Annotated in this window: 52 protein-coding genes and 1 pseudogene (1 of these 53 cut by a window edge); 24 read left to right on the forward strand and 29 right to left on the reverse strand. The window is 71.1% G+C overall.

The features are described 5' to 3' along the window. The first annotated feature begins 394 nt into the window (after window positions 1–394). Entirely contained in the window at window positions 395–1624 is a 1230-nt protein-coding gene (locus ACFVWD_RS35275) for a trypsin-like serine peptidase (RefSeq protein ID WP_389602058.1), read from the forward strand. A gap of 167 nt (window positions 1625–1791) precedes the next feature. Beyond that, complete coding sequence (locus ACFVWD_RS35280; RefSeq protein WP_389602060.1) at window positions 1792–2997, forward strand: trypsin-like serine peptidase; 1206 nt, start codon at window positions 1792–1794, stop codon at window positions 2995–2997. Window positions 2998–3085: 88 nt separating this feature from the next. Here the strand turns inward: ACFVWD_RS35280 and hflX are convergent, their stop codons facing one another. The 6 genes from hflX to miaA all read right to left on the reverse strand — a co-directional run bounded on the left by hflX (window position 3086) and on the right by miaA (window position 11461). After that, window positions 3086–4582: a GTPase HflX gene (gene hflX / locus ACFVWD_RS35285; RefSeq protein ID WP_389602062.1), complete on the reverse strand. Its 1497-nt coding sequence runs from the start codon at window positions 4580–4582 to the stop codon at window positions 3086–3088. Between the two features lie 214 nt (window positions 4583–4796). After that, window positions 4797–6278 (reverse strand): M1 family metallopeptidase, encoded by a 1482-nt coding sequence (locus tag ACFVWD_RS35290; RefSeq protein ID WP_389602064.1) that lies wholly within the window; start codon window positions 6276–6278, stop codon window positions 4797–4799. A 67-nt stretch (window positions 6279–6345) separates the two neighbouring features. Further along, on the reverse strand, window positions 6346–8658 hold the full coding sequence (locus ACFVWD_RS35295) for an HD domain-containing protein (protein WP_389602066.1): 2313 nt from the start codon (window positions 8656–8658) through the stop codon (window positions 6346–6348). 236 nt (window positions 8659–8894) lie between these two features. Beyond that, a complete protein-coding gene (dapF, locus tag ACFVWD_RS35300) occupies window positions 8895–9764 on the reverse strand; it encodes a diaminopimelate epimerase (RefSeq protein ID WP_389602068.1) in 870 nt (289 codons plus the stop codon). A gap of 65 nt (window positions 9765–9829) precedes the next feature. Beyond that, window positions 9830–10414, reverse strand: coding sequence for a hypothetical protein (locus tag ACFVWD_RS35305; protein ID WP_389602138.1), 585 nt, complete (start codon window positions 10412–10414; stop codon window positions 9830–9832). A 108-nt stretch (window positions 10415–10522) separates the two neighbouring features. Continuing rightward, window positions 10523–11461 (reverse strand): tRNA (adenosine(37)-N6)-dimethylallyltransferase MiaA, encoded by a 939-nt coding sequence (gene miaA / locus ACFVWD_RS35310; protein WP_389602070.1) that lies wholly within the window; start codon window positions 11459–11461, stop codon window positions 10523–10525. Between the two features lie 285 nt (window positions 11462–11746). On the opposite strand from miaA, the gene ACFVWD_RS35315 reads away from it, so the two are divergent. Then, window positions 11747–11938 carry a gliding motility protein gene (locus tag ACFVWD_RS35315; RefSeq protein ID WP_389602072.1) on the forward strand — a complete coding sequence of 64 codons (192 nt, stop codon included), beginning with the start codon at window positions 11747–11749 and terminating at the stop codon, window positions 11936–11938. 24 nt (window positions 11939–11962) lie between these two features. Then, window positions 11963–12226 (forward strand): antitoxin, encoded by a 264-nt coding sequence (locus tag ACFVWD_RS35320; protein WP_389602074.1) that lies wholly within the window; start codon window positions 11963–11965, stop codon window positions 12224–12226. A gap of 163 nt (window positions 12227–12389) precedes the next feature. On the opposite strand, the gene ACFVWD_RS35325 is transcribed toward ACFVWD_RS35320, so the two are convergent. Then, on the reverse strand, window positions 12390–13109 hold the full coding sequence (locus ACFVWD_RS35325; protein WP_389602076.1) for a class III extradiol dioxygenase subunit B-like domain-containing protein: 720 nt from the start codon (window positions 13107–13109) through the stop codon (window positions 12390–12392). A gap of 50 nt (window positions 13110–13159) precedes the next feature. After that, window positions 13160–14689 carry a tRNA (N6-isopentenyl adenosine(37)-C2)-methylthiotransferase MiaB gene (gene miaB / locus ACFVWD_RS35330; protein WP_389602078.1) on the reverse strand — a complete coding sequence of 510 codons (1530 nt, stop codon included), beginning with the start codon at window positions 14687–14689 and terminating at the stop codon, window positions 13160–13162. 154 nt (window positions 14690–14843) lie between these two features. On the opposite strand from miaB, the gene ACFVWD_RS35335 reads away from it, so the two are divergent. Then, complete coding sequence (locus ACFVWD_RS35335; protein WP_389602080.1) at window positions 14844–16823, forward strand: protein kinase; 1980 nt, start codon at window positions 14844–14846, stop codon at window positions 16821–16823. A gap of 48 nt (window positions 16824–16871) precedes the next feature. On the opposite strand, the gene ACFVWD_RS35340 is transcribed toward ACFVWD_RS35335, so the two are convergent. Further along, window positions 16872–17327, reverse strand: coding sequence for a GNAT family N-acetyltransferase (locus ACFVWD_RS35340; RefSeq protein WP_389602082.1), 456 nt, complete (start codon window positions 17325–17327; stop codon window positions 16872–16874). A 178-nt stretch (window positions 17328–17505) separates the two neighbouring features. Here ACFVWD_RS35340 and ACFVWD_RS35345 point away from each other — a divergent pair, with 178 nt between their 5' ends. From ACFVWD_RS35345 to ACFVWD_RS35355, 3 genes are all read left to right on the forward strand, one after another. Then, window positions 17506–17682 carry a DUF6817 domain-containing protein gene (locus ACFVWD_RS35345; protein ID WP_389602084.1) on the forward strand — a complete coding sequence of 59 codons (177 nt, stop codon included), beginning with the start codon at window positions 17506–17508 and terminating at the stop codon, window positions 17680–17682. A 276-nt stretch (window positions 17683–17958) separates the two neighbouring features. Beyond that, entirely contained in the window at window positions 17959–19818 is a 1860-nt protein-coding gene (locus tag ACFVWD_RS35350; RefSeq protein ID WP_389602086.1) for a M1 family aminopeptidase, read from the forward strand. Between the two features lie 311 nt (window positions 19819–20129). Beyond that, the gene (locus ACFVWD_RS35355; protein ID WP_389602088.1) at window positions 20130–20660 is read left to right on the forward strand and encodes a hypothetical protein; all 531 of its coding nucleotides are present in this window, start codon (window positions 20130–20132) and stop codon (window positions 20658–20660) included. 49 nt (window positions 20661–20709) lie between these two features. Here the strand turns inward: ACFVWD_RS35355 and ACFVWD_RS35360 are convergent, their stop codons facing one another. Both ACFVWD_RS35360 and ACFVWD_RS35365 read right to left on the reverse strand, forming a co-directional pair. After that, window positions 20710–21393: a response regulator gene (locus tag ACFVWD_RS35360; protein ID WP_389602140.1), complete on the reverse strand. Its 684-nt coding sequence runs from the start codon at window positions 21391–21393 to the stop codon at window positions 20710–20712. Window positions 21394–21470: 77 nt separating this feature from the next. Continuing rightward, entirely contained in the window at window positions 21471–22523 is a 1053-nt protein-coding gene (locus ACFVWD_RS35365; RefSeq protein ID WP_389602090.1) for a HAMP domain-containing sensor histidine kinase, read from the reverse strand. A gap of 194 nt (window positions 22524–22717) precedes the next feature. On the opposite strand from ACFVWD_RS35365, the gene ACFVWD_RS35370 reads away from it, so the two are divergent. Both ACFVWD_RS35370 and ACFVWD_RS35375 read left to right on the forward strand, forming a co-directional pair. Beyond that, a complete protein-coding gene (locus ACFVWD_RS35370) occupies window positions 22718–23203 on the forward strand; it encodes a cation:proton antiporter regulatory subunit (RefSeq protein WP_389602091.1) in 486 nt (161 codons plus the stop codon). 4 nt (window positions 23204–23207) lie between these two features. Beyond that, window positions 23208–24467, forward strand: a complete 1260-nt coding sequence (locus ACFVWD_RS35375) for a cation:proton antiporter (protein WP_389602092.1) — start codon at window positions 23208–23210, stop codon at window positions 24465–24467. Between the two features lie 24 nt (window positions 24468–24491). On the opposite strand, the gene ACFVWD_RS35380 is transcribed toward ACFVWD_RS35375, so the two are convergent. Continuing rightward, the gene (locus ACFVWD_RS35380) at window positions 24492–24953 is read right to left on the reverse strand and encodes a MazG nucleotide pyrophosphohydrolase domain-containing protein (protein WP_389602093.1); all 462 of its coding nucleotides are present in this window, start codon (window positions 24951–24953) and stop codon (window positions 24492–24494) included. A 150-nt stretch (window positions 24954–25103) separates the two neighbouring features. Here ACFVWD_RS35380 and ACFVWD_RS35385 point away from each other — a divergent pair, with 150 nt between their 5' ends. Further along, complete coding sequence (locus ACFVWD_RS35385) at window positions 25104–26102, forward strand: TAXI family TRAP transporter solute-binding subunit (protein WP_389602095.1); 999 nt, start codon at window positions 25104–25106, stop codon at window positions 26100–26102. A 69-nt stretch (window positions 26103–26171) separates the two neighbouring features. On the opposite strand, the gene ACFVWD_RS35390 is transcribed toward ACFVWD_RS35385, so the two are convergent. Beyond that, window positions 26172–27581 (reverse strand): ATP-binding protein, encoded by a 1410-nt coding sequence (locus tag ACFVWD_RS35390; protein ID WP_384915647.1) that lies wholly within the window; start codon window positions 27579–27581, stop codon window positions 26172–26174. Between the two features lie 9 nt (window positions 27582–27590). Beyond that, window positions 27591–28277, reverse strand: a complete 687-nt coding sequence (locus tag ACFVWD_RS35395; protein ID WP_168511806.1) for a response regulator transcription factor — start codon at window positions 28275–28277, stop codon at window positions 27591–27593. Between the two features lie 286 nt (window positions 28278–28563). Here ACFVWD_RS35395 and ACFVWD_RS35400 point away from each other — a divergent pair, with 286 nt between their 5' ends. The 8 genes from ACFVWD_RS35400 (at window position 28564) to ACFVWD_RS35435 (ending at window position 35213) form a co-directional block, all read left to right on the forward strand. Beyond that, the gene (locus ACFVWD_RS35400; RefSeq protein WP_054229851.1) at window positions 28564–29340 is read left to right on the forward strand and encodes an amino acid ABC transporter ATP-binding protein; all 777 of its coding nucleotides are present in this window, start codon (window positions 28564–28566) and stop codon (window positions 29338–29340) included. Between the two features lie 131 nt (window positions 29341–29471). Continuing rightward, on the forward strand, window positions 29472–30311 hold the full coding sequence (locus tag ACFVWD_RS35405) for a glutamate ABC transporter substrate-binding protein (protein WP_389602097.1): 840 nt from the start codon (window positions 29472–29474) through the stop codon (window positions 30309–30311). A gap of 75 nt (window positions 30312–30386) precedes the next feature. Further along, window positions 30387–31052, forward strand: a complete 666-nt coding sequence (locus tag ACFVWD_RS35410; RefSeq protein WP_261688866.1) for an amino acid ABC transporter permease — start codon at window positions 30387–30389, stop codon at window positions 31050–31052. Continuing rightward, a complete protein-coding gene (locus tag ACFVWD_RS35415) occupies window positions 31049–31951 on the forward strand; it encodes an amino acid ABC transporter permease (RefSeq protein ID WP_389602099.1) in 903 nt (300 codons plus the stop codon). Before ACFVWD_RS35410 ends, ACFVWD_RS35415 begins: the two co-directional genes overlap by 4 nt. Before the next feature lie 176 nt (window positions 31952–32127). After that, window positions 32128–33951, forward strand: a complete 1824-nt coding sequence (locus ACFVWD_RS35420) for an FAD-dependent monooxygenase (protein WP_389602101.1) — start codon at window positions 32128–32130, stop codon at window positions 33949–33951. A gap of 173 nt (window positions 33952–34124) precedes the next feature. Further along, window positions 34125–34196, forward strand: a complete 72-nt coding sequence (locus tag ACFVWD_RS35425) for a putative leader peptide (RefSeq protein WP_309544753.1) — start codon at window positions 34125–34127, stop codon at window positions 34194–34196. 88 nt (window positions 34197–34284) lie between these two features. Further along, window positions 34285–34821: a cysteine dioxygenase gene (locus ACFVWD_RS35430; protein ID WP_389602141.1), complete on the forward strand. Its 537-nt coding sequence runs from the start codon at window positions 34285–34287 to the stop codon at window positions 34819–34821. Continuing rightward, window positions 34818–35213: a rhodanese-like domain-containing protein gene (locus ACFVWD_RS35435; protein WP_389602103.1), complete on the forward strand. Its 396-nt coding sequence runs from the start codon at window positions 34818–34820 to the stop codon at window positions 35211–35213. The genes ACFVWD_RS35430 and ACFVWD_RS35435 overlap by 4 nt, the downstream gene beginning before the upstream one ends. Before the next feature lie 124 nt (window positions 35214–35337). On the opposite strand, the pseudogene ACFVWD_RS35440 reads toward ACFVWD_RS35435, so the two are convergent. The 4 genes and pseudogenes from ACFVWD_RS35440 to recA form a co-directional block, all read right to left on the reverse strand. Then, window positions 35338–37890: pseudogene (locus tag ACFVWD_RS35440) on the reverse strand (FtsX-like permease family protein). Further along, entirely contained in the window at window positions 37887–38627 is a 741-nt protein-coding gene (locus tag ACFVWD_RS35445; RefSeq protein WP_389602104.1) for a helix-turn-helix domain-containing protein, read from the reverse strand. Before ACFVWD_RS35445 ends, ACFVWD_RS35440 begins: the two are co-directional and overlap by 4 nt. A 247-nt stretch (window positions 38628–38874) precedes the next feature. Continuing rightward, window positions 38875–39792, reverse strand: a complete 918-nt coding sequence (recX, locus tag ACFVWD_RS35450; protein ID WP_389602106.1) for a recombination regulator RecX — start codon at window positions 39790–39792, stop codon at window positions 38875–38877. Between the two features lie 3 nt (window positions 39793–39795). Next, window positions 39796–40920, reverse strand: coding sequence for a recombinase RecA (gene recA, locus ACFVWD_RS35455; RefSeq protein ID WP_190172332.1), 1125 nt, complete (start codon window positions 40918–40920; stop codon window positions 39796–39798). 327 nt (window positions 40921–41247) lie between these two features. On the opposite strand from recA, the gene ACFVWD_RS35460 reads away from it, so the two are divergent. After that, window positions 41248–42087 (forward strand): hypothetical protein, encoded by an 840-nt coding sequence (locus ACFVWD_RS35460; protein ID WP_389602108.1) that lies wholly within the window; start codon window positions 41248–41250, stop codon window positions 42085–42087. Window positions 42088–42097: 10 nt separating this feature from the next. On the opposite strand, the gene ACFVWD_RS35465 is transcribed toward ACFVWD_RS35460, so the two are convergent. Together ACFVWD_RS35465 and ACFVWD_RS35470 are read right to left on the reverse strand one after the other, a co-directional pair. After that, window positions 42098–43312: an AI-2E family transporter gene (locus tag ACFVWD_RS35465; protein WP_389602110.1), complete on the reverse strand. Its 1215-nt coding sequence runs from the start codon at window positions 43310–43312 to the stop codon at window positions 42098–42100. A 60-nt stretch (window positions 43313–43372) separates the two neighbouring features. Continuing rightward, window positions 43373–43567 (reverse strand): DUF3046 domain-containing protein, encoded by a 195-nt coding sequence (locus ACFVWD_RS35470; RefSeq protein ID WP_101401028.1) that lies wholly within the window; start codon window positions 43565–43567, stop codon window positions 43373–43375. Between the two features lie 80 nt (window positions 43568–43647). Between ACFVWD_RS35470 and ACFVWD_RS35475 the strand changes: the two genes are divergently transcribed. Then, window positions 43648–44601: a hypothetical protein gene (locus tag ACFVWD_RS35475; protein ID WP_389602112.1), complete on the forward strand. Its 954-nt coding sequence runs from the start codon at window positions 43648–43650 to the stop codon at window positions 44599–44601. Between the two features lie 58 nt (window positions 44602–44659). Here ACFVWD_RS35475 and ACFVWD_RS35480 read toward each other — a convergent pair whose 3' ends face one another. From ACFVWD_RS35480 to ACFVWD_RS35490, 3 genes are read right to left on the reverse strand one after another with little or no spacing between them, the layout of a single operon-like run. Then, the gene (locus ACFVWD_RS35480) at window positions 44660–44968 is read right to left on the reverse strand and encodes an AzlD domain-containing protein (protein ID WP_389602114.1); all 309 of its coding nucleotides are present in this window, start codon (window positions 44966–44968) and stop codon (window positions 44660–44662) included. Further along, window positions 44965–45705, reverse strand: coding sequence for an AzlC family ABC transporter permease (locus ACFVWD_RS35485; protein WP_389602143.1), 741 nt, complete (start codon window positions 45703–45705; stop codon window positions 44965–44967). Before ACFVWD_RS35485 ends, ACFVWD_RS35480 begins: the two co-directional genes overlap by 4 nt. Further along, window positions 45603–46598: an AraC family transcriptional regulator gene (locus tag ACFVWD_RS35490; protein WP_389602116.1), complete on the reverse strand. Its 996-nt coding sequence runs from the start codon at window positions 46596–46598 to the stop codon at window positions 45603–45605. The genes ACFVWD_RS35485 and ACFVWD_RS35490 overlap by 103 nt, the downstream gene beginning before the upstream one ends. A 279-nt stretch (window positions 46599–46877) precedes the next feature. Here ACFVWD_RS35490 and ACFVWD_RS35495 point away from each other — a divergent pair, with 279 nt between their 5' ends. The 3 genes from ACFVWD_RS35495 to ACFVWD_RS35505 all read left to right on the forward strand — a co-directional run bounded on the left by ACFVWD_RS35495 (window position 46878) and on the right by ACFVWD_RS35505 (window position 53540). Then, complete coding sequence (locus tag ACFVWD_RS35495; RefSeq protein ID WP_389602118.1) at window positions 46878–51800, forward strand: ATP-dependent helicase; 4923 nt, start codon at window positions 46878–46880, stop codon at window positions 51798–51800. Window positions 51801–51884: 84 nt separating this feature from the next. After that, window positions 51885–52742, forward strand: coding sequence for an Fpg/Nei family DNA glycosylase (locus ACFVWD_RS35500; protein ID WP_389602120.1), 858 nt, complete (start codon window positions 51885–51887; stop codon window positions 52740–52742). A gap of 36 nt (window positions 52743–52778) precedes the next feature. After that, entirely contained in the window at window positions 52779–53540 is a 762-nt protein-coding gene (locus tag ACFVWD_RS35505; RefSeq protein WP_389602122.1) for an SDR family NAD(P)-dependent oxidoreductase, read from the forward strand. Window positions 53541–53705: 165 nt separating this feature from the next. Here the strand turns inward: ACFVWD_RS35505 and ACFVWD_RS35510 are convergent, their stop codons facing one another. The 6 genes from ACFVWD_RS35510 to rimO form a co-directional block, all read right to left on the reverse strand. Then, window positions 53706–53966 (reverse strand): hypothetical protein, encoded by a 261-nt coding sequence (locus ACFVWD_RS35510; protein WP_389602124.1) that lies wholly within the window; start codon window positions 53964–53966, stop codon window positions 53706–53708. Window positions 53967–54130: 164 nt separating this feature from the next. After that, a complete protein-coding gene (locus ACFVWD_RS35515) occupies window positions 54131–54601 on the reverse strand; it encodes a Dps family protein (protein WP_054228607.1) in 471 nt (156 codons plus the stop codon). Between the two features lie 213 nt (window positions 54602–54814). Then, complete coding sequence (locus tag ACFVWD_RS35520) at window positions 54815–55192, reverse strand: helix-turn-helix domain-containing protein (protein ID WP_054228608.1); 378 nt, start codon at window positions 55190–55192, stop codon at window positions 54815–54817. Window positions 55193–55301: 109 nt separating this feature from the next. Further along, window positions 55302–55847 carry a CinA family protein gene (locus tag ACFVWD_RS35525; RefSeq protein WP_389602125.1) on the reverse strand — a complete coding sequence of 182 codons (546 nt, stop codon included), beginning with the start codon at window positions 55845–55847 and terminating at the stop codon, window positions 55302–55304. Continuing rightward, on the reverse strand, window positions 55844–56557 hold the full coding sequence (pgsA, locus tag ACFVWD_RS35530; RefSeq protein WP_099943637.1) for a CDP-diacylglycerol--glycerol-3-phosphate 3-phosphatidyltransferase: 714 nt from the start codon (window positions 56555–56557) through the stop codon (window positions 55844–55846). Before pgsA ends, ACFVWD_RS35525 begins: the two co-directional genes overlap by 4 nt. After that, window positions 56554–56608: the 3' portion of a 30S ribosomal protein S12 methylthiotransferase RimO gene (rimO, locus tag ACFVWD_RS35535; RefSeq protein ID WP_389602127.1), read on the reverse strand. Its footprint extends 1433 nt past the window's final position; 55 of the gene's 1488 nt are visible here — the last part of the coding sequence; the start codon falls outside the window, past its right edge; the stop codon is at window positions 56554–56556. The genes pgsA and rimO overlap by 4 nt, the downstream gene beginning before the upstream one ends.

The raw sequence follows: 56608 nt of genomic DNA on the forward strand, positions 1-56608 counted from the left end.
GGTCCAAGCCACCACGGCCCCCTCGGCGCACGGGTCAGGACGCGTCGTCGTTCTCGAACGGATTCGGCACGGTGTACACCTCACAAACGCGTACGGAACTGCTGTCCCGACGATCCTGGCGAGCCGCTCTACAGGTTTCCTGCGGCGGCTGCCGCCCAGCCCCCGTGCAGGCCGCGAAAGTAGATCTCGGCCATGGGTGATCACATCCCTGGACGCCGGCCGGATCAGGCAGCCCGTAGCGAAACCGTTGCCGTTCCGGAGGATGTCCCCCACAGCGAGCGCATAGTGTGTGGTGCCGTTCAGAGACACCGAACGATGCACCTGTGTCCCGCACCCAGGGACTCCGGATCGGCGGATCCTGACAGGTTCTCTTACGTCCAGGGGGAGTTACACCATGCGATCCATACGCCCGCCCTTCGCCGCTCGTCGAGGGAGGAGCGCGCGCCGCAGAACCTCCCCCGTACTGGCCGCCGTCGGCCTGACGGCGGCGCTGGCGCTGACCGCCACCGGCTGCAACTCGGGCGACAGCAACGCGAGCGGCCAGGCCGGCGCGTCGGCGTCCCAGAGCGGCGACGACAAGATCAAGATCCCGGACGACATCAAGAACAAGCTCAAAGAGCACGGGATCGACATCGACAAGTGGAAGAACGGCGCCTGGAAGAACTGGAACAAGGACGACTGGCTGCGCGAGGCCAACGACTTCGTCAACCCCATCATCAAGGGGCTGTGGAACCCGGACCGCATGCGCGGCGCCGACGACCCGGACAAGAACAAGGGCGTCGACGAGAACGACCTCTCCGGTGACCAGGGCGTCACCGACGCCACTCCGGCGCCCGTGGCGGCGAAGGCCGTGAGCGCCGCCTACCACGACAGCGTGCCCGAGGCGGGCAAGGTGTTCTTCGACTCTCCCGAGGGCACGATGGTCTGCTCGGCGACCGTGGTCGAGGACCCCGCGCACCCGGGCAAGTCGAACCTCGTGTGGACCGCGGGCCACTGTGTGCACGCCGGCAAGAAGGGCGGCTGGTACCGCAACATCGCCTTCGTTCCCTCGTACAACAACGCCGGCAGGACGTCCGCACAGTTGCAGAACGCAGCCAGGACGGAGGTCGCTCCTTACGGCGTCTGGTGGAGCGACGGGGCTCAGACCTCGGACCAGTGGATCGCCCAGGGCGGCTCCACCGGCGGCCAGGGCGCGTCGTACGACTACGCGGTCCTGCATGTGACGCCGGAGAAGGGCAGCAACGGCAAGTCCCTTGAGGAGACGGTCGGTTCGGCGCTCCCGGTGAACTTCAACGCCCCGGCCGTGCCCAAGGTCGCGAGCATCACGGCGACCGGTTACCCGGCGGCGGCGCCGTTCGACGGGCAGAAGCTCTACCAGTGCACCGACAGGCCCGGCCGACTGTCGATCGCCAAGGCGGACCCGACGATGTACCGCATCGGGTGCACCATGACCGGTGGTTCGTCCGGCGGCGGCTGGGTGGCGACCGGGTCGGACGGCAAGCCCGCCCTGGTGTCCAACACCTCGATCGGCCCGGTCAGCGCGGGCTGGCTGGCGGGTCCGCACCTGGGTGCGGTCGCCAAGGGTGTGTACGACTCGGTGAGCAAGAAGTTCGCGAGCCAGTGAGACGACGATGCGCGGGCCGGTGACCCGACGGGCCTGACAGGGCTCGCACACGGGCCGCACGGGCGCCGGTGGGGTGGTGCACAGAAACCTTCACCACTCCACCGGCGTTCGTCCTCAATTGCCCGGGCATAGTGAGGTGTCAGTACTTCAACGGGGGTTTCACCAGCATGCGTTCCGTACGTGGGCGCGGCCGACGCCGCGTTCTCACCGCCACCGGCCTCGCCGCCGCCCTGGCACTCACCGCCACCGCCTGCAACTCGGGCGACGACAAGGGGAGCGGTCAGTCCACCGCCTCTTCGTCGCAGAACGGGTCCCAGAACGGCTCCGGGAGCGGCGACGACAAGATCAAGATCCCGGACGCCGTCAAGAGCAAGCTCAAAGAGCACGGCATCGACGTCGACCAGTGGAAGAACGGCGGCTGGAAGAACTGGGACAAGGACAAGTGGCTCAGTGAGGCCAAGGACTTCGTCAACCCGGTGATCGCGGGGCTGTGGAAGCCCGAGCGCATGAAGTCCGCCAAGGACCCTGACAAGACGATCTCGGCGAAGGACACGGCGGCCGACCAGGGCGTCAGCGACCCGGATCCGGCGCCGGTCGAGGCCACGGCGGAGAAGATCCCGTACCACGACCACGCCGCCCCGGTCGGGAAGGTCTTCTTCGACTCCCCCGAGGGCTCGATGGTCTGCTCCGGGACCGTCGTCAAGGATGTCAACCACCCGGGCAAGTCCAACCTGGTGTGGACGGCGGGCCACTGTGTGCACGCCGGCGGCAAGGGCGGCTGGTACCGCAACATCGCCTTCGTGCCCGCGTACAACGACCAGGGCAGGTCCGAGTCCGAGCTGAGGAACGCCTCCGCCGCGCAGATCGCCCCATACGGCCAGTGGTGGGCCGACTGGGCCTCCACCTCGAACCAGTGGATCGCGGGCGGCGACGAGACGGGCGGCGCGGGCGCCCCGTACGACTACGCGCTCCTGCACGTGAAGCCGGAGCAGGGCTCGAAGTCCCTGGAGGAGACGGTCGGCAACGCGCTGGACGTGGACTTCTCGGCACCCTCCGCCCGGGACGTCAGCACGATGGGCGCCTGGGGCTACCCGGCCGCGCCGCCGTACAACGGCCTGAAGATGTTCAAGTGCGTCGACCGGCCGGGCCGGCTGTCGCTGAGCCCGGGCCTGCCGACGATGTACCGCATCGGCTGCACCATGACCGGCGGTTCCTCCGGCGGCGGCTGGTTCCGGGTCGTCGACGGCAAGGCCGAGCTGGTCTCGAACACCTCGATCGGCCCGGCCGACAACGCCTGGCTCGCCGGGCCGCAGCTCGGCAAGGGCGCGCAGGCGCTCTACGAGAACATGAGCAAGCGGTACGGCGGACAGTAGGCGCCGCGCTCACCCGGCCACGGCGAAGGCCCGCCCCCTGCGAGAGGGGGCGGGCCTTCGTACGTCGCCGCGGGCGGCAACGGGAGGGTCAGAGCGCGACCGGCGCCGGAACGTACGGCGTGAGGTCCGCCGCCAGTTCCTCGTGCACCCGCACCTTGAGCAGGGTGCCCTCCGGGGTGTGCTCCTCGGAGATCACCTCGCCCTCGGAGTGGGCGCGCGCGACCAGCCTGCCGTGCGTGTACGGCACGAGCGCCTCGATCTCGACCGAGGGGCGGGGCAGCTCGTTGTCGATGAGCGCGAGCAGCTCGTCGATGTTCATCCCGGTGCGGGCCGAGACCGCGATGGAACGCTTCTCGATCCGCATCAGCCGCTGGAGGACCAGCGGGTCGGCCGCGTCCGCCTTGTTGATCACCACGATCTCGGGCACGTCGGTCGCACCGACGTCGCGGATGACCTCGCGCACGGCGGCGAGCTGCTCCTCCGGCGCCGGGTGCGAGCCGTCCACCACGTGCAGGATCAGGTCGGAGTCGCCAACCTCCTCCATCGTGGAGCGGAACGCCTCGACGAGGTGGTGCGGCAGGTGGCGTACGAACCCGACCGTGTCGGCCAGGGTGTACAGCCGCCCGCTCGGGGTCTCGGCCCGGCGCACGGTCGGGTCGAGGGTCGCGAACAGCGCGTTCTCGACCAGCACGCCCGCGCCGGTGAGGCGGTTGAGCAGGGAGGACTTGCCCGCGTTGGTGTACCCGGCGATGGCGACCGAGGGCACCTTGTTCCTGCGGCGCTCCTGGCGCTTGATCTCGCGGCCGGTCTTCATGTCCGCGATCTCCCGGCGCATCTTCGCCATCTTCTCGCGGATCCGACGCCGGTCCGTCTCGATCTTGGTCTCACCGGGACCACGGGTGGCGAGGCCGCCGCCCTTGCCGCCGCCCATCTGACGGGACAGCGACTGACCCCAGCCGCGCAGCCTCGGCAGCATGTACTGCATCTGCGCGAGCGCGACCTGCGCCTTGCCCTCTCGGGACTTGGCGTGCTGGGCGAAGATGTCGAGGATCAGGGCCGTACGGTCGATGACCTTGACCTTGACGACGTCTTCGAGGTGGATCAGCTGGCCGGGGCTCAGCTCACCGTCGCAGATCACGGTGTCGGCGCCGGACTCCAGGACGATGTCCCGCAGCTCGTTGGCCTTGCCGGATCCGATGTACGTGGCCGCGTCGGGCTTGTCCCGGCGCTGGACGACGCCGTCGAGCACGAGCGCGCCCGCGGTCTCCGCGAGGGCTGCCAGCTCGGCGAGGGAGTTGTCCGCGTCCTGAATGGTTCCCGTGGTCCACACACCGACGAGGACGACGCGCTCCAGACGGAGCTGTCGGTACTCGACCTCGGTGACGTCCTCGAGTTCGGTGGAGAGGCCGGCCACACGGCGCAGGGCCGCGCGCTCGGAGCGGTCGAACTGCTCGCCGTCCCGCTCTCCGTCGATCTCGTGGCTCCAGGCGACGTCCTCTTCCATCAGGGCATCGGCCCGAAGACCTTCGGGGTAGTTCTGCGCGAGGCTCTGCGCGTCCTGGGAAGGGGAAGAAGAGGAGGTCATTGGATCCTTACGTCGATGGGGACACCGATACGTCACTGGAGGTATCGATGGCGTCACTGGTGAAACCTGTTCGGCGACGGACACCGCCCGTCACAAGGGAGAACGTCCGGGACCACCGGGAGATTCCCGGATTCCGCCGGGCCAACCCTCCGCGGGGCCACGCCGCCGACCTGATGATGGTCGCACGGCACGTCCCGTCTCGTCACCCGAGTTCTCAGGCGCCCCTGCGCGCCTTCGGAGCGTCGCTCTTCCAGTCCGGGTGCCCGGGCATCGGCGGCGTCTTCGTGTCGTAGAGCCAGGTCCGGAAGAACCCGCTCAGGTCACGGTTCGCGAGATCGGACGCGAGCCGCTCGAAGTCCGCGGTCGTGGCGGTGCCGTCCCGGTGAAAGGCGACCCAGGCGCGCTCCAGGCGCTCGAAGGCGGGGTGTCCGATCTCCTGACGCAGCGCGTAGAGGGCGAGCGCGGCCCCGTCGTAGACGCTCGGCCGGAAGATGCTGATCTTCTGCCCCGGGGAGGGCGCCTTGGGCGCCGCGGGCGGCCCTCCGGCGGCCCGCCAGGAGTCGGAGGCGCGGTAGGCCGCCTTCATGCGGGTCTCCATGGGCTTGTCCGCCTTCTCCTCCGCGTACAGGGCCTCGTACCAGGTCGCGTGTCCCTCGTTGAGCCACAGGTCGGACCAGGCGCGGGGGCTGACGCTGTCGCCGAACCACTGGTGCGACAGCTCGTGCACCATGATCGACTCGACGTACCACTTCGGCAGCGCGGGCTCCGTGAACAGGCCTCTTTCGAAGAGGGAGAGTGTCTGCGTCTCCAGCTCGAAACCGGTCTGCGCCTCGGCCATCAGCAGCCCGTAGGTCTCGAAGGGGTACGGGCCGACCTTGCTCTCCATCCAGGCGATCTGGTCGGGCGTCTTCTTGAGCCACGGTTCGAGCAGCTTGCTGTCCTTGGTGGGCACGACGTCCCGGACCGGCAGGCCGTGCGGACCCTCGCGGTGCAGCACGCTGGAGCGGCCGATGGACACCTGGGTGAGTTCGGTGGCCATGGGGTGCGCGGTGCGGTATGTCCACGTGGTGGACTTGCCGGCGTGGTCGACCCCGCTGGGCAGTCCGTTGGCCACGGCCGTGTACCCGTCGGGCGCGGTGACGTGGATGGTGAACATCGCCTTGTCCGAGGGGTGGTCGTTGCACGGGAAGACCATGTGCGCGGCGTCGGCCTGGTTGGCCATGGCGAGGCCGTCCTTCGTCCGCACCCAGCCGCCGTCCCCGTGGCCAGTGGTGACCGGATCGCTCGAGTGCCGGACGGTGATCCGCATCCAGCCTCCCGCGGGCACCGGATCCCTGGGCGTCACCACCAGGTCCTCACCGGCGTTCGTGAACGTCGCCGGCGCACCGTTGACCTCGACGGACTCCACCTTGCCGTGGGTGTAGTCCAGATTGACGCGCTCGAGCCGCTCGGACGTCACGGCGTCGATCGTGGTGACGGCCGCCAGCGGCTTGTCGTTGACGCCGGGGTAGGTGAAGGAGAGGTCGTACAACTTGACGTCGTACCCGGGATTGCCCAGGTGCGGGAAGAGGCGGTCACCGATGCCGAGGGGCGTGGCCGGGGACGGGGCGCTCGCGGCGACGAGACAGACCGAGACGGCTGAGGCGAGGAGCGCCCCCTGGATACGACGGTTCCTGGTGCGGGGGGTGAGCAGCATGGACCACGGCTACCAGCGCGCACCCGCCCCACGGCGACGACTCGCGCCGGACCCACCCGATCGGGTGCTACGGCATGGCAGCCGCCGCGTGCTGCGCCCGGCTCACGTCGTACACGCCCGGCACGTTCCGCATCGCGCGCATCAGCCCGGGAAGGTGGGCCGCGTCCGGGAGTTGGAGCGTGTACGTGTGGCGTACGCGCTGCTGGCTGGGGGGTTCGACGGTCGCCGAGACGATCGCGACGCCCTCCAGGGCGATGGCTTCGGTGAGGTCGGCGAGCAGATGCGGGCGTCCGAAGGACTCGGCGACCAGCGTGACCCGGCACTCGGTGGTGTCGCCCCAGCGCACTTCCACCTCCGCGCGCCCCGAGCTCTTCATGCGCGCCACTCCGGCGCACTCCACGCGGTGGACTGTCACCACTCCCCCGCGTACGGCGAAGCCGGTCACCTCGTCGGGCGGTACGGGCGTACAGCAGCCCGCGAGGCGTACGGAGGCGCCGGGCTGGTCGACTACGGCGTTCGCGGCGGCGGGGCGGGCGGCAGGGGCGTCGGTGGGGCGGGTGGCGGATGCGTCCGTGAGGCGGGCCGTGGGTGCCTCGGCGGACGGCCTGAGGGCCGCGGCCGGGGTCTCGGGGGTTTCCGGGGCTTCCCTGGCCGCCAGGTCCTCCGTGTCGACGGGCGAGGGGTGTGCGGCCAGCCAGCGCTGGATGGCGATCCGTGCGGCGGGCGTGTGCGCGTGCTCCAGCCACTCTCTGGAGGGCTCCGAGGCGGGGTCCTGGCCCATGAGGAGCTGCACGGTGTCGCCGTCCTTCAGGACCGTACTGAGCGTCGCCAGGCGGCCGTTGACGCGGGCGCCGATGCAGGCGTGCGCGTCCTCGCCGTACTGCGCGTACGCGGCGTCCACGCAACTGGCGCCCTCCGGAAGGCCCAACGAGCCGCCGTCGGCGCGGAAGACGGTGATCTCGCGGTCCTGGGCGAGGTCTTCGCGCAGCGTGGACCAGAACGTGTCCGGGTCCGGGGCGCCCTCCTGCCAGTCGAGGAGCCGGGAGAGCCAGCCGGGGCGGGTGGGGTCCACCCGCTCGCCGTCCAGCGGGCGTCCGCCACCGCCCGGCCGGCCCTCGGACTGCTCGTCCGACTGCTCCTCCGAAGGAGGGGCGTAGGGATTGCCGAGTGCGATGACCCCGGCCTCGGCGACCTTGTGCATCTGGTGGGTGCGGATGAGGACTTCGGCGATCTCGCCGTCACCGCTCGCGACGGCCGTGTGCAGCGACTGGTACAGGTTGAACTTGGGGACCGCGATGAAGTCCTTGAACTCCGAGACGACCGGGGTGAGACAGGTGTGCAGTTCGCCGAGGACGCCGTAGCAGTCGGCGTCCTCGTTCACGAGCACCAGGAGACGTCCGAAGTCGGCGCCGCGCATGGGACCGCGTTTGCGTGACACGCGGTGCACCGAGACGAAGTGCCGTGGCCTTATGAGGACTTCGGCCTGGATCCCGGCCTCGCGCAGGACCGTGCGCACCTCCTCGGCGATCTCGGCGAGCGGGTCGCTCGCGCGCGAGGCGTTGTCGACGATCAGTTCCCTGGTGTGCTCGTACTCCTCGGGGTGCAGGATCGCGAAGACGAGGTCCTCGAGCTCGGTCTTGAGCGCCTGGACGCCGAGCCGTTCGGCGAGCGGGATCAGCACGTCCCTGGTGACCTTGGCGATGCGCGCCTGTTTCTCGGGGCGCATGACGCCGAGCGTGCGCATGTTGTGCAGCCGGTCGGCGAGTTTGATCGACATCACGCGGACGTCGTTGCCGGTGGCGACGAGCATCTTGCGGAACGTCTCGGGCTCGGCGGCCGCCCCGTAGTCCACCTTTTCCAGCTTGGTGACGCCGTCGACGAGATAGCAGACCTCGTCGCCGAACTCATCGCGTACCTGATCGAGCGTCACTTCCGTGTCCTCGACGGTGTCGTGGAGCAGGGAGGCGGTCAACGTCGTGGTCTCCGCGCCGAGTTCGGCGAGGATCAGGGTCACGGCGAGCGGATGGGTGATGTACGGCTCACCGCTTTTGCGCATCTGGCCGCGGTGCGAGGACTCCGCCAGTACGTAGGCCCGGCGCAGCGGTTCCAGGTTCGCGTCGGGGTGGTGGGCGCGGTGTGCCTCGGCCACGTGGCCGATCGCGTCGGGCAACCGGTCGCGGGACGTCGTGCCGAGCAGCGCGGCGCGGCCGAGGCGGCGCAGATCGATCCGAGGTCGGCTCTTCCTGCGGTGCGATGGGGGTACCCCCTGCTCATGGGGGTCCCCCCGCTCGAGCGAAGTCGAGAGTGGGGGAGAAGCCGGGAGCCCGGGGGAGGGCGTTGCAGGGGCTGGCGTCGCGGGGTTCGTCGCCTCCGCACTCATGGGCACCTCCGGCTGCGTAGACCGGCGGACGGGGTGCCCCATGGCATACACGGCTCAGGGGTTGGTCCCGATTCCCCCGTCCGGGCCGGTGCTTGATGCTACCGAGCCCACCACGCCCGACTGACCGCCTCTCGCCGAGCGTGAAACGGATCACCCATTCGAGCGAAGGTTCAGGGGGTTTGCGGACGCGAGGATTTGGAAGGAACGGGGGTTACGACATCGTCCGGGACGTCCGTTCAGAACCGGACGGTGTCCAGCCACTCCGCGTCGAGCTCGCCCTCGGCGACGATCACCGCGGGGCCCGTCATCTCGATCTCGCCGTCCGGGCGCTCGGTGATCACCAGACGGCCACCGGGCACGTCGACGGTGTACGTCGACGGCGTCCCCGTCGCGCCCGGGTCGGCTCCGTCGCGGCGGGCCGCCGCGACGGCCACGGCGCACGCGCCCGTCCCGCACGAGCGGGTCTCCCCGGAGCCGCGCTCGTGGACGCGCACGGCGACGTGGTGCGGCCCCCGGTCGACCACGAATTCGACGTTCACCCCGTCCGGGTAGGCCGCGGCCGGAGCGAAAGGCGGCGGTGTGAACAGGTTGCCGGCGTGCGCGAGGTCGTCCACGAAGGCGACGGCGTGCGGGTTGCCCATATTGACGTTGCGCGCGGGCCAGCTGCGCTCGCCGACGCTCACGGTGACGTCCCCTTCGGGGAGGACCGCCTTGCCCATGCCGACGGTGATGCCGCCGTCCTTGGCGAGGTGCACGCTCTTCACGCCCCCGCGCGTGGCGACCGCGATGTCCCCTTCGGCCACGTGTCCGGCACGCTGGAGGTACCGCGCGAACACCCGCACTCCGTTGCCGCACATCTCCGCGACGGAGCCGTCGCCGTTGCGGTAGTCCATGAACCACTCCGCTTCGGCCGCCATCTCCTTGGCCTCGGGGTGCGCGGCGGACCGGACGACATGCAGCAGACCGTCGCCGCCGATGCCCGCGCGGCGGTCGCACAGGGCGGCCACGGCGGTCGGGGGCAGGTCGATGGCGTTCTCCGGGTCCGGGAGGATCACGAAGTCGTTCTCGGTCCCGTGACCCTTGAGGAAGGCGATCCGCGTGCTCATTCCTCGATCCTACGGGGTCGGTCCGACACCCCGGTCCCGGCAGGGGACCCAGGTGACGGCGGACCTCAGCGGAGGCGGGCGACGCGCCAGACGGCCAGTACCGCCACCGCCGCGACCACCACGACGTACGCGAGCACGACACGCCAGTCCAGACGGCGGCCGGAGCCCCGCGGCGGCAGGCCCGGCCAGACGTAGCCGACCCGGCGGGCCGCCATCATGCCCCAGCCCGCGGCGCACGAGCAGATCAGCAGGCCGAGCATGGCGACCACCGCGCCGCCGTCACCGAACTCGAAGGCCAGCGGGAAGGCGAACATCAGGGAGCCCGTCGCGGCCAGGATCACGATCGGCGCGAGCTGCCAGATCCGCAGCCGACGCTGCGGGCGCAGCTCGACCTCGACCTCGGGCGGCACCATCTCGTCCGGTGCCGGCCCGTCGGCGCTCACGCCGCCGGAAGGCTCGTCGGGCCCGTCGGAGCTCAGCGGAGCACCGTCGGCACCCGGCCGCTCACCGTCGCCGCCCAACCGGTCCCCGTCAGGGCCCGGTCGATCTCCGACGAAGTCCTGACGATCCAGCGGTTCCAGCGGCTTCTGCTGCTCCTGCGCGGTGTCGTGCTCCGCGTCCTGTGCGGTGTCGCGAGGGCCGGCCTCCATCGCCACGCGCCCTCCCAACTCGGACTCCACTTGGTCGATCGAAGCTCGATGATGGCACGGCGCCGAAGGCCCGGACGGCGGCCGGAGCGTCCCGATGCCATGACGTGATCAGGCTGTGACCGGTCGTTCGACCAACGCCAGGGCGAGCTGCGGGAGTTCTGTGAGATCCGCCGCAGCGCCGCTCAGCCAGTGCACCCGGGGATCGCGCCGGAACCAGGAGTCCTGACGCCGCGCGAAGCGTTTGGTGGCCCGTACGGTCTCGGCGCGCGCCTCGGCGTCGGTGCACTCCCCGGCGAGCGCCGCGAGCACCTGCTGGTACCCGAGCGCACGCGATGCCGTACGCCCCTCACGCAGTCCGTGCGCCTCCAGCGCACGCACCTCGTCGACGAGCCCCGCCTCCCACATTCGGTCGACGCGGCGCGCGATGCGGTCGTCGAGCTCGGGGCGCGTGACGTCGACGCCGATCTGCAGGGTGTCGTAGACGGAGTCGTGACCGGGGAGGTTGGCGGTGAAGGGTTTTCCGGTGATCTCGATGACCTCGAGGGCGCGGACGATACGGCGGCCGTTGCTGGGCAGGATCGCGTGCGCGGCCTCCGGATCGGCCGTGGCCAGACGCGCGTGCAGCGCTCCGGAGCCACGCAGCGTGAGCTCCTCCTCCAGCCGGGCCCGCACCTCGGGGTCGGTGCCGGGGAACTCCAGATTGTCGACGGCCCCACGCACGTACAGCCCGGAGCCACCCACCAGGATCGGCCAGCGGCCCTCGGCGAGCAGCGTGTCGATGTGGGCGCGGGCGAGCCGCTGATACTCGGCGACGCTGGCCGTGACGGTCACGTCCCAGATGTCCAGGAGATGGTGCGGGATCCCGCCGCGCTCCTGCGTCGTCAGCTTGGCGGTACCGATGTCCATCCCTCGGTACAACTGCATGGAGTCGGCGTTGACGACCTCACCGCCGAGCCGTTGGGCGAGGTAAACGCCCAGATCGGACTTTCCTGCGGCGGTCGGTCCTACGACGGCGATGACCCGGGGGGCGGGGGGTGCGCTACTCACCGCCACAGTCTCGCAAACCTCGGGGCCTCTCCTCGAACGAGCTACGTGACGCCACGGGCCCCGGGTCGTTGCCTGTTGCGAGGTTCCAGCCGCCGGTTTTCGAGAGCCGGTGACCCGTGCGACGCAATGGGACGCACCGGGTGACGCGGGATTTCGCCCTCACGAGTAACGTATGGAGTGGATATGGGCGTTTTTGCACGACTTCTTGGAAGGTCGAAGGCTACGGAGGAGGCGTCAACCGCCGCGATGGAGGCCGACACACGAACGGCCGATACCGAGGCGGAGGTGACGGAGGAGGCGAAGGGTTCGCCCGAGAAGTCCGAAGGCTCCGCGAGCCCGGCCGGCTCCGCGGGCGAGGACGGGGCCGCCGCGACCGAGCCCGCGGGGGCCGCCGCGTCGGACGATGTCGAGATCCCCCAGCAGCAGACCGCGGAGAAGGCCGCGGACAACGAGGCCGGCGAAGGCGCCCGCACGTAACTGTCCCGCGAGGGAAGGTGGACCATGAGTCTCCTGGACAATTTGAAAGCCAAGCTGGCACCCGCCAAGGACAAGGTCTCGGACCTCGCGCAACAGCACGGGGACAAGGTCACCCACGGTCTCGACAAGGCCGCGAAGGTGGTCGACGAAAAGACCAAGGGCAAGTACAGCGACAAGATCCAGACGGGCACGGGCAAGGCGAAGGGCGCCATGGACCGACTCGCGCACAAGGAAACCGACAGCGCCACGCCGCCGCCGGACATGCCCCCACCGCCTCCGGCGTCCTGACGGGCACATATCAGCACGCATCACGCATCGGCGGACGGCCGCGGAGCACACCGGCTCCCGGCCGTCCGCCGTGTCCGGGCCGCCGTGTCCAGCCGGCCGTATCGGGGTTCAGCTCTGTCGGCCGGCGGCTTTCCCGGGCGGAGTCCCAGGAGTCCTAAGAGCCCTAGGACCAGGCCGCCACCACGTACCCCACCCCGTACGGCGCGTCCTCGTACAGCAGGGCGCCGCCCAGGTCCGCACCCTCGGCCGCGCCCGCGAGGACCTGCCAAGGGGCCCGCCCGGAGACCTTCAGTTCGTACGCCAGCTCGGCGTCCAGCGCCTTCAGGGCCGCCACGTCCGCCGCGCCCAGCGCCCGCGCGACCTCCGCGTCGAAGCCCGCCGCGCGTTCGTCGAGATAGCCAGGTGCCTTGAGCATCCGGCACGCGCTGGCGTCGCCCATCACCAACAGGGCCACCCGGTCGGCCCGCGCGACGATCCCCGCCCCGGCCCGGACACAGCGCTCGGCCTCGAGAGGTTCGCCCACCCCGAGTCCTTCGACGGGGGCGTCGGACCAGCCTGTGCGCTCCAGCAGCCAGGCCGCGACGGCGAGCGAGGGCGGAAGCGGGCGCTCCGGCGCCCCGGCAAGCGACACCCCTCCCCCGAGGCGTACGTCGAGGTCCACACCGAACCCGCGGAACGAGCCCGGCGCCCCCTCCGGAAACGGCCCGCGCCCGCTCTGTTCGGCGGGCCCGACGACGACCAGCAGGTCGGGGCGCGAGGCGGCCAGCACCCCCAGAGCGTCCGTGCAGGCCGCGCGCGCGGCGGTCAGTTCCGGTGCCGCACCGGCGGCGACCTCGGGGACGAGCAGCGGCGGACAGGGGCAGACTGCGGCGGCTACAAGCATGATCGGCAGCGTAACCCCGCCCGGCCGCTCCCGGAGCCCCCCACCCGGGGTCAGTCGCAGCCGCACCCGCTGCCGGTGGCGACCGGCAGCGGCTCCGGGGCACCGATCCTCGGCAGCCCCAGCATCACACCGGCGGGCTTCGGCGCCTCGGCCGCGTTGCGCTTCTCCCAGGCGTCCCCCGCGCGCGTGCGGCGCACGTCCAGGACGGCGCCCTCGGCGAGCAGGTGGTGCGGGGCGGCGTAGGTGATCTCGACGGTGACCACGTCACCGGGGCGTACTTCCTGGTCGGGCTTGGTGAAGTGGACCAGGCGGTTGTCGGGGGCACGGCCGGAGAGGCGGTGGGTGGCACCGTCCTTGCGGCCCTCGCCCTCGGCGACCATCAGCTCCAGAGTGCGGCCGACCTGCTTCTTGTTCTCGTCCCAGGAGATCTCCTCCTGGAGGGCGACGAGACGCTCGTAGCGCGCCTGGACGACCTCCTTGGGGATCTGGTTCTCCATGGTGGCGGCCGGGGTGCCGGGGCGCTTGGAGTACTGGAACGTGAACGCCGCCGAGAAGCGCGCCTCCCGCGCCACGTGCATGGTCTGCTCGAAGTCCTCCTCGGTCTCTCCGGGGAAGCCCACGATGATGTCGGTGGTGATGGCGGCGTGCGGAATGGCTGCGCGCACCTTCTCGATGATCCCGAGGTAACGGTCCTGCCGGTAGGACCGGCGCATCGCCTTCAGGACCGGGTCCGAACCGGACTGCAGCGGCATGTGCAGCTGCGGCATCACGTTCGGTGTCTCGGCCATGGCGGCGATGACGTCGTCGGTGAAGTCACGGGGGTGCGGGGAGGTGAACCGGACCCGCTCCAGGCCCTCGATCTGCCCGCAGGCCCGCAGCAGCTTGCTGAACGCCTCGCGGTCGCCGATGTCGCTGCCGTACGCGTTGACGTTCTGCCCGAGCAGTGTGATCTCGGAGACGCCCTCGCCGACCAGTGCCTCGATCTCGGCGAGGATGTCGCCGGTCCTGCGGTCCTTCTCCTTGCCGCGCAGCGCCGGGACGATGCAGAAGGTGCAGGTGTTGTTGCAGCCCACGGAGATGGAGACCCAGGCCGCGTACGCGCTCTCGCGACGGGTCGGCAGCGTGGACGGGAACGCCTCCAGCGACTCTGCGATCTCGACCTGCGCCTCTTCCTGTACGCGGGCGCGCTCCAGGAGGACGGGCAGCTTGCCGATGTTGTGCGTACCGAAGACGACGTCCACCCAGGGCGCCTTCTTCACGATGGTGTCGCGGTCCTTCTGGGCCAGGCAGCCGCCGACGGCGATCTGCATCCCGGGGCGCTTCGTCTTCATCGGCGCGAGGCGGCCGAGGTTGCCGTACAGCCTGTTGTCGGCGTTCTCCCGGACGGCGCAGGTGTTGAAGACGACGACGTCCGCGTCACCGTCGGACCCCTCGGGCGCGCGCACGTAACCGGCGCCTTCGAGGAGCCCGGAGAGCCGTTCGGAGTCGTGGACGTTCATCTGGCACCCGTAGGTGCGCACCTCATAAGTCTTGGGTTCCTGAACGTCCACTGCCTGACTCCGGTCGCTGCTGCTGGTCATGGCTCAAGGGTAGGCGGTTTCGGCAGAGCCCCCGCCCGAGGGTTTCGAGGAGCGGGCCGGGCCCGGCCACGAGGTCGGCAGCCGACCCCACCGGGCCGAGGGGGCCCGTGATGCAATGGGGCACCACAGAACGGATCTCGGGGTGGAGTGGGGCGTGTTGAGCGACGGTGGGGCCGATGCGGGGAGTTTCCAGCCTCTGGAGGACGGCGATCCTCGGGTCGTCGGCGGCTACCGGCTGGTGGCACGGCTCGGGTCCGGGGGCATGGGACGGGTCTATCTCTCGCACACGCCGGGCGGGCGGGCCGTCGCGGTCAAGGTGATCCGGCCGGAGCTGGCCGAGAACGCCGAGTTCCGCAAGCGGTTCCAGGCCGAGGTGGCCGCCGCGAGCCGGGTGCACGGGCTCTACACGGCGCCGGTCGTGGACAGCGACACCGGGGGATCAATGCCGTGGTGCGCGACCGCCTATGTGCCGGGGCCTTCCCTCGCCGACGCGGTACGTGATCACGGTCCGCTGCCCGTCGACACCGTGCTGCGGCTGATCGCCGGTGTCGCGGAGGCCCTGCAGGCGGTGCACCGCGAGGGCATCGTGCACCGGGACCTCAAGCCGTCGAACGTGCTGCTCGCCGCGGACGGCCCGCGGGTCATCGACTTCGGTGTCGCGCGGGCCGCGGACACCACGTCGGTGACGATGAGCGGCACCGCCCTCGGAACCGTCGCCTACATGGCGCCGGAGCAGGTCCTCGGCGGGGATGCCATGCCGTCGGCCGACGTGTTCGCGCTGGGGCAGACCGCGGTGTTCGCGGCGACGGGCGGCGGCGCCTTCGGGGACGGGGATCCGCACGCGGTGCTCTACCGAGTGGTGCACGAGGAGCCCGATCTCAGCCGCGTGCCGGTGGAGATACGGGAGCTGGTGGCAGGGTGTCTGCGCAAGCCCGCCGCCGAGCGGCCTTCCGTCGAGGAGGTCATACGCCGCGTCCAGACGATCCAGGCGGATCTTGGTGCCGAAGCGCGGTCCGCGTCCGGGGCGTGGCTGTCGGGCGAACTGGCGGCGGGTATCGCGGCCCGTACCGAAAGCGCGGATCGGGCCCGGGCGGAGGCGGTTCCGGACACTGACGCTTCCGGAGCTTCGGGGACTTCGGGGGCTTCGGGGGCGTCCGGAGCGTCGGGGGCTTTCGGACCCGCTGGATCCGGCGCCTTCGGACCCGCCGGTTCGGCCGGTCCGGCCGGTCCGGCCGGTCCCGGCGCTTTCGGGCCTCCGATGGCCTACTCCCCCACCGCGCCGTCCCATGCCACACCGTCCCATGCCGCGCTGCCCGGGCCCTTCGTGATGGGGCCAGGGGCCGCGCCGGGTCCGTACGCTCCGCATCCCTGGCCGCAGCCGCAGGAGCCGGACGCCGCCCGGACCTCCGCAGTGGGCACGGGCGGCAAGGGCCGCAACGCCCGGGGCTGGGTATTGGCGGCAGCCGCGGTCGTACTCGTCGCCGGTGGCGCGGCCGCCGCGCTGCTGCTCGTCCCGGGGAACGGCGACAAGAACGACAGCCGGGCGCAGGACGTGGCCGCGTCGCAGTCGGCCACGGCCGCCGAGACTTCGCCGTCGGCGTCCGGCTCCCCGTCCCCCCGGGCCTCGAAGAAGCCCAAGACGGCCGAGTCCGCTCTGCCGCCCAGCCCTTCGGGGCCCCCGACGCCCGCGCGGACCGCGACCTCGGCTCCCCCGACCGCCGCGTCCAGCAAGCCCGCGGCCCCGACGGCCCCTGTCCCGGTGACGTACGCCGGGATCCGGATGACAGCGAGCCACGACCTGTATCTCGCGGACACTCCGGTGCGGTCCAAGGCGGACACCGGGACCTCCGACGAGGATCTGACGTACGCCGTCTACTCCTCGGGGGCGGTCCTCGCCCCCGGCACCGACTCCGGCAGCTCCCTCGCCCTGCTGCCCGTGGGGCGGCTGGGGAGCCTCGATGCGTGCAAGGCGGCGACCGGCTACAAGAGTTACATCTGGGTCAAGGACCTCACCGTCGGCCAGCAGATGTGCGTCGTCAGCGGGACGGGGCACGTGGGGCTCGTGACGTATCGGGGTTCGTCCGGGACGACGTACGCCACCTTGGACGTGAAGGTCTGGCGCAACGCGGCCTAGGAGCAGACCTCTTCCCGCACGGACCCCTTTCCGCACGGACCTCTTCCCTCACGGGCCGAGGATGCCCGCACCCGGTCGTCGCACCATGAAGACGTCGATCGGGTCCGGAACCTCCACGGTGAACCCGTGGCGCTCGTACAGTCGCCGGGCGGCGCTGCCCTGCAGAACATTCAGACGGACGGGCATGCCGTCGGCGACGGTGCGGTCCAGCAGGGTGCTCAGGACGGCTGAACCGAGCCCCCGGCCCTGCAAGCCCGGGACGAGACAGAAGTGCTCCAGCCACAGCCCGTCCTCGGCCGGCCTCAGCGTGACGCAGCCCGCGAAGTCGCCGTCGGCGATGACGACCGACGTGTGCCCCGGGGAGAAGGATTCCCGCAGCCGCCGGCGGACCCGGCGCTCGTCGAACCGGCCCAGCCGCTCCAGGTCCGGGCGCGTCACCGTCGCCCGCAGCTCGGCCATCACCTCGACATCCGTCTGCTCCGCGGAGCGCAGCACCCATTCCATGGAACGGTCCGGACCCCGGCCCGACCGTTCCCGGGCAACGCCCGCCCCGGCCGTATCCGGTCCGCCCCCGCAGTCGTCTCCATGGTGGGAGTCTCAGTGGCCTGCCGAGACGTTGAATCCCCATCCCGAGGGGGCTGAAGTGACCGAAGTACCGGAGGAAGTACCGGGAGTACCAGAAGTGCCCGAAGCGACCGGCGACGGTGACGCATCCCGGTGGTCGCGTGCCGAAGCCTTCCTGCGTGCGCGGGGAACCGCCGAGATGCCGCATCCGGGCGGCACGCTGCTGGAGCATCTCGGCCGTGTCCGACGGCTCCTGGCCGACTGGGGCGGCGACCCCGTGCTCCCGGACCACTGATCACCGAGTTCGACCGACTCGTACCGCCCGTGGCCGCGGCCGGAGCCCGAACACTTGAGGTCAGCGAACACTTTTACCCGCCACTGATGGCATGCCCCGGTCAAATCTGCCAGGCTTCCCGCAGCCGTCGCCCTGACCACAGGGAGACGCAACGGAAATCTCACCCAAGCGATCGCGCAAGCGATGCGCGCAGCCCCCGGCTGCCCCCGGCGCACCCAGGCCGTCAGGGCGGCCACCGAGCAGGCCGGAATCCCGGCCACCTCAAAGGAGTTTCGTGTGAGACCGACCCCCCACAAGGCCCTCGCCGCGAGCGCACTGGGCATCGCCGCGTTGGCCGCCGCCCTGCTCCCCGTCACCCCGGCGGCAGCCGCGCCGCCCACCGCACCACTGGCCGCCGCATGCACTCCGGCCCAGGTGGTCACCAACGGTGGTTTCGAGAGCGGGACTTCACCCTGGACCCAGTCGTCGTCGACCGTGATCACCAGCCGTTCCGGTCAGAGCGCCCACGGCGGCACCAGCTTCGCCTGGCTGAACGGTGTCGGCAGTACGCACACCGACACCCTCTCGCAGAGCGTCACGATCCCGTCCGGGTGCAGCAGCGCCACGCTCACCTTCTGGCTGCACATCGACACCGCCGAGACGACCTCGTCGACCGCGTACGACAAGCTGACGGCGAAGATCGGCAGTACGACACTGGCGACGTACTCGAACCTGAACAAGGCCACCGGCTACGTACAGAAGTCGTTCGACGTGTCGGCGTTCGCGGGCCAGACCGTGAGCCTCGCCTTCACCGGGACCGAGGACTCCAGCCTCCAGACGAGCTTCGTCCTCGACGACATCGCCCTCGACACCTCCGGCGGCACGACCCCGCCGGCGGACTCCACGCGCACGCCGGCCGCCCCCTCGTACACCGTCAGCCTGAGCAGCAACACGACCGGCACGGGCTGGACCGGCCACGAGAGCGCGACGTTCACCAACGCCTCCTCCACCGCGCTCAGCGAGGTGTACCTGAGGCTGTGGGACAACTACCACGGCACCTGCTCCGCGATGCCGATCACGGTCAGCAACGTCACCGGGGGCACCGCGGGCGCCCTGTCGGTCGGCTGCACCGCTCTGCAGATCGCCCTCCCGACCCCGCTGGCGCAGGGCCAGTCGACCACGATCGGCTTCGACCTGGGGATCACCGTCCCCAGCGGCGCCGACCGCTTCGGCTACGACGGCGCGTTCAGCATGATCGGCAACGCGCTGCCGGTACTTGCCATCAAGGACGGCTCGGGCTGGCACCTGGACCCGTACACCAACAACGGCGAGTCGTTCTACTCCCTGGCCGCCGACTTCAAGGTGACCCTCGACCACCCGACCACCCTGCTGGTCCCGGCCACGGGCACCTCGGTGGACACCCCCGGCTCCAGCGGACGCACGGTCACCACGGCCACCGCCGCCAAGGTCCGTGACTTCGCGTGGGCGGCGGGCCCGTTCACCAAGATCTCGGGTACGTCGACGGCGGGCACCCCGATCAACATCTACTCGGTCTCGGGGATCAGTTCGTCCAGCGCACAGTCCATGCTCACCACCGCGAAGACCGCGGTGGACGCCCACGCGGGCCGCTTCGGCGCCTACCCGTACGGCGAGTTGGACGCCGTGATCGACAACAACTTCTGGTTCGGCGGCATGGAGTACCCGGGGTTCGTCCTCGACCTGGTCTCCACCACGGCGCTCACCCATGAGATCGGGCACCAGTGGTTCTACGGGATCGTCGGCGACGACGAGTACAACAGCCCGTGGCTGGACGAGGCGTTCACCGACTACGCCACCGACCTGGCGCTGGGCAGTACCGGCACGAACTGCTGGAACAGCGTCTCCTGGGCCTCGACGGCGGAGAAGATCACCAACTCGATGGCCTACTGGGACGCCCACTCCTCCCGGTACTCCACCGTCGTCTACGGATACGGCAAGTGCGCCCTGCACGATCTGCGGCGCGTCCTCGGTGACACCACCATGGCCAAGCTGCTGAAGGACTACGCCGCTTCGCACTGGTACGGCGTCTCGACCACGGCCGAGTTCAAGGCGGCCGCCCAGGCCGCCACGACCACGGACCTGACCTCGTTCTGGACCCAGCACCGCATCGACGGCTGACACGGCGCCGGTTCGCCGCGGTCGGCCCCTCGGGGTGTCATCCGCGGCGAACCGACGTCCGGGGCGTGCGTGATCAACCGTCTCCTTCCAGCGGCCACCATGGACGTTGGGTAAGAACTTGATAACCCTCCGCAACCCCGCCGACCAGGCGTTTTTGTCGGATGATGGGGGTTTTCGACGCTTTTCGCACGAGGATGGAGCCTTCGTCCGGTCGCAGGCTCGGCAATGACGTGGATAACCTCAAAAGCGCACATTTCGCCCATATGGGCGTGATCCGTTTGTGGGGGGATCCGTCACGTCAGGAGCCACACGTGAATTACACACTCCGCAGCCGCTGTGCCAAGGCGATCGGCGCCGGCGCGCTCTCCGTCACTCTGCTGTCGGCCGGGACGGCGGGCGCCTTCGCCGCGTCCCCGACCGCGGCCTCACCGAGCCCGAAGCCGAAGCCGATCATGACCAGCAGCGCGAAGCCGCACATCACCGGCACCGCGAAGCCCACCAGGACCGGCATGCCCAAGCCCACCAAGACCGGCATGCCCATGCCCACCAGGACCGGCATGGGCATGGCCAACGGCTCGATCACCGCCAGGGTGAGCAAGGCCCAGGTGCACGCAGGGCAGTCGGTGACGCTCACCGGACGCGCCAAGGGAGTGAAGGTCGGCACCAAGGTGGTACTGCTGCACATGCACAACGGTAAGTGGACCGCTCTGAAGTCCAGCACCGTGCTCAAGAACGGCAGCAGCTACTCCCTGGTCACCAAGTTCAACAACAAGGGCAAGGAGCAGCTCCGGGTCATGGCGGGCAAGATCGTCTCGCCGACCGTCCTCGTGACGGTGAAGTGACCCGCCGGCACCGCGACGAGAGGGCCGACCCGGGCATGGGTCGGCCCTTTCACGGTTCGATGAGTCCGGCCCTGATCGCGTACCGGGTGAGTCCGAGGCGGTCGCGCAGGCCGAGCTTCTGCAGCAGGTTCGCCCGATGGCTCTCCACGGTCTTGGCGCTGATGTAGAGCAGTTCGGCGATCTCCTTCGTCGTATGGCCCTCGGCGACCAGCTTGAGCACCTCCTCCTCGCGGTCGGTGACGGTCCGCACGGGCAGTCCCTCGCCGCGTCGCATCCGCTCCAGGTAGGTGCGTACGAGCGCGGTCTCGGCGCCGGGATAGATGAACGGCTCGTCGCGCATCGCCGCCCGGCACGCCTCCACCAGGTCGCGGTCGGCGACCGACTTCAGCACGTAACCGCAGGCCCCGGCCTTGAGCGCCTCGAAGAAGTACTGCTCGTTGTCGTACATCGTCAGGATGAGGATGCGCAGGTCCGGAAGGCGGCGGGAGAGCTCGCGAGCCGCCTGGAGCCCGGTCATCCGGGGCATCGCGATGTCGAGGACGGCGAGGTCCACGTCCGTGCCGCGGGCCCGCGCGACCGCTTCGGCCCCGTCCCCGGCCTCGGCCACGACGCTCAGGTCCGGTTCGCCGTCCAGGATGAGCCGTACGCCACGGCGCACGAGCGTGTGGTCGTCGGCGAGCAGAACCCGGGTGGGCCGACCCCCGCCGGACTGCCGGTCGGGCACGGACGCCATGGACGATACGGACGGCACGAACGGCACGAACGGCACGGACGGCACGGACGGCACGGACGGCACGGACGTCACGGACGTCATCGGTCTCCCTCGAATGCGGTCGCGGCACGGAGCTGCGGCGGTACGCCGGTGTTCGGTGCGCCGGTCTTCGCTGCGCCTGTCTTTGCTGCGCCGGTCTTCGCAGAGATGCGCAGCCGTACGTCGGTGCCCACCCCCGGCCCGGCCCCGACCGAGAGCGCGGCGCCGATCAGCAGGGCCCGCTCCCGCATACCGCTGATCCCCGCCCCTTCCCGCAGCCGGCCGGGGCCCTTGCCGTTGTCCCGCACGAGGAGCTCGACGCCGCCGCCGTCACCACCGTCCACGCCGACGACCCGCCGCAACCGCAGTTCGGCGCGATCGGCACCCGCGTGCCGGGCCGTGTTGGTGAGCCCTTCCTGAGCCACCCGGTAGACCACGAGTTCCGTCTCCTCCGTCAGCGGCGGCAGATCTCCGTCGAGGTGATGGCGTACGGACAGGCCGTGCGTGGTGAACTCGGCCGCCAGCGACCGCAGCGCGCTGTGCAGCCCGAGTTCCTCCAGGACACCGGGGCGCAGCCGGCGGGCGATGCGGCGGATCTCGTCCAGGCCCCCGCGGGTCGCCTCCTGCGCCTGCCGTACCTCCTCCCGCAGCTCCCCGGGCACCTGGTCGGCGACCCGTTTGAGCTGCAGCAGCACGGCGGTCAGGGTCTGGCCCACCTCGTCGTGGAGCTCCTGGGAGATGCGTCGGCGCTCGCACTCCTGCGCGGAGAGCGCGCGGGCCGAACTGGTGGCGCGCTCGGTCTCCAGCCGGTCGAGCATGGTGTTGTACGTGGTGATCAGCCCGGCGACCTCCGCGGGGCCGGTCACGGGTGCCCGGGCCCCGGGATGCAGCAGGTCGGCGGTGGCCATGGCCCGGCCGAGCCGTTGCAGCGGGGCCAGTCCTATCCGCAGCACGAGCGCGTCGACGACGAGCAACACCACGAGCCCCGCGACGACGACCAGCACCTCGCCCGGCAGTATCGGCGTCGACACGGTGACCGGGCCCAGCAGCAGCGCGGTGGCGACGGTCAGGCCCGCGGCATTGAGCAGGAAGATCCGCCGGAACAGCGACACGTTCTTCTGTCCGTCCCTTCCTGTCCCTCCGGTCCTTCCGAGCCGCGGCGACGCCACTGTCCCGGTCAGCTTCGCGCCTGTCGAGCGGTCGTGTCCATCCGTGCCAGCACCCATGTCGCCACCGTACGGGGGATGGCAGCATGACCGTTTTGGGCGGGAACGCAGGACCGCGACTCGACGAACAAGGGGAGATCATGTCCACGCCACGCCTTCGGGCGACGCCACTGCCGGGCATCGGGGTCCAGTACGACCTCATGACGCGCGAACAGCGCCACCTGTCGGTGGTGGCGCACCGCGACGGCGCCCGTACCGTGAGCGTGTACCGCGCCGACGACCCCGACTCCTGCGCCCAGTCGCTGCGGCTGACGAGCGGCGAGACGGCCTCGCTGATCGACGCGCTGAAGCCCTCCCACCACAGCCCGAGCCTGCTCTACACCACCGACCTCGGGCTGATCGCCGAGCGCATCGAGATCGCCGCGACGTCCCACTGGAACGGCCGGGTGCTGGGCGAGACCCGGATGCGGACCGAGACCGGCGCGTCGGTGGTGGCGGTGCTGCGTCGCGCCGAGGCCATCCCCTCCCCGACCCCGGACTTCCGGCTGGCGGGCGGGGACACCCTGATCGTCGTCGGCACCCGCGAAGGCGTCGACGGCGCCGCGGCGATACTCGGACGGGAGTGAGCGCGTGCACTCTGCTGTTCTGCTGATCGAGTTCGGCGCCATCATCCTGTGTCTCGGGCTGCTCGGGCGGGCCGCCGCCCGGCTGCGGTTCTCCCCCATCCCGCTGTATCTGCTGGCCGGTCTCGCCTTCGGCGAGGGCGGGCTGCTCCCGCTCGGCGCGAGCGAGGAGTTCGTCGCCACCGGCGCCGAGATCGGCGTCATCCTGCTGCTGCTGATGCTCGGCCTGGAGTACACGGCCAGCGATCTGGTCTCCAACCTCAAGGCCCACTACCCCTCGGGCCTGGTCGACTGCACCCTCAACGCCCTGCCCGGCGCGGCCGCCGCGCTGCTGCTCGGCTGGGGTCCGGTGGCCGCCGTGGTCCTGGCGGGCGTCACCTGGATCTCCTCGTCCGGTGTCATCGCCAAGGTGCTGGGCGACCTGGGGCGGGTGGGCAACCGGGAGACACCGGTGATCCTCAGCATCCTCGTCCTGGAGGACCTGGCGATGGCGGTCTACCTGCCCATCGTCACCGCGCTGGTGGCCGGGGTCGGGCTGGCCGCGGGCAGTGTGACGCTCGCGATCGCCCTGGGAGCCGCCGGACTCGTCCTGTTCGTGGCCGTCCGCTACGGCCGTGTCATCTCCCGCTTCGTCTCCAGCGACGACCCCGAGAAGCTGCTGCTCGTCGTGCTGGGCCTGACGATCCTCGTCGCGGGCATCGCGCAGCAGCTCCAGGTCTCCGCCGCCGTCGGGGCGTTCCTGGTCGGCATCGCCCTGTCCGGGGAGGTCGCGGAGGGCGCGCACACGCTGCTCAGCCCGTTGCGGGACCTCTTCGCGGCGATCTTCTTCGTCTTCTTCGGACTGCACACCGACCCGGCGAGCATCCCGCCGGTGCTGCTGCCCGCGCTCGCGCTGGCCGTCGTCACGGCTCTGACGAAGATCGCCACCGGGTACTGGGCGGCGCGCCGGGCCGGTATCTCCGTGGGTGGCCGGTGGCGGGCGGGCGGCGCGCTGGTCGCGCGCGGCGAGTTCTCCATCGTCATCGCCGGGCTCGCGGTCACGGCCGGCATCGAGCCCTCACTCGGCCCGCTGGCCACGGCGTATGTGCTGATCCTGGTCGTACTCGGCCCACTCACCGCCCGCTACTCCCAGCCGCTGGCCGAACGGCTCACGGCCCGGTTCGGCCTCTCCGAGCGCCGGGGCCTCGCGGCGCAGCCCGAGGGGGCTGAACCGGAACGGCCCGAGGCGGAGGGTGAGGCCCGGCAGCAGGCCGCCGTCGGGGACTGAGCCGGGCCGATCGAGCAAAGGGGCCTACGCGTCCGCGCCCCTCCACCCCTGCCCCCGCAGTACCTCCGACACGTCCGGCGCCCGGTAGTGCTCCCCCTTGAGCACCTTGCCGTCGGTCCGGCGGGCGACGCGGCCGTCGGGGCCCAGCTTCGTCATGTTGGAGCGGTGGACCTCGGCGATCACCGCGTCGAGGTCGATGCCGTGGACGAGCGCGGTGCCGTACGCCACGTACACGACGTCGGCCAGCTCGTGCGCCAGCCGGTCCAGCGGGCCCGAGACCGAGACCTCGGCGACTTCGGCGGCCTCCTCGGCGAGCAGTTCACCGCGGTGGGCGGCCAGCGCCGGGGAGACCTCCGTCGGCGTGCTGCGCGCGTCGAGCCCGAAGGCGAGGTGGAACTCACGGACCAGGGAAGCCGGGGAGGGAGAAGCCGGGGAGGGAACGGGAGACGGGGAAGAAGTGACCGGGGAGTCGGGCGAGGTCTGCATCCGCCGACCCTACCCAGCCGACGCCCCACCCCCGCGGGCCCGATGTCGCACCCCTACCGGCCCCGTACCTCCCCGTCTCCCGTTCCCTCCCCGGCCTCCTCTCGGCCCCGCCCTGGTCAGGACGGCCCCCCGGCTGGCAGGATCGCGCGCATGTTCCTGCCACTCCCCCGTATCGACCGGCGCCGCGCGCTGTTCGGCTCGGCCGCCGCGCTCGTGGTGTTCGGGCTGCTGTTGTGGTGGCTGCTGCCGCTGGGCGAGGAGTCGCCGGGCGGCAGGATCACGTTCAGCACAGGCACCCCGACCGGGGTGTACCAGAAGTACGGCACGCTGCTGCAGACCGCGCTCGCCAAGGACATGCCACGCCTGGACGTCCGGCTGAAGAACAGCGACGGCTCGCAGGAGAACGTCCGCCGGGTGGCCACGGGCCAGGCCGACTTCACCATCGCGGCGGCCGACGCGGTGGAGACGTACATCCTGGAGAACAAGCCGGGAGCGGGCCAACTGCGCGGCTGCGCCCGGCTGTACGACGACTATGTGCACCTGGTCGTCCCGCGCTCCTCGTCCGTGCAGTCGGTGGCGGACCTGCGGGGCAAGAGGGTCGCCGTGGGGCCGGACGGTTCCGGGGTACGGCTGATAGCGGAGCATGTTCTACAGGCTGCCGGGCTCGACTCCGCGAAGGACATCAAACCGCGTCCGGACGGCATCGGCACCATGCCGGACCTGCTCGAACAGCACAAGATCGACGCCTTCTTCTGGTCGGGCGGCCTGCCGACGAGCGCGGTGCAGCAGCTCTCGAAGAGCTTCGCCGTCAGGCTGGTGCCGATCACCGGCGACCTCGTCGCGAAACTGCACGAGCAGGGCGGCGCAGCCCGCTTCTACCGGTCCGCGGTGATGCCCGCCGACGCCTACCCCGAGGCCCAGCAGGGCTCGTCCGTGCAGACGCTGGCGGTGGCGAACTTCCTGATCACCCGGGAGGACTCGGACGCCCGGCTCACCGAGGAGCTCACCCGTACGGTGATCAACAGCCGCGACGGCATCGGCCGTCAGGTGCACGCGGCCCAGCTGGTGGACCTGCGCACGGCCATCTACACGGACCCGCTGCCCCTGCACGAGGGCGCCCGGCGCTACTACCGCTCGGTCAAGCCGTAGCGCGGGCCGCCTCCTGGCCGCACCACCCTGCCGCGACCCGGCCGCAACCCCCGGCCCTGGCCGCCCCGCTCACGACTCGGGCCGCGACCTCGGCACCGTCACCGTCACCTTGAGGCCGTGCGGCTCGTGACGGGCGTACGCGATGGATCCGCCGCCCGCCGAGAGCAGTACCCGCGAGATGGACAGGCCCAGGCCCGAGCCCTTGATGTTCTGGTGCCCCGCGCTGCGCCAGAAGCGGTCGCCGATGCGGGCCAGTTCCTCGTCGCTGAGGCCCGGACCGCGGTCGGTGACGACCACCGTCGAGACCTCGCCGTTCGACGCGACCGCCACCTCGACGTCCTCGCCCTCGGGTGTGAACTTCAGCGCGTTGTCGATCACCGCGTCCAGGGCGCTGGACAGGGTGACCGGGTCGGCCCAGGCGGTGGTGGCCGGGCAGGTCCCCGTCAGGCGTACGCCCTTGCTGTCGGCCAGTGGTGACCAGGACGCGACGCGCTCGGCCGCCAGCTCACCGATGTCGGTCAGCCGCAGGTCCGCCTCGGCGTGCTCGGCGAGCGCCAGGTCGAGCAGGTCGTCCAGGACCTCGGCGAGGCGCTTGCCCTCGGTGCGGACCGACGCGATCTCCTCATTGTCCTCCGGCAGTTCGAGCGCGAGCAGTTCGATGCGCAGCAGCAGCGCCGAGAGCGGGTTGCGCAACTGGTGCGAGGCGTCGGCGACGAAGGCGCGCTGCTGCTCCAGGACGTCTTCGACGTTGTCCGCCATCTCGTTGAACGACCGGGCCAGGCGCCTGAGTTCCGGCGGACCGCCCGCGACCGCGACCCGGGACTTCAGCCGTCCGGTCGCGATGTCGTGGGTGGTGGCGTCGAGGACGCGTACCGGCCTGAGCACCCAGCCGGTGAGCCGCAGCGCCGCGCCGAGGGCGAGGAGCATCGCGGCGACCTCGCCCGCGCCGATGATCACCCAGCCGTGCAGGATCTTCGAACGCATCTGTCCGGTGGGCGAGTCGGTGACCACGACCGCGATGACGTCACCGTCCCGGATGACCGGCGACGCGACGACGAGCCGGTCGCGCTGCCACGGCCAGACCTGCTCCGGGTCGTGGCTGCGGCGGCCCAGGAGCGCCTCGTTGAAGGCGTCGCGCCCCTCGCCCTTCCCGACCACGTACCAGTTCTCGGGCGCGTTGGCCATGGGCGCGAGGTCGCGGTAGAAGACCCCGACACGGATGCCGTACACCTCGTAGTACGCGACGAGTTCCTTGCGCAGGGTCTCCCCGCGCTCGTCCGTCGTGCCCACCCGGGAGCCGCCGGCCGGCTGGTCGGTGACGAACTGCGCGAGGGCGGCGAAGCGTGCCGTGTCGTCGATGCGGTCGACGACCACACGCTGTTGCTCGGCGGCCGCGACACTCACGGCGAGCGGGATGCCGAGCGCGAGCAGCACGGCTGCCATCAGGACGATCAGCAGCGGAAGGAGGCGGGTACGCACCGGTGCACGCTACGCCGCGGGAGCGACGAGCCGGTACCCCACGCCGCGCACGGTCTCGATCAGCGCCGGCATGCGCAGCTTGGAGCGCAGGGACGCGACATGCACCTCCAGGGTGCGCCCGGTCCCCTCCCAACTGGTGCGCCACACCTCGCTGATGATCTGCTCCCGGCGGAAGACCACCCCGGGCCGCTGGGCGAGCAGCGCGAGCAGGTCGAACTCCTTGCGGGTCAGTTGGACGACCGAACCGTCGACGCTGACCTGGCGGGTGGGCAGTTCGATGCGGACCGGCCCGAGCCGCAGCGCGGAGTCGCCGGAACCGGCGGCGTCGTCGGGGACGCTGCGCCGGCTGACGGCGTGGATACGGGCGAGCAGTTCTCCCGTGTCGTAGGGCTTCACCACGTAGTCGTCGGCGCCGAGGTTGAGGCCGTGGATCCGGGACCGTACGTCGGAGCGGGCGGTGACCATGATCACCGGAGTGCTGGTGCGTTTGCGGATCTTGCCGCAGACCTCGTAGCCGTCCTGGTCGGGCAGGCCCAGGTCGAGCAGGACCACACCGAAGCCGTCACTTTCCGGAACCAGCGCCTGCAGGGCCTCCTCGCCGCTGCGGGCGTGCGTGACGTCGAAGCCGTGTCGCGCCAGCACCGCGGACAGGGCAGCCGCGACGTGGTTGTCGTCCTCGACGAGCAGCAGTCTCACTCCGGCCCCCTCCGGTTCATCGGTCGTACGGTCTGATCCTGTTGGATCGCGGCGCACACGCGTGTGCACCAAGGAAGTCACGCCGATGGATCACGACCGCGTCAAGAGGCTTCGGGTCGCGGAGGGCTTCCGTTACCCAGCCGGTACGCGGTCGCGCGACAGCTGCTACGACCCGTGTCCGATTGCTACCGGATCGTGATGCTCAAGTTCCCCTCAGATGTAATGACGCTGGTCGCACGGGGTCACTACTGTCCACCGAAACCGAGGAGGACGGAGCCCCAGAGCGATGACCGAAGTATCGGTGGCCAAGGATGCCGTGGCCGCGACCGAGGACCTGGTCGTCCTGAAGAGCGTCAACAAGCACTTCGGCGCGTTGCACGTGCTCCAGGACATAGACCTGACGATCGCACGTGGCGAGGTCGTCGTGGTCATCGGGCCCTCCGGGTCCGGGAAGTCCACCCTGTGCCGCACCATCAACCGCCTGGAGACGATCGATTCGGGCGACATCACGATCGACGGCAAGCCGCTGCCCGACGAGGGCAAGGCGCTGGCCCGGCTGCGGGCCGACGTGGGCATGGTCTTCCAGTCCTTCAACCTCTTCGCGCACAAGACGGTGCTCGAGAACGTGATGCTGGGTCAGATCAAGGTCCGCAAGGCCGACAAGAAGGCGGCCGAGGAGAAGGCCCGCGGACTGCTCGACCGGGTGGGCGTGGGCACCCAGGCGGACAAGTACCCCGCGCAGTTGTCGGGCGGTCAGCAGCAGCGGGTCGCGATCGCGCGGGCGCTGGCGATGGACCCCAAGGTCATGCTCTTCGACGAGCCGACCTCGGCGCTCGACCCCGAGATGATCAACGAGGTCCTGGAAGTCATGCAGCAGCTCGCGAGCGACGGCATGACCATGATCGTCGTCACCCATGAGATGGGCTTCGCCCGTTCGGCTGCGAACCGGGTGGTCTTCATGGCCGACGGTCGCATCGTCGAAGAGGCCGTGCCGGACCAGTTCTTCAGCAATCCCCGCAGCGACCGCGCCAAGGACTTCCTGTCGAAGATCCTTCACCACTGACGGCCTGCGCTTCGTCATCACTGAAGTTCGTTCCTGAAGTTCGTTCCTGAACCGACGTTCATCACTGACGTTCCTCACTGAAGCCCATGCCTGAAGACCTGCATCTCCTCTCCACCCAAAGGATGTTCACCATGAAGCTCCGCAAGGTCACCGCCGCCTCGGCCGTCGTGCTCGCGCTCGCCGTGACCGCCACGGCGTGCGGCTCCGACAACAAGAAGGACAGCGGTTCCTCGAACGGTGGCGGCGGCAAGATCACCGTCGGCATCAAGTTCGACCAGCCGGGCATCGGCCAGAAGACCCCGCAGGGTTACGCGGGCTTCGACGTCGACGTCGCCACGTACGTCGCCGGAAAGCTCGGTTACAAGCCCGACCAGATCGAGTGGAAGGAGACGAAGAGCGCCGACCGCGAGAACGCGCTCTCGCGCGGTGACGTCGACTTCATCGCCGCCTCCTACTCGATCACCCCCGAGCGCCAGCAGAAGGTCGACTTCGCCGGTCCCTACCTGCTCGCCCACCAGGACGTGCTGCTCCGTGCCGACGACACCGCCATCAAGTCGCCGTCGGACCTCAACAGCAAGAAGCTGTGTTCCGTGACCGGTTCGACCTCGGCGCAGAACGTGCACGACAAGCTGGCGCCCAAGGCCCAGCTCCAGCAGTACCCGACGTACTCGGCCTGCCTGACGGGTCTGCAGAACAAGGCGATCGACGCCCTGACGACGGACGACTCGATCCTCGCCGGCTACGCCTCGCAGGCCGCCTTCAAGGGCAAGTTCAAGCTCGGCGGCTTCAAGATGACCAATGAGAACTACGGCATCGGCGTCAAGAAGGGCAGCGACCTCAAGGCCAAGATCAACACGGCTCTCGAGGCGATGGTCTCCGACGGTTCCTGGAAGAAGGCCGTGGACAAGAACTTCGGTCCGGCGCAGTACAAGAACGAGCCCGCTCCGAAGATCGGCAACATCGTCAGCTGATGTAGGGCCCGCCGGTGCGCCGCCCTTGGGGGGCGGCGCACCCGGGCATCACCACACGCGGAAGCGCGGGAAATCGTGTTCGACTTTCTTCAAGGTTACGACCTGCTGGGAGCGTTCTGGATGACGGTGAAGCTCACCGTCCTCTCAGCCGTCGGCTCCCTGATATGGGGAACCCTGCTGGCCGGCATGCGGGTCGGTCCGGTGCCTCTCATGCGCGGATTCGGCACCGCCTACGTCAACATCGTGCGGAACATCCCGCTGACCGTGATCATCCTGTTCACCTCGCTGGGTCTCAACCAGACCCTGCTGGTGAGTCTCGGCTCGGACCAGGTCGAGACGGTCAACTTCCGGCTGGCCGTGCTCGGTCTGATCGCCTATACCTCGGCCTTCGTCTGCGAGGCGCTGCGCTCCGGCATCAACACCGTGCCCGTCGGGCAGGCGGAGGCGGCCCGCGCCATCGGTCTGAACTTCACCCAGGTCCTCACCCTCATCGTGCTTCCCCAGGCGTTCCGTTCGGTCGTCGGTCCGCTGACGAACGTGCTGATCGCCCTGACGAAGAACACCACGGTGGCGGCCGCGATCGGTGTCGCCGAAGCGGCCACCCTGATGAAGTCCATGATCGAGAACGAGGCCCAACTCATCGCGATCTCCGCCGTCTTCGCCTTCGGGTTCATGTGTCTGACACTGCCGACCGGCCTCCTCCTCGGCTGGGTGGGCAAGAAGGTGGCGGTGAAGCGATGACGTCCGTCCTGTACGACGCCCAGGGCCCCCGCGCCAAGCGGCGCAACATCCTCTACTCGGCGCTGTTCCTGGTCGCCTTCGCGGCCCTGCTGTGGTGGGTGATCACCAGCCTCAACGACAAGGACCAGCTCGCCTGGGAAAAGTGGAAGCCCTTCGTCCACGGCGAGGCATGGAGCACGTACCTCTGGCCGGGACTGCTGAACACCCTGAAGGCCGCAGCCCTCTCCATGGTCATCGCCCTGCCGCTCGGCGCCTTCTTCGGCATCGCCCGGCTCTCCGACCACGCCTGGATACGCATCCCGGCGGGCGCGGTCGTGGAGTTCTTCCGCGCCATCCCGGTGCTGGTCCTCATGATCTTCGCCGACGCCGCGTACTCCGCGTACGCGAACATCAGCTCGGACGACCGTCCGTTCTACGCGGTCATCACGGGACTGGTGCTCTACAACTCCTCGGTCCTCGCGGAGATCGTCCGCGCGGGCATCCTGTCGCTGCCCAAGGGGCAGTCCGAGGCGGCCATGGCCGTCGGTCTGCGCAAGAACCAGGTCATGCGGTTCATCCTGCTGCCGCAGGCGGTCACCGCGATGCTGCCGGCGATCGTCAGCCAGCTCGTCGTGATCGTGAAGGACACGGCGATCGGCGGCGCGATCCTCACCTTCCCCGAGCTGCTCGCCTCCGTCAGCCCGATGAGCGCGTACTACGGCGCGAACACCATCGCCAGCTTCACCGTCGTGGCCCTGATCTACATCGCGCTCAACTTCAGCCTCACGAGCTTCGCGAGCTGGCTGGAGGGACGACTGCGGCGCGGCAAGAAGTCGACGGGCGTGGTGCTTGCGCCGGCCGCGGTCGGGGGCACGGAGTCGACGGGCGCGGGCGGCGCGGGCGGCGGCATCCCCATCTGACGGATCCTCACCCTTCGTCGGCGTCAACGGGGGCAGTGGCATGATCGCCACTGCCCCCGTCACTTGACGCAAGCACCGGCAATGGGTTGCATACGTTCTGTGATCGTGCACCCCGTTCCAACTGCCTGTTCCCGACCGTTCCTCAGGACACCGCTCCGGGCAGGGGGCCGCGCGCCGTGGACCCGGTGATCATCGTCGGCGCGGGGCCCGTGGGCCTCACGCTGGCCCTTGCGCTGGCCCGCCAGGAGGTTCCCTGCGTGGTCCTCGACGAGGGGCCGGGCAAGGACGAACAACGGCTCGCGCGGACGGTGGTGCTGCGCGAGGACACGGCCGCGCTCGTCGAGCGCCTGACGGGCCTGCCCCTCACGGATGCGGGCTTCCGTTGGGCCGGATGGCGGTCGATGCGGCGCAAGCAGGTGATGCGCGAGATCGACTTCGCTGCCCGGGCGTCCGACACGGACTCGCCGGACTTCGAAGCCGATGCGCAAGACCTCGGGGGCGCGGTGGGCGGCACGCAGGCCTTCGGGACCGGCGCGCACGGCTCGGGGAGTGGCGCCCAGCGCTCCGGGAGGAACGCGCGGGACCCGAGGGGGAGCGCGCAGAGCCTGAAAAACGCCGGGCTCGGCCCGACCGCTGACGCGCAGGCCCCCGAGGGCGCCGACGCGCCCGCCCCGCTGCACCTCGCCCAGCACGCACTGACCGGCGCCCTGCGTGAGGCCATCATCCACGAACGGCTGATCAAGGTCGCCGTGGGCAGCCGCCTCGACTCGATCGAGCAGGAGTCCTCGGGCGTCACGGCGCACACCCGCGGCCCCAACGGCACCTGGTGGCGCGGCAGTTACCTGGTCGGCTGCGACGGCCCGCGCTCGACCGTGCGCAAGCTCCAGGACATCCGCTTCCCCGGACGTACGGCCGTCGAACGACACGCCGTGGCGGCGCTGCGTACGGAACTTCCCTGGCCCGGCCAGGCATTGCTGCACCGGATGCCGCCGTGGCGGACGTCGGGCCCCTCGAGCGGGGAGGTGACCGCGCGTCCCCTCGCCGACGACGTGTGGCGGCTGGACTGGCTGCTGCCGCCCGGCAAGGACCTGGTCACCCCCGACCTGCTGGTGGCACGCATCCGCGAGACCCTCGCGGGCTGGAACGCCGGCTCCACACCCCCGTACGAGCTGCTCGACACTGGAGTCCACACCATCCACCACCGCCTCGCCCGCCGCTGGCGGGCCGGCCGGGTCTTCCTCGCCGGGGACGCCGCGCACCTGCTCGGCACGCTCGGCACCCAGGGCCTGGACGAAGGCCTGCGGGACGCCGACAACCTCGCCTGGAAGCTGGCGCTCGCCTGGCACCACGGCCCGCACGAGGCACTGCTCGACAGCTACCAGGCGGAGCGGCGGGCCGTCGTCGCCGCCCGGCTGCGCGCCGCCGACCAGGCGCTGCCACTGCTGCGCAGCGGCGGAGGCCTGCGCTCGTACGTCCCCGGGTCGGCCCGTGGCCACGACGCGCTGCTCACGGACGGCCATCTGGGACGCGGCCCGCTGGGTGCGCCAGGGGCGTACGCCGACTCGCCGCTCGCGCCCGCGCACACCGAGTCGGAGACCCCGGTGGACACGGCGCCCGGTGCGGCGGTCGTCGACGTACGCGTGACCGCGGAAGACGGCTCGTTCGTACAGCTGCGGGAGCGGCTCGGTCGCGGGGTGCTGCTCGTCGTGCTGATCGCTCCGGGTACGGGCGTGTGGGCGCGCAAGCACTGGGTGACGGCCGGGATCATGCCCCGGCTCGCGGCCGCCGTGACCGCGTTGCCGCACCGCGCCGAGTTGCTGGTCGCCGAGAGCTATCCCGGCGCGGCGGCACACACCGTGCTCCTGGTACGCCCCGACGGCCACCTGGTCACCGCGCTGAGCGGGGTGCGTCCGGCCGACCTGTACGCGGCGGCCGAGGCGACACTGGGCGGCCCCGCCACGGCGGAGGCGGAAGCGGAGACGGCGTCGAGTACGACCTGACGGCCCTGGTGGTCCGGTCGGCCCCGGACCACCAGGGTCAGATCACCGAACTCGTCCGGGGGGCGGAGCCACGGCCATCGCGGCACCCTCGGTCACCGGATGGTCCACATAGTGACAGTGAGTTGACCGGCCCAGAGCGCCATGGTGTACTCCGGATCGTGACCGACACCTGTGTGCGCCTGTGGCGGAGGGTCCATATGGACCTCGTCCGCTATGCGGGCTGCGTGTGTCGCCCGTCCTGCTGAATTCGCAGCTCTTCTCTCCCTGCGCGCCGCCTCTCGCTGTCGGCTGCCGCGCGCACCCACGCGAACGCCCAGGACGGTACCCGTGTCTATGTCCACCCCCTCCACCACGCCTTCCCCCACCGCACCGGTCCAGGCCCCCACCCAGGCCGACCTGCTCGACTTCGTGCGCCGCACCGCCGCCGACACCGAACTGATCGCTTCCCTCCCCCTCGACCCCGAGGGCCGCACCTGGGTGCGCCTGGAAGGCCCCGGCGGCAGCGAGGCCTGGCTCATCGGCTGGCCCCCCGGCACCGGCACCGGCTGGCACGACCACGCCGACTCGGTCGGCGCCTTCGTCGCCGCCGCTGGCGAGCTCAAGGAGTACTCGCTCGCCGCCCGCCTGCCCAGCGACGGCTGGAAGACCCTCGAACTCTCCGAGGACGTCGACCGCGAACGTCGGCTGCCGGCCGGCAAGGGCCGCTCCTTCGGCCGCCACCACGTGCACGAGGTGCTCAACGAGTCCACCGAGGAGCACGCGGTCTCCGTCCACGCCTACTACCCGCCCCTGCCCCGGATCCGCCGCTACAGCCGCACGGGACAGGTGCTGCGCCTGGAGCACGTCGAGCGTCCGGAGGACTGGCAGTGAGCACACCCGGCCCGGTGGGCATCGACACGTTGCTGGAACGGGTCCGCGAGGGACTCGACCGGGTGGAGGCCGAGGAGGCGTACTCCGCCGCACAGACCGGCGAAGCCCTCCTCGTCGACATCCGGTACGCCGCCCTGCGCGAGCGCGACGGACTGATCCCCGGCGCCCTCGTCGTCGAGCGCAACGAACTGGAGTGGCGGCTCGACCCCCAGGGCAGCCACCGCGCCCCGGAGGCCACGAGCCACGATCTGCGGGTCGTGGTGGTCTGCAACGAGGGGTACGCGTCCAGCCTCGCCGCCGTCTCCCTCCAGCAGCTCGGACTGCACCGGGCGACCGACCTGGTCGGCGGCTTCCAGGCGTGGAAGGCCGCCGGTTTCCCGGTGACGGCCTAGCTCCCGGCTCACGATCGCCCTGCGGCGTACGTGGCTGGTGGGCGTCCCTGGTGTAAGGGGCGCCCCACCATTGCGTGCCGCCCCTTACTCGCGTACCGCCCCTCACTCCTTTGCGTACCGCCCCTTACTCCTTGGCCGTGGCCACCGTGACCGGGCGCACCCGCAACGCCACCCGGCCCGGCAGCGCGGTGGCGACGAGCGCGAGCAGCCCGGCGAGCGCGACCACGGTGACGTACACCAGAGGTGTGACCGCCGGAGCCGCCCGGCCCGTCATACCGACGCTGAACGCGGTCAGGACGGCGAGCGCGATTCCGCTGCCGAGCGCGGTGGCGAGCAGCAGGACCGAAAGCGCCTCCGTGCGCAGCATCCCCAGCACCTGGCGCCGGGTCGCCCCGGCGAGGCGCAGCAGCGCGAACTCGCGGACACGCTCCGAGACCGACATGGCCAGCGTGTTGACGACGGCGATGGCGGTGAAGGCCAGGACGAGTCCCATGGCGAGATAGTTGACCTCGGCGTTCGCCTGCTGCCGTGCGGCCTGGATCGAGTCGGCGGCGGCCGGGGCGAGGACGTGGATCCCCGGGAACTCACGGAGGGTAGTCGCGAGTTGTGTCTGTGTACGGGCGGTGCTGACGAGGACGGAGGTCGCGAGCGGGTTGTCCACATGGCGGGCGACCAGGTCATGGGCGAGGGTGAGGTCGCCGAAACCAAGACCCTTGGCGTAGACGGCCACGACCGTCGGCGTGGCGGGTGTTCCGTCGCCCAGCGTGAGTTTCAGGGGGCTGCCGGGCTTCAGGTGGAGCTGGTCGGCGGCGAGTTCGCTGACGGCGACAGTGTCCTCGGTCAGCTTCTTCAGGGAGCCGGCGGTGACGTCCGGGTCCCAGGTGCGGGTGAGGCCCCTGGGTGTGACGCCCTGCGCCGCGTACTTGTCGAGTCCCACACGGACGGTCGTACGGACCACTTCGGTGACGGTGTCGTGCTGCGTACGCAGCCGCCGTGCGGCCTCGGCCGGTACGCCGGGGCCCTGGGCGGCCACCACTCAGTCGGCGCGGATGCCCTCGCGGGCCTGGGTGCGGGCCGCGTTGCCCAGGGTCGGCTGGACGAAGAGAACGGTGCAGGTCATGCCGATGAGGAGGGTCAGAGGGGTGACGACGGAGGCCATCCGGGCGGCATGGCCACGGAGGTTGGCACGCGCCAGTCGGCTGCTGGGCCCGGTCAGCGCGAGCGGGCCTCCGAGCACGGCTACGGCCGCCCTGACCAGCAGCGGACCGAGCAGCGCGACGGAGGAGGCGAGGACCACGACGGCCAGGAAGGTCACGGGAGTCGAGGCGGGTTCCGTACGCAGAACACTGAGCACGGCGACGAGGGCGGCACCGCCGGCGAGCAGGACGAGACCCGCGAGGATCCGTCCCCACGCCGGGCGGGTGCGCTCGGCCCCGGCCTCGGCGAGCGCCTCGGCCGGGCGGATCCGGGCGATCCGGCGCGAGGAGACACGGGCGGCGGCCCAGGCACCGAGCAGTGTCGCGGCGAGCCCGGCGAACGGCGGGAAGACGCTGACGGTGTGCTGAAGCGTGGCCGGCACGGCGCCCATGGCCACGAACCGGCCGTGCAGCCAACCGCCCAGCGGCAGCCCCGCGAACGCGCCGACGGTACCCGCGGCGGCCCCGACGATCAGTGCCTCACGGCCGAGGAGCGCCCGGATCTGCCCCGGCGTGGCAGCGATGGCACGCAGCAGGGCGAGTTCGCGATGGCGCTGCTGCACGGAGAGCGCGAAGGTCCCGACCACCACGAGGACGGCCACGAGCAGTGAGGTGCCGCCCATCGCACCGCCCATGCTGACCAGCTTCGTACGCGCGGCGGCCGCGTCCAGGAACTCCACGGGCCCTCGGCCGTCGCCGGCACTGACCTGCGCGGTCGTACCGTACGGCGCCCTGGCTCCGTGCAGCGCCGTGCTGACCGATCGCTTCAGCACGGCCGCGTCCGTGCCCTTGGCGGGAAGCACCCCGAAGGCGGTGACCTGTCCGGGGTGGGCGGCAAGGCGGCGGGCCTCGGCGGTGGAGAAGAAGAGGGCCGTCTGGTGCCGCACCTCCTGGGCGGGGGCGGCTATTCCGGTCACCCGGTAGGTCCGCGGGCTCTGCGTCGACTGGACGGTGAGCCGGTCGCCGGGCTCGAGGTGGGCGCGCTCGGCGAGACGGCGGTCGATGACGAGATCGCCGTCGGCCTTGGGGGCGGTGCCGGTGGTGAGGGTGTACGGGGTCAGCGCGGCGGAGTCCCAGGCGTGCCCGTAGGCGGGCCGGTCCTTGTCGATGGCCCTGCCGGGTGCCAAGGGCTCGGCCAGGAAGGTCAGTTCGGGGATGACCTCACGTACGCCGGGCGCCTTCCGGAGCTCGGTGGCGAGGTCGCCCGGGAGCCAGGCCCGTTCGGCGATCGGCTTGGCCTTGTGTTTGACCTTCGTCTTGCCCTTCTTGTGTTTGACGGTGGTCTGGTGGACGTTCTGGTCGGCGGAGACCACGACGGGCGTCGCGGCATACCGTTCGGCGGCGATCGTGCCGCGCAGGCCCGTCTCCAGGAGGGTGCCGCAGGCGGTGATGAGAGCGGCCGCGCACATCAAGGCGAAGAAAGCACCGACGAAGCCTCCCTTGCGGGCTCGGACGGTCCGCAGGGCGTAACGCAGCATCATGAGAGCTCGCTCCCTGGTCTGTCGTGGGGTGCCGGGCGGTTCTCGGGTGCGGCATCGGGCTTGGCTTCGGGCACGGTGACGGGGGCCGGGAAGGCCAGGAACCGGGTGAGCACGGCGCGCGCGCCGGGCGGGGTGTCGGCCTCAGGGCGCTTGTAGCGGTTGAGGAGCGCGATGTACTCCTCGAAGAACGCACGGAGTTCGGGAAGCGTCAGCCGGATGCTGCCGCGCGAGTAGGGGAAGGCGTCGACCCAGGGATCGGTTTCGCCCGCCTCCCCGTCCACCCCCCGCGTCCGCAGCCTCTGCATCTGCAGTTGCAGTTGCATCTGCTCGAAGAGTTCGAGGTCGGCGGCGTACGCGTGGTGGTTCAGCTCGTCCATGACGAGCCGCATCTCGGGAGTCTGCCGACTGCGCGGCGGGAAGCGGCGGTCACCAGGGACGGCCCGCCACCAGCGCTCCCTGCCGTGGCCGCCCGCCTCCGCCGGTCGGTCCACTTCTTCCACGAAGCCGTACCGAGCGAGCTCACGCAGGTGGTAGCTGGTGGCTCCGGTGTTGAGCCCGAGCGCCCGGGCCAGCGTCGCCGAGGTGGCGGGGCCGTGCACGGTCAGGTACTGAAGCATGCGTTGCCGACGGGGCTGCGCGAGGGCCTTGAGCGTGGCGAGGTCGGCGAGCTCGGTGGAGCCGCCCGAAGTCTCCTCGCCCCGCCTCGCCATGGGTTCCGCGCCGGGTTCCTGTGCCATGCGTACACAGTCCTCTGTGCACAGACACCTGTGCATTGCGGCAACCCGGCGTCTCCCTCCGGGGGTTAACCCCACCCTCACGAAGGGGAGTTGGACAGTGGCCGGAGTCTGAATCCGAGTCGCGATCGGGTTCAGTCCCCGGTCCCCCCTGAGCCCAACCGTCCGGCTGCCCACAGGCGTACAGCGAGTTCAGAACCCAGTTACCAGGCCGAGGCCCGCCCCCAACCCCCGACCCCCGACCCAAGGCTCAGAACCCCTCGTCCCCCAAGCCCTCCGTGTCCTCCCCCTCTTCCTCCAGCGCCTGGCGAACCACGCGCAGCGCCATCCCCTCGGAGTAGCCCTTGCGGGCGAGCATGCCCGCAAGGCGTCGCAACCGTTTGTCGCGGTCGAGGCCGCGCGTGGAGCGAAGCTTGCGCGCGACGAGCTCGCGCGCCGTCGCCTCTTCCTGCTCGGAGTCGAGCTGCCCGACGGCCTCGTCGATCAGCGTCGAGTCCACGCCCTTGGTCCGCAGCTCCCGCGCGAGCGCCCGCCGGGCCAGACCCCGGCCGTGGTGCCGGGACTCCACCCAGGCGTCCGCGAAGGCACCGTCGTTGATCAGCCCGACCTCCTCGAACCGTGACAGCACCTCGTCCGCCACATCGTCGGGAATCTCACGCTTGCGCAACGCGTCCGCGAGCTGTTTCCGCGTGCGCGGGGTCCCGGTGAGCAGGCGCAGACAGATCGCCCGCGCCCGCTCAGCCGGGTCCCCTGGGGGCTCCCCCTTCTCGGCCCTCGACGAGGAAGGAGTGCCTCCGTCCTGTGGGTCGTCGGACGGCTCGCCGAAACCGCCACGCCTCCGACGCCCTCGTCCACCTCGCGGCCCCCCGTCGCCGCGCCGCCCACCGCCACGGCGCGATGCACCGCCCGGAGAACCGTGACCGTCCGTCAGGCCGTCGCCTTCGCCCGCCGGACCGTCACTGCCGTACGGATCCCCGCCGTGGAACCCCTCGGAGCCATACGTGTCACCGGAGTACCTGGAGGAGCCGCCGTACGTCTCGTCCCCGTATGGCCCGTCCCCGCCGTGCGCTCTTTCACCGTCTCCGGCCGAGTCGCCGTTCCCCCCGCGCCCCTGCCCCCGCGGGGGGACGGGGTAGGCGTACTCGGCCCAGTCGGTTCGTCGCGTCATGGACTAGCTCTTGGCCGCCGCGGCCTTGGACTTGGTGGCCTTGGCCGCCGGAGCGGGCACCGTCTTCGCGGCCTCGTCCGAGGCGGTCGAGACCGCCGCGTCCGCGCCCGGCTCGGCGGTGGGCTCCACCGGCCTCACACCGACGCCCAGCTTCTCCAGGATCTTCTTCTCGATCTCGTTGGCGAGGTCGGGGTTGTCCTTCAGGAAGTTGCGCGCGTTCTCCTTGCCCTGGCCGAGCTGGTCGCCCTCGTACGTGTACCAGGCGCCGGCCTTGCGGACGAAGCCGTGCTCCACGCCCATGTCGATCAGGCCGCCCTCGCGGCTGATGCCGTGCCCGTAGAGGATGTCGAACTCGGCCTGCTTGAAGGGGGGCGCGACCTTGTTCTTGACGACCTTGACGCGGGTGCGGTTGCCGACCGCGTCGGTGCCGTCCTTCAGCGTCTCGATGCGGCGGATGTCGAGTCGCACCGAGGCGTAGAACTTCAGCGCCCGGCCACCCGTCGTGGTCTCCGGGGAGCCGAACATCACGCCGATCTTCTCGCGCAGCTGGTTGATGAAGATCGCAGTGGTCTTCGACTGGTTGAGCGCGCTGGTGATCTTCCGCAGGGCCTGGCTCATCAGACGGGCCTGCAGACCCACGTGGGAGTCGCCCATCTCGCCCTCGATCTCCGCCCGCGGCACCAGGGCGGCGACGGAGTCGATGACGATCAGGTCGAGCGCGCCGGAGCGGACGAGCATGTCCACGATTTCCAGCGCCTGCTCGCCGTTGTCCGGCTGGGACAGGATCAGGTTGTCGATGTCGACACCGAGCTTCTTCGCGTACTCGGGGTCGAGGGCGTGCTCGGCGTCAATGAAGGCCACCTGGCCGCCGGCCTTCTGCGCGTTCGCCACCGCGTGCAGCGTCAGCGTCGTCTTACCGGAGGATTCCGGGCCGTACACCTCCACCACTCGGCCGCGCGGCAGGCCGCCGACACCGAGGGCGACGTCGAGCGCGGTCGACCCGGTGGGGATGACCTCGATGGGCTCGTTCGGCCGCTCGCCCAGGCGCATCACCGCGCCCTTGCCGAATTGCCGTTCAATCTGTGCGAGCGCGGCGTCGAGCGCCTTCTCGCGGTCCGTACCTGCCATGGGTTCCACCCGGTTTGCTTGAGTCGATCGCTTCACGTCAAAGACGCTAACGCCTGCCACTGACAATGCGCCCCGACACCCGTCCAGCCTGTGGATAACTCGGGTACATCTCTGTGAAAACCCTGCCGAAATCCCCGCCGAGAGCCTCGCCGGAGATTCCATAAGAATGGATGTTCGATTTTGGTGTCAAGCGCACCACTCGACACCTCCGAGCGTACGTTCGCGGACCGACAACGGCCGGGATCCCCGCCTACTCCACGGGGCGTACCACCGGAGTCTTCGGCCGTACGACGACCTCAGGGCCCTGGCCGCCGAAGCTTGAACCTCATGGAGAGCCGCAGCAAAACCCCCGCTCCCGCCGTGACCACCGCCGTCGCCCCACCGGCACGACCGTCCCCGGTGCGCCCCGTGCGGCGCGGGCCGTGGCGCGGAGTGCGTCCCGCCGAGCGGCTCTGCCACGCGACCGGCGCCGTGCTGGTGCTCTCCGGGCTGGCGCATCTGGTGGTCTTCGCCGTGGACGGCGGCCCCTGGGACGGGCCCGTCTCCTGGCGCAAGCCCGTCACGTTCGGGCTCTCCTTCGGGCTGACGCTGATCGCGATCACGTGGGTCACGTCGTATCTGCGGGTCGGAGCGCGTCTGCGCTCGGCACTGCTCGTCGTGTTCGCCGCCGACTGTGTCGTGGAGGTGGGCGGGATCACCCTGCAGGCGTGGCGCCGGGTGCCGTCGCATCTCAACATGGAGACCGGCTTCGACACAGCGGTGTCGATGACGCTCGCGGTGGGCGGCGGGGTCCTCGTGGTGCTGCTCACCGTGTTCGCGGTGGCCTCCTTCCGGAACCGGCCCTCGGGCCCCCTGGGGATGCCGCTCGCGCTGCGCTCCGGGTTCGCGATCCTGCTCGTCGCGCTGGCGTCGGGCGCCGCGATGATCGCGCGCGGGGTCGTCCTCACCCGCACCGGCCACCAGGAGGCGGCGTACCACTCGACGGCCCCGCTCAAGCCGCTGCACGGGGTGAGCCTGCACGCCGTGCTGGTCCTGCCCGCGCTGGCCCGGCTGCTGTCGCACACGCCATGGAGCGATCGGACACGGCAGCGGGTCGTCCACGCGGCGGTCGGCTGCTACGCGGCGGCGGTCCTGGCCGCCGGAGTGTGGGCGGCCCTCACCTGGTGAATCATCGGCCTCATCGGCCGAGCAGCCCCCGCAGACGGGCGCGGAAGGAGGGCGACCTCCTGGTCCGGTGGCCGTGCACCCGGGGATCGTCCGTGACGTCGTACCGCTTCACATAGGCCCCCAGGAAGGCCTGGAGGGTGGCGACCGCGGGGATGGCGATCAGGGCGCCGACGGCCCCGAGGAGCGCGGTGCCCGCGATGACCGAGCCGAAGGCGACCGCGGGATGGATGTCCACGGTCTTGGCGGTCAGCTTGGGCTGCAGTACGTAGTTCTCGAACTGCTGGTAGACCACGACGAAGATCAGCACCCACAGCGCGTACCAGGGGTTGACGGTGAAGGCGATCAGCATCGGCAGGGCGCCCGCGAGATACGTACCGATGGTGGGGATGAACTGCGAGACCAGACCCACCCAGACGGCGAGCACGGGCGCGTAGGGCACGCCGAGGGCCTGCAGCAGGATGTAGTGCGCGATGCCGGAGATCAGCGCCATCAGACCGCGCGAGTACAGATAGCCGCCTGTCTTGTCGACGGCTATCTCCCACGCGCGCAGCACCTCTGCCTGTCGCGCGGGCGGCAGCACGGAGCACAACGCACGCCGCAACCGGGGCCCGTCGGCCGCGAAGTAGAACGAGAACAGCGTGATCGTCAGCAGCTTGAAGAGACCGCCCAGCACCTGCGCGGACACGTCCAGGACGCCGGTCGCGCTGTTCTGCACGTACTTCCGCAGCCAGTCGGAGTGCACCAGGCTGTCCTGGACGTCCACCCGTCTCACGTGGGTGTGGAAGGTCGAGTTGATCCAGTTGATCACCGAGTCCAGGTACTCGGGAAAGCCCTCGATCATCTTGATGATCTGACCCGCGAGCATCGAGCCGAGCAGCGTGATGAATCCGGCCGTCACGATCAGCAGACCGAAGAAGACGAGGAAGGCGGCCAGCCCCCGGCGCACACCGTACGAGGCCATCCAGCTCACCGCGGGCTCGATGGCCAGCGCCAGGAAGAACGCGATCAGAATGTTGATCAGCAGCCCGATGAGCTGGTGGAACGCCCAACTGCCCAGTTGGAACAGGGCGACGAGGGTGAGCGCGAGCACCATCGCGCGCGGCAGCCAGCGCGGCATGCGCGCGCCCTGCCCGGAGGCGTCCCCGCCCGGGGGCGGAGTGGGCGGCGTCGTGCCGAAGGGGGATGTCTGCTGGGCGACCTGCGCGGTCTCGTCTGTCGGGGCCACGGGGCAAGTCTCGCCCACTCCACCGACAATCGGTGACGGGCCCCGGATCTTCGGGGTCCGTCAGCGGTTTTCGTACGGAACGTTCATGGTCGCGCACACCACGCGCCACACGTCCTTGGCCTCCCAGCCGGCGTTCAGCGCCTGGTGCACGGTCCGTCCGCCGAGCTCCGTCATCACATGATCGCGCGCGAAGGTGTCGGCGTACGCCTCACCGAAGTGATCCGCCATCCGCTGCCAGAAGACCGTCAACCGCATGACTCCAGTATCCCGCCCCTGAGAGTGGGCCCGCGCCGGGACCCCTTGCCGAGACCGCTTTCCGTCCTACGGTCTGAGACATGGCCGAATCAGGAGCATCCCCACTCCCCCCGACGCCCCCGGCGCACACCCCGCTCTCGCGCGCAGAGCACTTCATCTGGCTCACCGCACGCGTGCTGGAGCAGCGCCGTTTCGCGTACCACTTCCTGAACAGCGACGTCGGCGCCGCCGATGCGGTGGAGACCGCGCTGGCCGCCTACCGCAACGACGACGAGGGATACGGTCACGCGCTCGAACCCGATCTGCGCGGCCCGGTCAGCCAGCCGCTGCACACCGGGCACGCGCTGCGCGTCCTCGACTCGATCGGGCGGTGCGGCGGACAGCGCGTGGAGCGCGTGTGCCGCTATCTGACCTCGGTGTCGACGGCGGACGGCGCACTGCCGGCGGTCCATCCCAGTCAGCGTGGCTATCCGCACGCTCCTTTCGTGCCGATCGTCGACGACCCGCCAAGTGAACTCCTCGCCACCGGGCCCGTGGTGGGCCTGCTGCACCTCAACGAGGTGTGGCACGCCTGGCTGTTCCGGGCCACCGACTTCTGCTGGCGGGCGGTCGAGTCCCTGGACAAGTCGCACCCGTACGAGGTCGAGGCGGCCGTGGCCTTCCTGGACTCCGCCCCCGACCGCCCGCGCGCGGAGGCCGCCGCCGACCGGCTGGGCCGCCTGGTGCGCGAGCACCGGCTCGCGGCACTGGACCCGGCGCGCCTGGAGGCGTTTCCGGTGGCGCCCGGATACGCCCCGGACGAGCACCACTTCCCGCACGACTACGCGAAGACCCCGGCGTCACTCGCGCGCGCATGGTTCACCGACGAGGAGATGGCGCGCTCGCTCGACTTCCTGGCGGGCGAGCAGCGGGAGGACGGCGGCTGGCCGATCCGCTGGCGCCAGTGGGCACCGGGTACCGCCCTGGAGTGCCGCCCCATGGTGACGATCGAGGCCCTGCGCACCCTACGGGCGTACGGTCGGCCCATCGGCTGAGCGATCCCGACGGTTCCCGGCCCGCACACACGTGTGCGGGCCGTCCGCGTACCGGGCGTCAGCCTGTCAGCGCCCGCACTCCCGCCGTCACGACCACGGCCGCGCCGACCACGAGCAGGAAGGGGGCGCGCAGGAGCAGGGCGACGGCGGCCGCGGCGAGTCCTGCGCCCTTCGCGTCCACGACCAGGACGCGCCCGTCGGCGAAGGTCTGCTGAGCCGTGAGCGCGGCCAGGAGGGCGACGGGCAGCAGGGCGGCGAGGCGCTTGACGAGCGGCCGCTCCAGGACGCCGACGGGGACCAGCAGGCCGATGAGCTTGACGGCGTAGCAGCCGACGGCGGTCGCGCCGATCGCGATCCAGATGTTCAACGGTCTTCCCTTGGTGCGTCGTTGTCGGCCTTCATACGGCCGGCGGACTTCGGAGCGCGTCGCCCCTCTATGTAGAGGGCGGCGGGAGCGGCCAGCGCCGCCACCAGGACGGGGACTCCGGCGGGCATCACGGGCAGCAGACCGAGCCCCAGAAGGACCGCGGCACCGGCCACCGCGCGCTCCGTGGTGGTCTTCAGCATCGGCGCGAGCAGCGCGAGGAAGACGGCGGGCCCGGCGGCGTCCAGCCCCCACGCGTCGGTGTCCCCGATGGCTTCCGCCCCGACGGCGCCCAGCAGCGTGGTGAGGTTCCACAGCACGTACAGGGTGAGCCCGGTGACGGTGAAGCCGATCCGGACACTGCGGCGGGTGGGCTGGGCGAGCGCGACGGCCGTGGTCTCGTCGATGACCCACTGCGCGGCGAACGGGCGCACCGCGCGCGGGAGGGCCAGCAGTTGTGACAGACGCAGTCCGTAGAACGCGTTGCGCACCCCGAGGAAGAACGCGCCCGCGGCCGCCGTGAGCGGGTTGCCGCCGCCTGCGAGCGCGCCCACGAGCGCGAACTGCGAGGCGCCGGTGAACACCAGGAGGCTGAGCGCGCAGGTCTGCAGGACGGTGAGCCCGCTGCCTGCCGAGGTCACTCCGAAGGCGAAACCGGACAGTCCGACGGCGACCCCGACTCCCAGGGCGTCCCGGACGACGGCCGCGTCGGGTTTTCCGCCGCCTTCTTCACTGCGTATGTCTGCGAGAGCTGTCTGTTCTGCCACACCCCGGACTGTAGGTACGGCCGCCCGTCGGCGTCTTGTACGTTCTTGCGCTCGCGCTGGTAGGCGCCCGGTGGCACGCCCACGATCCGGGTGAAGTGACGGTTGAGGTGGGGCTGGTCGGTGAAGCCGACGGCGACGGCCGCCTCGGCGGGCGCGGAACCGGCGTCCAGGAGGTGGCGTGCCCGGCGTACCCGTGCGTCGGTCAGCCAGGTGTGGGGCGGCATGCCGTAGGTCTCGCGGAACGCGCGCAGCAGGGCGAACGGGCTGGTGCCGAGGTCGGCGGCGAGCCGTTCCAGGGTCGGAGGCTCGGCCATCCGCTCCTCCAGCACGGCACGTGCGCGAGCGGCGACACGGGCGCCCGCGGTGTGCACGCCCTGCTGCGGCAGCGGACCGCCGTTCAGGCGCAGCAGCCGGGTCACCGCGACCCGTAGCAGCGTGTCGGCCGCGAGCGCGTTGCCCTCCTCCGCGGCCCGAAGCACTTCGTGAACCAGACCCGCCGCATACGGATCGTCGAGCACCGGGCTGACGAATCCGGGCGTTCCACGAATCGTGGTGGTCTCCGCGGCGATCTCCGCCACCAGCTCGGGCGAGGGGTACACCGCCCCGTACCGCCACCCCTCGGGAACACCCGCCCGGCCCGTGTGCGGGGTGTCGGGGTTGACCAGCGCGAGCGCGCCCGGACCCGCGTACTGGTCGGCGCCGCCGTGGTGGAAGACCTCGACACCGTCGGAGATGGCGGCGATCACGAAGTTCTCGTGGGTGTGCCGCACAAAGATCTTCTCGACGAACCGCGCCCGCAGCAGATCGACACCCGGCAGCTCCGCGTACCGCCAGTGCCGCGCCCGCTCCTGTCCCGAACCTGCCACGCATTCATTCTCCGCTACTCCCTCGCCGAGGGGCCGCGGGTGGCACCCCAACCAGCCCGCGGCCGCGCACCGGCGGAAGGGGACGGGGCGGGGTGTCCGCCCGCAGCGGCTGGCGCGTCAACACCGGCTCCTTCGAAAGCCGACCGATTCCGCGCCTGACCGAGGACGGATACCCCCGGCCCGGCCCCGACCCACCATCAGCAGAAGGCGCGCCGACCTCCAGCGGACGCGTTCTCGCAGGTCAGAGCGATTGTCAGTGGCCGGGTGCAGGATGGACGCATGGTCAGCTCCGCACACCGAGCCCTGGACGGCTTCTCCCCCGCGACCCGCGGCTGGTTCACGGGGGCCTTCTCCGCGCCCACTGCGGCCCAGGCCGGCGCGTGGAAGGCCATCGGCGAGGGCTCGGACGTGCTGGTGGTCGCCCCGACCGGCTCCGGCAAGACCCTGGCCGCGTTCCTCGCCGCGCTCGACCAGCTGGCCTCGACCCCGCCCCCGGCCGACCCCAGGAAGCGCTGCCGGGTGCTGTACGTATCACCGCTCAAGGCCCTCGCGGTGGACGTGGAGCGGAATCTGCGCAGCCCGCTGACCGGCATCCGGCAGGAGTCGGTGCGCCTCGGGCTGCCCGAGCCCGAAGTGAAGGTCGGCATCCGCTCCGGCGACACTCCGCCAGCAGAGCGGCGCGCGCTGGCCACCCGCCCGCCGGACATCCTGATCACGACTCCTGAGTCACTGTTCCTGATGCTGACGTCGGCGACGCGCGACGCGCTGACCGGTATCGAGACGGTGATCCTGGACGAGGTGCACGCGGTCGCGGGCACCAAGCGCGGCGCCCATCTCGCGCTCACCCTGGAGCGCCTCGACGAGCTGCTGCCCAGGCCCGCGCGCCGCATCGGCCTCTCCGCGACGGTGCGTCCGGTGGACGAGGTGGCCCGCTATCTCTCGCCCCGCCGCAAGGTGGAGATCGTCCAACCGCCGTCGGGCAAGGAATTCGACCTCTCCGTGGTCGTCCCGGTCGAGGACCTGGGCGAGCTCGGCGGCTCCCCGGTCGCCGACGGCAGCGAGGGCGCGGAGAAGCCCTCCATCTGGCCGCATGTCGAGGAGCGGATCGCCGACCTCGTGCAGTCCCACCGCTCCACGATCGTGTTCGCCAACTCCCGCCGCCTGGCGGAGCGCCTGTGCAACCGGCTGAACGAGATCGCGTACGAGCGGGCGACGGGCGAGCCCCTGGCGGAGGCGCACGCCCCGGCCCAGCTGATGGGGGGCTCCGGCGCGGCCCAGGGGGCGCCGCCCGTCATCGCGCGGGCCCACCACGGCTCCGTCTCCAAGGAGCAGCGGGCCCTGGTCGAGGAGGACCTGAAGGCAGGGCGCCTGCCCGCGGTGGTCGCCACCTCCAGCCTCGAGCTCGGTATCGACATGGGCGCGGTCGACCTCGTCGTCCAGGTCGAATCCCCGCCGTCCGTCGCCTCCGGCCTCCAGCGCGTGGGCCGCGCGGGCCACCAGGTCGGCGCGGTGTCCACCGGCGTCGTCTTCCCCAAGTACCGCGGCGACCTGGTCCAGGCGGCGGTGGTCACCGAGCGGATGCGCACCGGCTCCATCGAGTCCCTGCGGGTCCCCGCCAACCCCTTGGACGTGCTGGCGCAGCAGCTCGTCGCCATGACCGCACTCGACACCTGGCAGGTCGACGACCTGCTCGCCACGGTCCGCCGGGCGGCACCCTTCGCCTCGCTGCCCGAGTCCGCGTTCACCGCCGTGCTCGACATGCTCGCGGGCCGCTACCCGTCCGACGCCTTCGCGGAGCTCAGGCCCCGCGTGGTGTGGGACCGCGTCGCGGGTACGATCACGGGCCGTCCCGGCGCTCAGCGCCTCGCCGTCACCTCCGGCGGGACCATCCCCGACCGCGGGCTGTTCGGGGTCTTCCTCGCGGGATCCGACCCCAAGAAGGGCGGCGGCCGGGTCGGTGAGCTCGACGAGGAGATGGTCTACGAGTCCCGTGTCGGGGACGTCTTCACACTCGGCACGAGTTCCTGGCGCATCGAGGACATCACCCGCGACCGCGTCCTGGTCTCCCCCGCCCCCGGCGTCCCGGGCCGGCTCCCCTTCTGGAAGGGAGACCAGCTCGGCCGCCCGCTCGAGCTCGGCCGGGCGGTCGGCGCGTTCCTCCGCGAGGTGGGCTCACTCCCCAAGGATGACGCCCGCCTACGGCTGCTGGCCGCAGGACTGGACGCCTGGGCCGCCGACAACGTGCTGTCGTACCTCACCGAACAGCGCGAGGCGTGCGGGCACGTCCCGGACGACCGCACGATCGTCGTCGAGCGGTTCCGTGACGAGCTGGGCGACTGGCGGGTGGTCGTGCACTCCCCCTTCGGCGCCCAGGTGCACGCCCCCTGGGCCCTCGCGCTGGGCGCCCGGCTCTCCGAGCGCTACGGCATGGACGCCCAGGTCATGCACGCCGACGACGGCATCGTGCTGCGCCTGCCCGACGCCGACGTGATGAGCCTGGACCTGCTCGACCAGGAGCCCATGAATCTGGGCACGGAGTACGACGCGGAGCAGGCGCCCGTCGGCGCGGCGGACGTCGCCTTCGACAAGGGTGAGGTCGACCAGATCGTCACCGACCAGGTGGGCGGCTCGGCACTGTTCGCGGCCCGGTTCCGCGAGTGCGCGGCCCGCGCGCTGCTGCTGCCGCGCCGCAGCCCGGGAAAGCGCACCCCGCTGTGGCAGCAGCGGCAGCGCGCCGCCCAACTGCTCCAGGTGGCCAGCGAGTTCGGATCGTTCCCGATCGTCCTGGAGGCGGTCCGCGAATGCCTCCAGGACGTCTTCGACGTCCCCGGGCTCACCGAGCTCATGGGCGACATCGAGTCACGCAAGGTGCGGCTCGTCGAGGTCACCACGCCCGAGCCCTCCCCCTTCGCCCGCTCCCTCCTGTTCGGATACGTCGCCCAGTTCCTGTACGAGGGCGACTCCCCGCTCGCCGAGCGGCGCGCCGCCGCCCTGTCGCTGGACTCCCGCCTGTTGGCCGAGCTCCTGGGCCAGGCCGAGCTGCGCGAGCTGCTCGACGCCGAGGTCCTGGCCGAGCTGGAGCGGGAGCTCCAGTGGCTCACCGAGGACCGCCGCGTCAAGGACGCCGAAGGCGTCGCGGACCTGCTGCGTCTGCTGGGCCCGCTCACGGACGCCGACCTGGCCGAGCGCGGCGCCGAACCGCGGTGGGCCAAGGAGCTGGCCGGCGCCCGCCGCGCCATCAAGGTCCGTATCGCCGGCGCCGAGCACTGGGCGGCCATCGAGGACGCCGGCCGCCTGCGGGACGCTTTGGGCACGGCGCTGCCCGTCGGCGTCCCCGAGGCCTTCACGGAGCCGGTCAAGGACCCGCTCGGCGACCTTCTCGCGCGCTACGCACGCACCCACGGCCCGTTCACCTCCACCACCGCCGCCGCCCGCTTCGGTCTCGGCACGGCCGTCACGGACGGAGCGCTGCAACGCCTCGCGGCGAACGGCCGCGTCGTCCAAGGGGAGTTCCATCCGGCGGGCATCGGCCAGGAGTGGTGCGACGCGGCCGTGCTGCGCAGACTGCGGCGCCGTTCGCTCGCGGCCCTGCGTCATGAGTTGGAGCCGGTGCCGCCCGCCGCGCTCGCGCAGTTCCTGCCGCAGTGGCAGCACGTCGACAGCGGGCACGGGCTGCGCGGCATCGACGGACTGGTGCGCGCCGTCGAACAGTTGCAGGGTGCCTCGGTGCCCGCCTCCGCCCTGGAGAAGCTGGTCCTGCCCTCCCGCGTCTCCGGTTACGCCCCCGCACTGCTCGACGAACTCACGGCCGCCGGAGAGGTGGTCTGGGCCGGGGCCGGGTCGCTGCCCGGCAAGGACGGCTGGGTCTCGCTCTATCTCGCGGACGCGGCCCCGCTGCTCCTCCCGGACCCGCACCCCCTGGAGCTGACCGCCCTGCACCAGTCGGTGCTGGACGCCCTCTCGGGGGGTTATGGCCTGTTCTTCCGCCAGATCGCCGACCATGTCCGCGTCACCACCCACCCCGACGCCACCGATCCCCAACTCGCCGACACGATCTGGGACCTGGCCTGGTCCGGTCGGCTCACGAACGACACGCTCGCACCGATGCGCGCGCTCCTGGGTTCGGGTCGCACCGCCGGGTCCACGGCGCACCGCGCCAAGCGCACGGTCCCGCGCGGCCGCTACGGCTCCCTGACCGGCGCCGCACGCCCCCAGTCCCGTACGGGCCCGCCGACGGTGGCCGGCCGCTGGTCGCTGCTGCCCGCCCGTGAGCCCGACGCCACCGTGCGCGCCCACGCCCTGGCCCGCACACTGCTCGACCGGCACGGCGTGGTGACCCGGGGCGCCGTCGCCGCGGAAGGCGTCGAGGGCGGCTTCTCCGCCGTGTACCGCATCCTGTCCGCGTTCGAGGACAGCGGCCAGGCCCGCCGGGGTTACGTGGTGGAAGGACTGGGTGCCGCCCAGTTCGCGATGGACGGAGCGGTGGACCGCCTGCGCGCGGCGGCGAACGCACGGGACCGGGGCGAATCCCTGATCGCCCAGGACCCCCAGGACACCTTCCCGGGGCCGACCGGTTTCCCGGACACCTCCGGTTTCCCGGACGCCCCCGGCCGCCCCCGCACCAACGGCTTCCCCGACGGCCACGACCCCGCGCACACTCACGCCTTCCCCGACGACCTCGACCTCGACGCGACGAGCCCCCTGGGTTTCCCCGAGGCCGAGGACTCCGCCTTCGCCGGCGGCCACAGCTTCGCGAGCGACCCCGCGCTCTCCCCCAACCGGTTCCGCGCCCGTTCCTCGTCCCGGGCCACACCTCAGGCCGTGGTCCTGGCCGCCGCCGACCCCGCGAACGCGTACGGCGGGGCCCTTTCCTGGCCCGAGCCGCCCACCGGCGCCGGGCACAAGCCGGGCCGTAAGGCGGGCTCTCTGGTGGTGCTCGTCGACGGCGAGCTGACGCTGTACATGGAGCGCGGCGGCAAGACCCTGCTCGCCTGGCCCTCGGACCCGGACGGCTCGGTCATGGAGGACGCCCGTCTGCGTACCGCCGCCGAAGCCCTCGCCGCGGCCGCCCGCGCGGGCTCCCTCGGCACGGTCACGGTGGAGCGCGTCAACGGCGCCTCCGCCCTGACATCCCCGTTCGGCACCCTCCTGGAAGGCGCCGGCTTCATCGCGACCCCCCGTGGCCTGCGCCTGCGCGCCTGAGCACCCCGCCCACACGCACCCCACGTACCCGCATCCCACCCCACCCCGCCGCACCCCGTCCCATCCCGTGCCACCCTGGAACCCATGCCCGAAGGAGACACCGTCTGGCAAGCCGCGAGGCGGCTGCACACCGCCCTCGCGGGCAAGGTGCTGACCCGCTCCGACCTGCGGGTGCCCAAGTACGCCACCGCCGACCTCACCGGCCGCACCGTCCTGGACGTCACCCCGCGCGGCAAGCACCTCCTCACCCGGATCGAGGGCGGACTGACCCTGCACTCGCATCTGCGCATGGACGGCTCCTGGAAGGTGTACGCGAACGGCCGGCCCTGGAGCGGCGGCCCCGCCCACCAGATCCGGGCGATCCTCGGCACCGCGGACCGCACGGCCGTCGGCTACCGGCTCCCCGTCCTGGAGTTGCTCCGCACCGCGGACGAGGACCGCGCCGTCGGCCACCTCGGCCCCGACCTCCTCGGCCCGGACTGGAACCCCGACAGCGCCTTGGAGAACCTTCTCCAAGACCCCGCCCGCCCCCTCGGCGAGGCCCTCCTCGACCAGCGCAACCTCGCCGGGATCGGCAATGTCTACAAGAGCGAGCTGTGCTTCCTCCTCCGGGTCACCCCCTGGCTGCCCATCGGTGACCTTCCCGCCGACCGCGCCGCCCAGCTCCCGGCCCTGGCCAAGAGGCTCCTGGAGGCCAACCGCGACCGCCCGACCCGCATCACCACCGGCCGCCGCGACCAGAACCTCTTCGTGTACGGCCGCGCACCCCGACCCTGTCTGCGCTGTGGCACCTCGATCCGCCGGGCCGACCAGGGCGACGGCTCCCGAGAGCGCCCCACGTACTGGTGCCCGGCGTGCCAGACGGGCCCGACTCCGACCCCGGGCCGTATCCCGTCCCCCGGGCGCCGGTCCCTCCCGTACAACTCCCCACCGTACGACTAATTGACGATCCGTCAGAAACCCTCGTACCGTCCCTTCATGCCCGTCAAGGCGTACGACCTCACCGGACGCACCGCATTCGTCACCGGCGCCGCCAGCGGGATCGGCCGCGCGTCAGCCGTCCTGCTGGCGGAGGCGGGGGCCGCCGTCCACTGCGCGGACCGGGACCCGCAGGGCCTGCACGAGACGGCGACCCTCATCAAGGCCCGGGGCGGCACGGCCCACACACATCCGCTCGACGTCAGCGACCATGCGCAGCTCCGACAGGCCGTCGCGTCCTGCGAACGGCTCGACGTCATGGCGGCGGTCGCCGGGATCATGCACAGCAGCCCGGTCCTGGAGACCCGGGACGAGGACCTCGACCGCGTGCTGGGCGTCAACTTCAAGGGCGTGCTGTACGCCTGCCAGGAGGCCGCCCGCCTCATGATCGCGAAGAGCCTACGGGGGAGCATCATCACGATGGCGTCGGGCGCCATCGACACCGGCGGTCCCGGCCTGCTCTGCTACGGCGCGTCGAAGGCGGCCGTCGTGCAGTTGACGAAGACCCTGGCGACCGAGGTCGGCCCGCACGGCATCCGTGTCAACGCGGTCGCGCCCGGCTGGACGCGTACGCCGATGACCGACCGTCACGGGGACGCCCAGGCGCGCACCGAAGCGGTCATGGCCCGGCTGTCGCCGCTCGGCCGGGTCGGCGAACCCGAGGACATCGCCCACGCCGTGCTGCATCTGGCCTCCGACGCCTCGGCGTTCACGACGGGTCAGATCCTGCGCCCGAACGGCGGCGTAGCGATGCCTTGGTAGCCCCCAGCAACCCCCAGCAGCACCCCCACGTCGCCGCCCCCGGCATGCACCCCGCGGCATCCGCCCCCTCTGAGCCCAGCCTCCCTCCCGCGCCGGGCCCCAAGCACCACGCGCCCCCAAGCGCGCCGTACCCGTCCCCCACCCCCTCCACCGAACGCCCCGCCCCTACGAAGCCCCCGGCTCGCGCCCCCTACGCGTCCCACGCCGTAGCCATCCCTCCCGGCGCCTGCGCGCCCCGGCGCCGGCGCGCACGACCCCCGCCTTCGGCACACAGTGCACCGGCAGCAGGCTCAACCCCCATCCCCCGGCCGCGACCGCCCCCTCCAGCGCCCCGGCATCGGGCGCCAGCGCGAGCCGGAGGACGCCCCACCACCACAGCGCTCCGAGCCCCAGCGCAGCCCCCCAGCGCGCTATCCGCCCTGCCATGGTGTCCACCTCCAGCCCGAAGCTAGACCCGCGCTCTCACCCACCGGCAGGGCGCACCAACGGCACAGAGGCGCACCCACGGCACATCCGAAGCCGGCCACGGCGCCCCGGGGCCGCCTCGGGGCGCCCGGCGGTCACCGCCGAGAGCCGCCCGCCTCCGGGCGTCACCCGTTCTCCGCCTGGAACATCCAGTGATGCTTCTCGAGGTCGGCGGTGATCTGGATGAAGATGTCCTGGCTCACCGGATCGGCTTCACCCGTCGCGTCCACCCGCACCCGCATCCGGCTGATCACCGCGCTCAGCGCGTCCACTAGCTCCCCCACGGCGTCGGTGTCCTTGATCCAGCCCTCCGGCGTGACACCGATACCGCTGGTGGTGGCCACGGTCGCGGCCCGTCCGTCGGGCGGGACTCCGAGTGTCGAGGCGCGCTCCGCCACCGTGTCGGAGTGCAGCCGTGCGGTGTCCACGACCTCGTCGAGCTGGAGGTGGATGGAGCGGAAACGCGGTCCGACCACGTTCCAGTGGACCTGCTTCGCCACCAAGGAGAGATCCACCAGGTCGACCAGCGCTCCCTGGAGGGCGCCGGACACGGTCTTGAGATCCGCGTCTGACAACGGGCTCTTCACGACGTACATCGGGATTCTCCGATCCACTCGACCTCATCAACGACGGCCTCATCCATCACGACCTCATCAACCATGGCATATAGGCGCAATTCAGGTCATCTGGAGGAAGCGGCCCCGGAGACAGCGAAAGCCCCGGCCGAACCCGCTCCAGGTTTCCCCTGGAGCAGCCCCGGCCGGGGCTTTCGCAAGCATGCTCAGCTCATGAGCGCGAACTCGTGAGCGTCAGGCGGCGACGACGTCGACCGCCTCGGCTGGCGCCTTGATGGTGACCCGTTCCGGTGGCACGCCGGTGACCGATACGGAATTCAGCATCGGACGGCGCACCGGTGTGGGCACCGGCTCGGTGGCCGCTGCAGACTGGGCCAGCTCGGCGAGAGCGAGTTCGTCGCTCACTTCCCGCATGAGCTCGGACATCCGTACGTCCAGCGCGTCGCAGATGGCGGAGAGCAGCTCGGAGGATGCCTCCTTCTGCCCCCGCTCCACCTCGGAGAGATAGCCGAGTGAAACTCGGGCGGACGAGGAGACTTCGCGCAGAGTACGGCCCTGGCGCTGGCGCTGCCGACGCAGCACGTCACCAAGCAGGCGACGGAGCAGAATCATCGGTGGCTCCCTCCTCGGACCGCGTAGCCGCATCCTTCACGCCCCACCGTACCGCCTTGCGCCGCGGCCGTGCGGGGAGCGATGTCGTGTTCACTCAGGGCTGCAAACATCAAAACCCCCCGTTCTGTTCCGTATCCTGTGCCCGCTCATTCCCGGTCTGTTCGCCCGCCAGCTCCTTCAGGAGCAGTGCGAGTACGCTCCGTACACTCTCCATACGGATTTCCGTCCGGTCGCCGTTCAACCGCAGCGGTCTCACTTTCCCGCCGCCGGCAGCATGAAAAGATGCTCGGGACGGCCCGTCGACGGCCACGAAAACCGTCCCGACCGGCTGCCCGTCCTGGGGTTCGGGTCCCGCGACACCGGTGGTCGCTATCCCCCAGTCGGCGCCGAGCGCCTTGCGCACACCGGCCGCCATCTGGGCCGCGACCTGCGGATCCACCGCACCGCGCTCGGCCAACAGAGTGGCGTCGACGCCCAGGAGTTCGTGTTTGAGTTCGGTGGCGTACGCCGTCACGGAGCCCCGGAAGGCCTGGGAGGCCCCGGGCGTCGCGGTGATCTCCGCCGCCACCAGACCACCGGTGAGCGACTCGGCGACGGCGAGCGTCTCGCCCCTCACCGTGAGTAGTCGCAGCACTTCGGCGGCCGTAGAACTCACCGCTCCGCCTCCTCGGCCGCCGCCTGCCGCTCGGCGATTCCGCTCCTGCGCAGCACAATGGCCTGTCTTACGTAGTCGAGCCCGGTGACGACCGTCAGGACGACCGCCACGGCCATCACCCAGAACCTCAGGGTGGCCAGGGGGCCCGTCAGCGCCAGGACGTACATCCCGACCGCGGTGCCCTGCGCGAGGGTCTTCAGCTTGCCGCCACGGCTGGCCGGGATGACCCCGTAGCGGATCACCAGGAAGCGCATCAGGGTGATCCCGAGCTCGCGCCCGAGGATCACTCCCGTCACCCACCACGGCAGATCACCGAGGTAGGACAGGCAGACCAGTGCCGCGCCCATGATCGCCTTGTCGGCGATCGGGTCGGCGATCTTCCCGAAGTCGGTGACCAGGTCGTACGTGCGCGCCAGGTGCCCGTCGAAGATGTCGGTGATCATGGCGACGGCGAAGGCCGCCCAGGCCCAGGCACGCCACGCGGGGTCGTACCCGCCGTCGGCCAGCATCAGCGCCACGAAGCCCGGTACCAGGACGAGCCGGATCATGGTCAGGATGTTCGCGATGTTCCAGAGGCTGGCCTGATTGACGGCCACAGCGCCCAGCTTCCCGCCCCGGGCCGGCTTGGAGCCCCCGGGAACGCCGGGAGCGCCCGCCGCGCCATTCGCGCCGGGGGAGCCGCCCGCCGCGGACGCCGGGGCTCCGGTCATCTGGCCGCCTCCTCAGTACACGGGAGCGAGCCCAGGAGCGGCTCGGCCACC

Origin of the sequence: Streptomyces sp. NPDC058086, assembly GCF_042885015.1 — a bacterium.
GTDB lineage: Bacteria > Actinomycetota > Actinomycetes > Streptomycetales > Streptomycetaceae > Streptomyces.

Excerpts from the sequence above, each read along its gene's own strand:
- ACFVWD_RS35275 (WP_389602058.1), top strand. The coding sequence starts at position 395 with ATGCGATCCATACGCCCGCCCTTCGCCGCTCGTCGAGGGAGGAGCGCG.
- ACFVWD_RS35280 (WP_389602060.1), top strand. The coding sequence starts at position 1,792 with ATGCGTTCCGTACGTGGGCGCGGCCGACGCCGCGTTCTCACCGCCACC.
- hflX (WP_389602062.1), bottom strand. The coding sequence starts at position 4,582 with ATGACCTCCTCTTCTTCCCCTTCCCAGGACGCGCAGAGCCTCGCGCAG.
- ACFVWD_RS35290 (WP_389602064.1), bottom strand. The coding sequence starts at position 6,278 with ATGCTGCTCACCCCCCGCACCAGGAACCGTCGTATCCAGGGGGCGCTC.
- ACFVWD_RS35295 (WP_389602066.1), bottom strand. The coding sequence starts at position 8,658 with ATGAGTGCGGAGGCGACGAACCCCGCGACGCCAGCCCCTGCAACGCCC.
- dapF (WP_389602068.1), bottom strand. The coding sequence starts at position 9,764 with ATGAGCACGCGGATCGCCTTCCTCAAGGGTCACGGGACCGAGAACGAC.
- ACFVWD_RS35305 (WP_389602138.1), bottom strand. The coding sequence starts at position 10,414 with ATGGAGGCCGGCCCTCGCGACACCGCACAGGACGCGGAGCACGACACC.
- ACFVWD_RS35320 (WP_389602074.1), top strand. The coding sequence starts at position 11,963 with ATGAGTCTCCTGGACAATTTGAAAGCCAAGCTGGCACCCGCCAAGGAC.
- ACFVWD_RS35325 (WP_389602076.1), bottom strand. The coding sequence starts at position 13,109 with ATGCTTGTAGCCGCCGCAGTCTGCCCCTGTCCGCCGCTGCTCGTCCCC.
- miaB (WP_389602078.1), bottom strand. The coding sequence starts at position 14,689 with ATGACCAGCAGCAGCGACCGGAGTCAGGCAGTGGACGTTCAGGAACCC.
- ACFVWD_RS35340 (WP_389602082.1), bottom strand. The coding sequence starts at position 17,327 with ATGGAATGGGTGCTGCGCTCCGCGGAGCAGACGGATGTCGAGGTGATG.
- ACFVWD_RS35360 (WP_389602140.1), bottom strand. The coding sequence starts at position 21,393 with ATGGCGTCCGTGCCCGACCGGCAGTCCGGCGGGGGTCGGCCCACCCGG.
- ACFVWD_RS35370 (WP_389602091.1), top strand. The coding sequence starts at position 22,718 with ATGTCCACGCCACGCCTTCGGGCGACGCCACTGCCGGGCATCGGGGTC.
- ACFVWD_RS35380 (WP_389602093.1), bottom strand. The coding sequence starts at position 24,953 with ATGCAGACCTCGCCCGACTCCCCGGTCACTTCTTCCCCGTCTCCCGTT.
- ACFVWD_RS35385 (WP_389602095.1), top strand. The coding sequence starts at position 25,104 with ATGTTCCTGCCACTCCCCCGTATCGACCGGCGCCGCGCGCTGTTCGGC.
- ACFVWD_RS35400 (WP_054229851.1), top strand. The coding sequence starts at position 28,564 with ATGACCGAAGTATCGGTGGCCAAGGATGCCGTGGCCGCGACCGAGGAC.
- ACFVWD_RS35405 (WP_389602097.1), top strand. The coding sequence starts at position 29,472 with ATGAAGCTCCGCAAGGTCACCGCCGCCTCGGCCGTCGTGCTCGCGCTC.
- ACFVWD_RS35415 (WP_389602099.1), top strand. The coding sequence starts at position 31,049 with ATGACGTCCGTCCTGTACGACGCCCAGGGCCCCCGCGCCAAGCGGCGC.
- ACFVWD_RS35430 (WP_389602141.1), top strand. The coding sequence starts at position 34,285 with ATGTCCACCCCCTCCACCACGCCTTCCCCCACCGCACCGGTCCAGGCC.
- ACFVWD_RS35445 (WP_389602104.1), bottom strand. The coding sequence starts at position 38,627 with ATGGCACAGGAACCCGGCGCGGAACCCATGGCGAGGCGGGGCGAGGAG.
- recX (WP_389602106.1), bottom strand. The coding sequence starts at position 39,792 with ATGACGCGACGAACCGACTGGGCCGAGTACGCCTACCCCGTCCCCCCG.
- recA (WP_190172332.1), bottom strand. The coding sequence starts at position 40,920 with ATGGCAGGTACGGACCGCGAGAAGGCGCTCGACGCCGCGCTCGCACAG.
- ACFVWD_RS35460 (WP_389602108.1), top strand. The coding sequence starts at position 41,248 with ATGGAGAGCCGCAGCAAAACCCCCGCTCCCGCCGTGACCACCGCCGTC.
- ACFVWD_RS35470 (WP_101401028.1), bottom strand. The coding sequence starts at position 43,567 with ATGCGGTTGACGGTCTTCTGGCAGCGGATGGCGGATCACTTCGGTGAG.
- ACFVWD_RS35475 (WP_389602112.1), top strand. The coding sequence starts at position 43,648 with ATGGCCGAATCAGGAGCATCCCCACTCCCCCCGACGCCCCCGGCGCAC.
- ACFVWD_RS35495 (WP_389602118.1), top strand. The coding sequence starts at position 46,878 with ATGGTCAGCTCCGCACACCGAGCCCTGGACGGCTTCTCCCCCGCGACC.
- ACFVWD_RS35500 (WP_389602120.1), top strand. The coding sequence starts at position 51,885 with ATGCCCGAAGGAGACACCGTCTGGCAAGCCGCGAGGCGGCTGCACACC.
- ACFVWD_RS35505 (WP_389602122.1), top strand. The coding sequence starts at position 52,779 with ATGCCCGTCAAGGCGTACGACCTCACCGGACGCACCGCATTCGTCACC.
- ACFVWD_RS35510 (WP_389602124.1), bottom strand. The coding sequence starts at position 53,966 with ATGGCAGGGCGGATAGCGCGCTGGGGGGCTGCGCTGGGGCTCGGAGCG.
- ACFVWD_RS35515 (WP_054228607.1), bottom strand. The coding sequence starts at position 54,601 with ATGTACGTCGTGAAGAGCCCGTTGTCAGACGCGGATCTCAAGACCGTG.
- ACFVWD_RS35520 (WP_054228608.1), bottom strand. The coding sequence starts at position 55,192 with ATGATTCTGCTCCGTCGCCTGCTTGGTGACGTGCTGCGTCGGCAGCGC.
- pgsA (WP_099943637.1), bottom strand. The coding sequence starts at position 56,557 with ATGACCGGAGCCCCGGCGTCCGCGGCGGGCGGCTCCCCCGGCGCGAAT.